This is a genomic window from Exiguobacterium sp. s130, assembly GCF_018619055.1.
Classification (GTDB): Bacteria; Bacillota; Bacilli; order Exiguobacteriales; family Exiguobacteriaceae; genus Exiguobacterium_A.
Map to the genome: position 1 here is coordinate 1 of NZ_JACSNI010000002.1, position 57,671 is coordinate 57,671.

The following is a 57,671-nucleotide window of genomic DNA, read 5'->3' on the forward strand; positions in this document are numbered from 1 at the left end:
AAAAAACCTGAGCCCGGTGGAATACCGGACTCAGGTCCTCAAGGTCGCCTGACAAATTATTTATTGTCTAACTTTTTTGGTTCAGTTCAAAAAATGTAGTCGATCATGAAAAATAATTAGTTTTGTAAATAGGGAGTAATGTAGTGCCTATCTTTTTCTTAAATGGCACTGTAAATGCATATCTAACCAATGCAACCAGTCAGATGCACTTAACCAGCCAAGTTCATCATAATAAATCTTTTTTGAAGCATCTATAGTTTGAATATGCATTTTAACGCACTCCATTTGAGTAATTAATTATTTTGTGCTTTTTAGGAGAATAGCGTAATTCAGGTTACTTTCTAGTTCGATCTTAAAATCATTTTTAAATTTACACGTACCTATGGAACTTCGTCATATAAAAAACAAAGTCTCCAAATCTTGTTCTCCTTTTCGAAGGCTGATGAAGTAAATTTAAGAACCCAAAAGCATCGTATCTTTTCTTAACAGAAATGGTACGATGCTTCTTTGTAGTTCCTCGATAGAATTAAAAAAATCTATAGTTAGTCATTCATAAAAGGGAAAAGTAGAATAAGAAGAAGAGGTCTGGTCAAGATTGATTAATTCTTCTAATCTCCATTTAACTAATTTATTATTTGAATTAACTTTAATTCTGAAAAGTAAATTTAATAAATGTCACCTATCCTATTGTGATATAAGGTATCATTGGAAATAGTTTCTTAGGGAGTATATACCATAAAGAAAGTTATAAGAGGAAAAGAACAGGCAATTGATTTCTTGAAACTACTAACAAAAGAATTAAATCTTAAAGTAGATGAAGGAGAGGTATGATGAGAGAAAAAACTCGCATATTAATCGGGCTGCTACTAGCTTGCCTCTATATTTTACCGATGGTCTTACTGGGGGAACATGCACATGTCCGTATTCATGATAATCTAGACTCAAACATCACGTGGTATAAAACATTGGTCGATACCAATAGTATTTACGCAAGCCTTCATGCAAATGTTCCTGACTTATTGAATGGGGTCGTCTCGAGAAATGCTTTCGTCAGTGAGTTTACAGGTATCGTGTGGCTATATCAATGGTTCCAACCATTTACGGCATACGTGATCAGTCAAACGTTGGTCCGAATCTTTGCTTTCTTAGGAATGTACTTATTACTACGTGATCATGCGAAAGGGGTTATTCCTAAATCATATGCGCTGTGGGTAGCAGTTCTATTTTCTTGGACACCATTCTGGCCATCGGGCATGCTCAGCACGCTTGGGATGCCACTCTTATTGTGGGCTTATTGGAATATCTGGCATGGACGGAAAATAAAATCGAGTGCATTCGTATTGTTAGTGGTTCCGTTCTATTCGAGCTTCGTGCTAGGAATCGTTTTCTTTTTAGCAACGCTTGCCATTTACCATATGGTGAAGGAGATACGCGCACGTAGTTTTCATAACCGTTTTTGGATCGCCTATGGCCTTCAGGTCCTTTTATACTTATTAATTGAATATCGACTGGTCTTCTCGATGCTGTGGGAAGAAGAGCCTACAAGTCGAAATGACTTCGAAACAGGGAATAACGGATTTTGGGCAAGTATTCGTTTATTTTTTAAGAATTTGGTGTTTGGTCATACACATGATCGCGCAGTACAATCGCCCATCATCCTCCTAACACTTCTGATTGTTGGATTTCTAGTATTTCGTCAAAAAGATCATGCAGCAAGACGAATTCGAACTTTGATGTGGTTTCTATTTGGACTATCGCTGTGGTATGCGTTTTGGTTTTATGAGGGATGGAACCCGTTAAAGCAACATGTCTCTCTCATCAGAACTTTCAATTTCTCACGTTTCCACTTCCTTCAACCGATGTTGTGGTATGCATTGTTTTACTTGATGCTCGACTGGCTATGGCGAACTGCCAAGCGAAAATGGGTGACTTGTTTGCTCGTAGCCCAAACCCTTGTCTTGCTTGCATGGAATCCCGAGTTCCTCTATCGTCATCATCCATCCTATGAAGCGTTTTATGCGACTTCTCAGTTTTCTGACATTAAACGCTTTATCAACCAACCAACGAAAGACTATCAGGTCGCTTCTCTCGGATTGCACCCTGCGATCGCACAATACAATGGTATGCAAACCGTGGATGGTTATGTGAACTTTTATCCATTACGCTATAAAGCATCTTTCCGAAAGGTGATTGCTGGAGAATTGGATAAAAGTAAGCTATTACAACGTTATTTTGATACGTGGGGAAATCGAGTCTATGTGTTTTCATCTGAACTCGGTAAGGAATACGAGTACACAAAGGAGCATCAAGTACCGGTTCGACATTTATCTATCAATACAGCACAGTTGAAGCAAATCGGTGCGACATATCTTTTGTCTGCTGTACCAATCAAAAATGCTGCAGCCATTGGATTGCAGTACGAAAAAACATTTGAAGATCAACATTCTGCTTGGAAGATTAGGTTATACCGTATCCAAGCTACTACAGAGAATACGAAGTAAGTTCGTTTAAGGAGGAGTAATGGTATGACGATGACGACAATCCCTACGCTAGGCGTAATTATTCCGTGTTATAACGAGACGGAAGTATTACACTTGACGGTCCATACGATGAACCGTTTCTTAACAGAGTGGCGAGAACGACACCTCATTTCTGAGGACTCCTTTGTCTTGTTCGTAGATGATGGAAGTCAGGATGATACCTGGTCCCAAATTGAAGATGTACACGCACAAGATGGTCGGTTTAGAGGGTTAAAATTAGCACATAACGTAGGACATCAAAATGCTTTGTTCGCAGGTCTTGTCGAAGGACATACCGATGCGGATTGTGTTGTGTCAATGGATGCGGACCTTCAGGATGACGTAAATGTGATTGAACAGTTTTTAAGTGAATTTGCGAAAGGGAATGATATCGTCTATGGGGTAAGAGAAGATCGTCAGACCGATAGCTGGTTTAAACGGTCGACTGCTCAAGGCTTTTATCGCTTCATCGACTGGTTGGGTGTAGAGACCATCTTCAATCATGCAGACTATCGTCTCATGAGCAAACGAGCTGTCGAAACACTTTGTGCACATCCGGAACGCAATCTCTTTTTGCGGGGGATGGTACCTTCGCTTGGTTTTCAAACAGCAGAAGTGACCTATACACGTCAATCACGTCCAGCAGGCGAATCAAAATATCCATTACGAAAGATGATGGCACTCGCATGGGATGGGGTGACCTCGTTTAGTGTTCGTCCGATTAAGTTGTTATTTTTAGTCTCACTATTCATGCTCATCGTCTCGATCGGTTTTGTTGGATATGCTCTTTATCGTAGATATGAAGGAGAAGCGATGGATGGGTGGACGTCTTTAATGATGTCGATCTGGTTCATCGGCGGACTTCAATTACTAGGTATTGGACTGATAGGAGAATACATCGGTAAAATCTATCAGGAAGTCAAACGACGTCCTCGTTATGTCGTCGAGAAAAAACGAGAATGATGACCTTTCTTCGTTTCTTAGTAGTAGGAGTTCTTAATACGCTGGTTGGTCTGACGCTGACACTGATTTGTTTTCATGTCTTGCATACTGGTTATTGGGGAGCGACGGCGATCGGGAATGCATGTGGTGTTTGGGTCAGCTATATGCTAAATCGTCGCTTCACCTTTCGTCAAGAGGCTGGAGGATGGCCCTATTGGATACGTTTTTTGATCGTCGTTTCGATTAGCTATCTCATCGCTTATCGTCTTAGTTTATGGGGAGTGCATTACGTATTGCCAAATCTACAAGAGACTGGAGCAATTCTGATCGGGATGATTATCTATACGGGGTTAAATTATCTAGGTCAGTCTTATTGGGTATTTCGCAAATCATGATAAAACAAGCTATCTATAGAGGTAGCTTGTTTTTTTTTATCCTCTCAATTGCACTTGCAAAAGCATAGTAGCAAATCAAAAGACTGACAAATGAATTTTCAAATTATAGAAATCAACCACTCAGATTAGAGTGGGGAAAGTCATTTACAATTTGATAAAATGACGCATTCAACGTATGCATCACATAGTTATATGGGTGGATATGCTATTTCTCATGTAATCGACCATGCCTATTCCTTATTCATCGACTCCCTTCAGTCCACCACATTAAATGATCGTTGATGAACGAATCCCAAAAGAAGAATGAAAGTAAAGTATCCGTGAAATCTAATTTACAGACTTAAATTTATTACAAACGACATCAATAAATCGCAATTTCTTCTTGTAGTAAATAATTCTGTTAAAAATAAGAAATTTTTATTTTTTAGTTGGTCCGTTATTACTCCTTCTCGATAAAGTAAAAGTCTATGAACTTAAACGATAAGAAGCAGTTCCTGTCATGTAAAGACAGGAACTGCTTCTTATCGAACAATTATATCGTCGGTAATTCTAAAATTCTTAAGAGATAGAAAAAAGTAAGACAGAAAGATATGTCACTTCGTTTCAAAACAAACATACGTTCGTTTTACGTGACAATTTAAATAAAAGTGTCCTTACTTAATTTTCATAATATTAGTATAATCCATATCAAAATATAAGTCTATATCTTGATAACTATCTTCTCTATAGTAAAGCTACGAAAAGAAAACGCTATTCGTTAACTATGAGAGGAGTTATTATGAACAAAACTACATGGAATCCTAATGTGAAAGTCAGACTGATAGGAGAAGGTCTTTTCAATCTGCTATTTTGGATGTACTTTCCTTTTCTAACGGTCTATTTTGGTAAAGGACTAGGGTTACAGACTGCTGGATTAATAATGGCACTGCCCCCCTTAATAAGTATTGTCGGAAGTTTAACCGGAGGAAGCTTTGCGGATACGTTAGGGAGACGTCCTGTGATGCTGATCGGAACATTTTTGCAAATGACCATGTTTATTCTATTTGCTGTCTCTTCTTCTCCTTGGATTAATTATGTTGCCTTTATCGGAATTAATATAGGCGCAGCATTTTATCGTCCTGCTAGTTCAGCGATGATAGCGGACACAGTTCCAAAAGATGAATTGCGCCAAGTGTATGCGACATTTATGACCGTGAACAATATTGGTGCCGTTTTAGGACCAATCATTGGAGCAGTCTTCTTTTTTCAACATCGTCAACTGTTATTGTGGACCTGTGCAATAGTTCTCTTTCTTTACTTCATAACGATCTATTTTATTGTTAGTGAAACCTTACCTGTCCGATCCAAGCAAAAAGATGTAACGACCCCACTTAAATATGCGTTTCAGTCTAAGTGGTCTGGCTATCGACTTATTCTCAAAGATCGTATTTTTCTGCTATACGTAATTGCGGGAACCTGTTCACTCTTCCCAGTGATGCAACTCGATCTCTACTTACCAGTTTACGTGATAGAGAATGTGCCTAAACAACCTCTCGTACCGCACTTGCTGGATTCTTTTCAGCTCACGAGCCAATCCATTTTTGGCTATCTGGTAAGCTTTAATGGTCTTTTGTTTGTCATCTTGATCCTTCCCGTAACGAATCGACTTAAAAATTGGTCAGAAAGACGTCTCTTCGTCGTTTCGACCTTACTTGCAGGAGGAGGTACATTTTTAGTCGGATGGAATAACAACATCTGGTTTTTGTTTGGTTGTACGCTCATCTTCACGTTAGGTGAGATCATGCGTACACCAGTCACGCAGAGTTTCATCGGTCATTATGCTCCAGAGGAGGCAAAAGGTCAGTATCTAGCTGCTGATAGTCTTCAAAACACACTTGGTAAGACGCTAGCACCTCTCGCTATCTACGCATCAGGATGGATCGCCCCGCTTGGTATCTTCACTATCATTCTCCTTTTTGCTATCATTGGAGCTTGTTTATATCTGCAATTATTTAGACTGTATTCTCCCACTTGACAATCAGGTTGATAATACAAAGTGTACGATTACAAATAAAATATTAATTTAGGCTTTAGAATGATTTCACGAAAATAATAATTACTATAGATAATTAATATCAGATAAATGCTATCTAAAATATCTTAAATCAGCATGAATGAGATGATTTCAACATTCCACCGACGATTAATCTTGAAGTCGATGATCCAACGTGTGACCTGGATTATGTAGCAGGAGGGGCTCGTTCGCTGGAGATGCAGTACGGACTATCCAATTCTTTCGGATTCGGTGGTCATAACGCCGCCATCGTCTTGAAAAAATATATGGATTAAGCATCAGAGTTTGGGTTCGGACAAGAGGACTCAATGAGTAAGTACTCGCTGAAAATGGATTGTATACATTTCGACGTCGAAATGTATACAATCTTTTTTGTGTATCCAATTCTTATTAAGTGTTAGTGATTCGGAAACCTTCACTATTGCTGTGTCTTCATTCATCCAACGATTCATGACACGTTCTATCTATTTTACATAAAACGCGAATCATCAGTTCTAGTCAGAGTTTGCCTTAACTAGGACATCATGATCTTTATTTTAGTAATCCACCCTCTGAAGGGAGGTTTGAATCCACACCTAAAAAAATAACTGTATATGTTGTCATTCTAATTCTAGCTTTTTCATCATATCGTCAAAAGAGAAGGCTTTTGATTGATTATCATGTACTTCCTAAGATATGAGTTTTAGATGCTTTATTTATAGATATCCCGACGATGTCCAATCTCAAGAATCAATATCACGACTTTCTCATCCTGGATGTCAGCAATCAGACGATAGTCGCCGATGCGATACCGCCATTCGCCAGAGCGATTCGAGACGAGTCCTTTCCCATGACGACGCGGATCATCCGTCCCGACCAGATTCTTCTTGATCCAGGACATGATGATCCGCGCTTGTTGTGGGTCCATCTTCTTGAGAGACTTTTGAGCTCCGCGCTCAAACTCTACCGAATATGCCGTCATTCTAAATCAAGTTCCTTCATCATGTCGTCGAAAGATATCGCTTCTGATTTTTTACGGTGTGCTGCCATGGAATCATGATAGAGTTGCAAATCGATTTCGTCTTCGATACGGTCGAGGACGGCATCGCGAACGAGTGTAGAAATCGTGATGTTCTTTGCCTTCGCATATTCCTTGATAAGTCGTGTATCTTGATCATCCAGACGTACGGAAATGGTACTCATGATTATCAGCTCCTTTGTAATACATTGTAATACATATTCCAGTAGTAGTCTAGAAATGGCACCGATTTAAAATAGGATTGAACCTGTTATAACTAGTATGAAAATGATGAATAAGTATGAAAAAAGAAAGGCTGCTGTATCGCGTGCCTTTTTTTTTGTATAAGACGTCGCACACGCTGAAATGCTCATGTGGAGGATCATAAATACACGGAAATACTATACAACGCTGCGAAAAATAATGAGATCGAGACGCCTAATCCAAGATAGAGGGTCTTGATGGAGTCTTGGGTTGATCGGATGACGTACACCAACAATCCCACGAAAAGGAGGCTGATTGCCATCAAGAAGAGGGATATCATGGTCGGCTCGAACCGGATATCAGAATAGGTGAAACGCAAGCTAGGGAAAAGAAACCCTGACAGTGGACCAGCCCCGCTGGAGTGAAGAGTATCCTTGATCGAGTGAGGGGGTTCCTGTTGACCGAGCCACGCAGTCGCTGTGAAGAGAAGCAGGATCAAGATGCCTTCCATGCGCATCCGCATCCGTCGGACTTCAAACGATCGTTCAGGAGACGCGTAACTTCACTTCCCGTTCATGATACCGATGATCAGCACGGATAGAATCAGGACGTGTTTCCAGAGTAAGGCTTGTCCATACGGTAAAATCCAGGAATCGGAATACTCCTCTACCTGCACGACGACAGACATCAGATAGATGCCGGAACCGACGATCAGTAAGAAACATAGCGTCACGAGTGGTTTGAACCATTCGAGGAAGATGCCCCAGTTACGGTCTGATGGACTCCAAAAGCCGAGTATGAGCAATCCACCGGTCCAGATGAAGACGGCGAGTGCGTGAATAGAATGTACGAGCATGCCTTCTGCCCCTTTGATGCTAGAGGCGTGCCCGGACCACGCGAACGTAACGACCATCGCCATACCAAGGAATACCCCTAGTTTTATACGTCCAGGACTGAGTGATGAACGATTGATGACGATGAGAAGGAGTACACTCCAGAGAGCCATCAGAATCCAAGCGTTCCCTGCCTCGAATGTAAGTAACACGGATTGCAGTGTTATCCAAAAACCGATCTCTTCATATAAATACAGTACGATTCGTAAGACGGACAGGGAAAAGGATAACAGCATCAGCACGATGAGCATGCGAACCCAGCGGATTGAAAGCGATACGTCAGGTCGGTAAGAACGAGGGATGAGCTGGACGGAAAAGAAACCGATCAACAGCGCAAGACAACCGTAGAGGAGCGTATCGCCGATCAGATAGAGCGCGGTCATCGCTTCCGCCCCTTCCCGATAAATCAGATCAGCTCGTCCAAACATTCACCGTTTCCGGGATGGACTGTAGTAGCTGTGCTAAGACGATCGAACAACACTTTCAAAAGATGCAAAATGTCCAGACCGTCACAGTTTCGTTTGCCCGTGGGGAGATGGAAATCGACCATCAGCTGGATGCTCGACAAGTCCAAAGCGAGCTGAACAAGATCGGTTTCGATGGATACGTCAAGGGAAAGAAAATGTCCGAGGCACCGGTCCGGTCGTTCGAGGGGATCTCCTTGATCCTGTCCGGGATTTTGATTGGTCTGGGATTGCTCATCCAAACGAGCGGAGTAGCGTATCTTCCGAATGTTTTGTACGGTATCGCCTTGATCCTCAGTGGGGGGAGAGTTTTCCGGAGTGCCTATTATGCCGCCCGTGCCCGCTCACTCGACATGAAAGTATTGATGAGCGTAGCAGCCATCGGTGCCGCATGTATCGGGGAGTGGCTCGAGGGAGCGACCGTCGTCTTCCTCTTTGCCATCGGCAATTTGCTTCAGAATCGCTCCCTTGCGCGGACGCGCAATTCCATTCAGAAACTGATCGAACTGTCTCCGAAGGAAGCCTTCGTGCTGACGGACGGGGACGTTAGACGTAAACCGGTGGAAGCGGTGCGAGTCGGAGAAATCCTCCGGATTCGACCAGGTGATCAGGTTGCACTGGACGGCACGATCCTGAACGGGACGACGACCATCAATCAAGCACCGATCACGGACGAATCGATTCCTGTCGATAAGAAGGAAGGCGATCACGTATTTGCCGGAACGCTCAACATGGATCGTTCGTTCGACATGATCGTCGAGAAGACGTATCAAGAGACGACGCTTGCGCACATCATTGAACTGGTCGAGGAAGCGCAGGATAATAAAGCACCGAGTGAAGCGTTCATCGATCGTTTCGCGAAAGTGTATACACCGTTCGTCTTCCTAGGTGCATTGTTGCTGATGATCGTCCCACCTTTACTCCAACTTGGTAGTTGGGGAGAGTGGTTCTATAAGGGGTAGCGTCAGGAAAATGCGGATTTACAATGCTAAGGAAATTCCCATACTAAAAAGCCAAATTTCTCAACATCAATTGAGAAATTTGGCTTTTTCCGTTGCTCAGTTAAAGCGTCCTTTAGTTGTATATTTCCTGTTAATATCCCTTTTGAAGCATAACATTGTTTTCAATGATCGCACCCGATAGTTGACGCCCATTTTAGAACCTATTCTTTGATTTTCAATAAGCGTAAACTGTTTAATGTTACAAGTAAAGTTGCTCCCATATCAGCAAATATAGCTATCCAAAGTGTTAACCAACCGGGCATGACCAAAAGTAATGCCACTAATTTAATCGCCAAAGAGAAGGTAATGTTTTGCTTGATGATTGCTAAAGCCTTACGGCTTAATTTTATTGTATATGGCAATTTACTCAAATCATCAGACATTAAGGCGATGTCAGCCGTTTCTAAAGCTGTATCAGTTCCAGCACCACCCATTGCTACACCAACGGTAGATGCCGCAAGGGCTGGAGCATCATTCACGCCATCTCCGACCATCCCCACACTTTGATGTTTTTCTCGAAGTTCTTTAATAAAATTAAGCTTATCTTCTGGAAGTAAGTCAGCTTTAATATCCGAAACACCAACTTGTTTTCCGATGGCTGTTGCCGTTCTTTGGTTATCGCCTGTTAGCATCACTGTTTCGATTCCCATATTGTTCAACTTGCCGATAACTTCTTTAGACGATTCCCTCATTTCATCGGCTACGGCAATAAACGAAAGAATTTCTTTTTCTGTTCCTAACACCATCACCGTTTTACCTTGAGTTTGCATATCGGCAATTTTTTCTTTCCTATCGCTTGAAATGCTTCCGTGTAATTCCTCAAAAAGATTTGGACTTCCCACATAATACATTTCATTATTTATTTTGGCTTTAACGCCTTTACCTGTAATGGATTGAAAATCCTCTACTGTTACTTCGTTGAATTTTAATCCATTTTCTTCTGCTTTTCGCATAATCGCTGAAGCAAGAGGGTGCTGTGATCCTTTTTCAATGGCTGCTGTTATGGTCATTAATTCATTTTCATTTCTACCATATGTCACAATGTCTGTTACAGCAGGAATCCCTTTGGTTAATGTTCCTGTTTTATCAAAGGCTATCGCTTTTAAGTGTCCTGCTTCTTCTAAATGGATACCACCTTTAATTAAAACACCATTTTTCGCTGCATTTCCTATTGCTGTAACCACAGCAACTGGAGTTGAGACTACTAAGGCACAAGGACAACCAACCACTAATACAGCTAAGCCTTGATAAATCCATTGGCTCCAGTCTCCGCCAAATAATGGTGGAACTACCGCAATTAAAAGAGCTAGTATGACAATAGCTGGTGTATAGTATTTTGCAAATTTATCGACAAACGCTTGAGAAGGGGCCCGTTCTGCTTGGGCTTCTTCTACCAAGTGAATGATTTTTGAAAGAGTAGTATCTTCAACTCGTTTTGTTACTTTAACCTCAAGTAACCCTTCTTCATTCAAGGTTCCTGCAAATACTTCATCATTTGTGGTTTTCGTTACTGGAACACTTTCACCTGTAATCGCAGCCTGATTTAATGTCGATGTACCTTTAACCACTATTCCATCCATTGCTAACTTTTGACCGGGCTTAACAATCATGATGTCTCCAACTTGAATATCATCAACATGAATCATCATTTCTTCATTGCCTCGTCGAATTAACGCTTCTTTTGGGGCAATATCCATTAAAGATTCAATAGATTGACGTGCTCTATCCATTGAATAACGCTCTAATGTTTCACTAATCGCAAATAGGATAACAACGGTTGCCCCTTCACCCCATTCACCAATGATTGCAGCTCCTATAATTGCAATAGTCATAAGCGTATTCATATCGAAATTTAATCTGCTTAGATTTTTGAGACCTTTAATGAATAACGAATATCCACCGATTAAAATGGACGCTGCATAACCAATTGTCGGTAGAACATGCTCTTCACCATACTGCTCTCCTAAGAACCAGCTAACTACAAGTAAAAGAGCTGATATATATACCTTAATGTTTTCTTTCTGCTTCCAAAAAGGTTCTCGTTCTACCCTTTGTTCTTTTTCATCTCGAATTTTTAAATTTTCAAATGCTCCTGCTTTTTCTAATTCTTCAATGGTTGTCGTCCCTTTAACATAAACTTTAGATGCTCCGAAATTTACTTTCGCATCCTGAACACCGGGAAGTTCTTTAACATTATTTTCAAAAATGGCTGCACAGTTAGTACAAGTAAATCCTTGAACACGATAGGCTTTCATTTCTTCTTCAGACAGTTTTGCTTTCCCACTAGACATTGATCTTCACCTCTTTCTTATGTGCCAATGCAATCATCATAATTTGTCTGATATGCTCATCATCTAATGAATAAAATGCAAGTTTTCCCTCTTTTCGAAACTTAACAATCCCTTGCTTATGGAGCGTTCGCAGGTGATGAGAGGCATTTGCAACCGTAACACCTATAATATTTGCTATATCACACACACACAGTTCGTCATCTTGACATAAAGCATAGGTAATTTTTGCTCTATTTTCATCTGCAATAGCTTTTAACATTTGGGCAACACTAGAAATATCTACTGTCTGTAAATTACCTTGTATTCGATTGACCTTTTCTTCGTCATAACAATAAATTTCACAAGTATCTTTCTTAATCACATTCTCACCCCAATATCATTCAAGTGTTTATTTGAATATAGTATAACAATTTTTAATAATTCATTCAAGTGTTTATTTGAATGAGTAAAAAAATTCATAAAAAAAGAATTGGAGTACCCAATTCTAATAACAAAATAACCAAACTGCATAAGACTTTGAGTACATAACATTATCTGGCCAATTAATGGAATAGGACTGAACTATTTGTTCTCTTCCGATAGCTTTCTATATAATGAAGCCCTAGACACATTTGTAATTTCACAAATTTGATTTACAGTCATATTTCCTTCTTTATATAGCTTTACTGCATAATTCATTCCCGCATGATTTTTATGATATTTCTTTATCCGACCTTTAAACTTTCCTTCTTTCTTAGCCAGCTCAATCCCTTCACGTTGACGCATACGGATAAGATCTCTCTCTAACTGGTTAACACCAGCCATTACTGTAATTAAGAATTGGCTGTATGGATTATCCTCTGATAAATCTAGCCATGTATCCTTGAGTGATTTTAAGCTGGCTTTTTTCCTTCGTATGTAATCGATCAATTCAAATAAATCTTGTGTACTACGAGTAATTCGAGTTAAATCTGTAACATAAATGGTGTCACCATCTTGTAAGTCCTCTAACATTTTTTGAAGTTGCTCACGTTCCTTCGTTGCCCCAGAAACTTTTTCTTCGTATATAATATCCATTCCGAATTCGCTTAGCTGCTGAAATTGTCTTGAAGGGTTTTGACTAGTTGAACTGACACGTACATAACCAATTTTCCGCAAAATATCACCTCACTTTTGAGACAAGTCTTATGAGACGCTAGATCACAGCAATCCACTTCAAAATAAATGACTTGATGAAGTCGCTTCAGATCATAGAAAAACCCTCATTTCGACGTCGAAATGAGGGTTTTTCTATGATCTGAAAAGATGCTGTCTTAGGACATCCTCTCTTCTTTTTTTAGGTTACAAATAGTTCAATGGGTTGACACTATTCGCTGCAGAATAACTGCTGTATTTATAACTGTTTTTATGAATCTCAAAGTGTAAATGATTTCCGAACGAGTTTCCTGTATTCCCAACTGTTCCAATCTTCATACCTTTAGAGACTGTCTGACCACTTTTTACCGAAAGACTATTCATATGAGCATAAACGGTTACGTATTTTTGATTCTTTAGACTATGTGAAATCATAACGTGTTTACCATATGCACCGCTGTTTTTAGAGATAGTGACTTTTCCACTCGCAGAAGCATAGACAGGTGTGCCTTTTGTTGCAGCTAGATCAACGCCATTATGGAATGTATAACCGTAAGCGCCATTAGATTTTCCGTATCCTTGGGTCAGCCTCCCTTTAGTAGGAGAAGCAAAAAGAGACTCATTATACGTCATTTTTTTTGCAACGTAGCTCTTATATTTTTTTAGGTAAGAACTATAGATATACCGTGTGTTCCCTTTGTAAAGTACTTTTGTCCAAGCTCCTTTTTTTCCTAAATAAGAAAAAGTCTGACCAGTGTTAGTCACGCCGACTATATTGTAATTGAGAGAAGGACCAGTCCGAACACGGAGATTGTCTGTCTTTACTTTTACTTTATATGCACTACTTGCTTCAACTTTTGGGCTATGCATTGAAAAAGTTGTTGTGAGTAAGACGCTAGAAGCGATAAGTATTACCTTGTTTTTCATTAGTTGTACTCCTTTAAAGATAAAGATACGGTGACAAACGATTTGTTAAAAGGAGTATAGCATCACTATATTACAAAAAAGTGTATCAAATTCATTTCAAAAATTGATACGAGATTTAATCAAAAAATGCATAGTTTTTTCACAAACAGATTTTATGTTTAAAATTAAACACATTTCTTTTTTATACATCTTAAAAAAAGATTTATTTTTTAGAGTTCGGGAGGAATTTGATGGAGTTATCTTTTTTGTTAGCTTTTGGAGCAGGGTTTTTATCTTTTATCTCGCCATGTTGCCTAGCTTTGTATCCTGTTTTTCTATCTTACATTACAGGAATTTCAGTTACAGAGTTAAAAGAAAATAAAAAGTGGAACTGGAATGGTGTTCCCCATACATTCGTTTTCTTACTTGGATTTTCGAGCGTATTTTTAGTGATGGGTTTTTCAACGTCATATTTGGCTGATTTTTTTATAGTGTATAAAGATGTTCTACGGATGAGCGGTGCACTTATTTTATTCATGTTCGGTGTTATTTTAACTGGTCTGTGGACCCCAATATTTTTACTTAAAGAGCGAAGAATGAACTTAGGAAAAAGAAAGCGTGGTTATATCGGAACGTTTATTGTCGGAGTCGGATCGGCTGCTGGATGGACTCCTTGTACAGGACCAATCCTCGCTGGAGTTATTGCTTTGATCGCCACGAATCCTAGTAATGGATTTTTATATATGCTCTTTTATGTACTAGGTTTTTCTATTCCATTTTTCTTGATGTCGTTTTTGGTCGGGAAATCCAGATACTTAATGAATTATTCTTCAAAGGTTATGAAAATAGGTGGCTGGTTTATGATTTTATTAGGTATCATATTGTATTTCGATGGTCTGACGAAACTAACTACAATATTGATTGATTTTACAGGGTTTAGAGGGTTCTGACGCTCTATTTTCTATTTCGAAAGGAGATGCATCGTAAATGTCTCGTGAAAATGTCCTGATAATGGGAGTAGAGGAAAACTGGAAAGTGATGGAGAACATAAAACAACTTAAACCTGTAAGTATAGATATTCATATTTCTTCAAAAGAAGGATGGGTTCGAAAGCTATTTCCTGATTTTAAATATTTTGATTCATTTTCAAAAAAAGAATCAGAAGAAGGGTATATTAGTAATCTGATTGAATATTGTACTTCTCAAGAAATAGGCTGGATTATCCCTTTAAGCGAACAAGAAGCATCTACGTTATCAAAACATAAGTTGAAAATGAGAAAAAATAACGTAGCGTTTATAACATCCTTTGACTGGGATAAAACAGTACTTCATGATTCATTTTCGGTTCAAGGTAATACTTTCACTTATTCTTTTGACCAGATAAAGAATGCGCCTGAAGGTGTAAAGGTGGGGAAAATTGATGCATATGTCGATTATCGATCTAGTGAAGTGATTTGCTGTTTTATGAGAGAAGAGTATGAACGGTACCAAGATACTGTTCTTTCATACGAGGTGTTTGCCAACTCGATTTTAGAGGAGTGCGTAGCAATAATTGCTCAAAGGCTTAATATAAAGGGTTCTTTTTCTTTCGATTATCACCGTGATTCGGAGGGAATGTATACGATTACAAAAATAGAATGTTTCATGACGCATTCTACTCGTGAGGCTATTTTTAGTGATTATGATTTCGCTAATTATTTGTGGAGCAATATTCAAGGAATTGTCCTTTTAAAAGAATCAAATGATAAAAGCTCTTTTGTGTATCGCCTAAATGAAGAATACTTTCTTTTCTAAATCTCAACAGTTTGTTTTTATATGTAATCATCTTAAATGAGAAAGGTACTTTATGAATAAACTTTCATTTAAAATAACGTTATTTTATTTTTTCGGGATTCTCATGATTTTCATTCTCTCATCTGCTATTGTATACAACATTCTTGAGCATCAACAAGTAGAAAGTGAACTGGAGAGCCTTCAAGAGAGAGGCAATAGTCATCGAGATGTTCTTTCCACTAACTTCGACAAGCAAACAGTTGAACACGTTGTTTTAATGGAGGAAAAGGCGATGACTGATGTGATTATCTTAGACAAAAATAATCAAGTCGTCGATTCATCTAACGACGCTGAACAATTTTTGAACCCGGATTGGATTCAAAAAAAGGATGGAATCGTAGAAGGTAATTGGAGAGAGGGCAAATTTTTAGTGACGGTGAGTAATATTGAAGATGGCGGTCAAATAATCATGTTAGAGCCGACGAAGTATATACAGCATTTGATGGGGGAATTGAAACAACAAGTAGTGTTCTCTCTATTCTTGTTAGTACTTTTTCTATTAGTAAGTGTTTATTTTTTGAGTTATATCATTATAAAGCCACTTTTATCAATGAAAGAGGCAACGGTAAAGTTAAGTAAAGGCGAGGTGCTGAAAATCAGAGAAGCTGAGAGAAGCGACGAAGTAGGAGATTTAGCACGAGCGATCACTAAGTTATCTGTTGATTTACGTCACATTCAAAATACAAGAAAGCAATTTCTGACTTCAATCACACATGAATTGCGTACGCCGATTACCTACATTAAGGGATATGCAGGACTCCTCAAAAAAGACGAATCGAGATTTGGAGATATTATCTATGAGGAATCCGAAAGACTTCAAGAACTGATTGAGGATTTGTTTGAACTTGCTAGATTGGAAGAGCCACATTTTCAAATAGATCCTCAGATCACAGAGATGAATGATTTCTTAAAAAAAATCAGTGAAAGAATAATTTTTAAATTTGAGGAGAAACAAGTGAAATTAATTCTTCAAATTAATAAAACTCCCATCTACAAAGAGATAGACCAAGCTAGATTTGATCAGGTTCTCTTAAATTTACTGGATAACGCGCTAAAATATACACATGCGAACAAACGCGTATTTTTAAAACTTGATGAAAACTTTATTGAAGTTACGGATGAAGGTGGTGGTGTGGATGAGCAATCACTCCCGTATCTTTTTGATCGTTTTTATCGAGTAGATTCTTCACGAAATCGTGAAACAGGAGGTACTGGGCTCGGTTTGGCTATCACGAAAGAAATAGTTGAAGCGCACAAAGGGACCATCGTAGCTATTAATGTAGAAAACGGGCTGAAAGTTGTCATTGACTTGAGGGGGATTCCAGGATGAGAACCATTGCTTTGGTAGATGATGAGAATCGAATGTTAGAACTGATTGAACTCTATCTGCAAGACAGTTATACCTGTATTAAGCTGAACAGCGGAAGAGAGATATTGAACTTGATTGATGTAGATGAGCCTGACTTAATCATATTGGATGTGATGATGCCTTTAATGGATGGTTTTGAGACCTGTCAAAGGATAAGGGAAGTTTCGAATGTACCAATCATTTTATTGACAGCACTCGACGGAAAAGAAGAAATCGTAAAAGGATTACAACTGGGAGCAGATGATTACATTGTGAAACCGTTCGACGAGGCGGAATTGAAGGCAAGAATTCAATCGATTTTCAGACGAACTACAGTTTCTTCAGGATCAAAAATCGAATCGTCGGGTCTAATCTTAAATGAAGACGCCCATGAGCTGTATTATGATAATCATTTAGTCAAAGTCACGCCAAAGGAATTTTCATTACTTGCTAAGTTATTAAAAAATCCAGAACGTGTCTATTCAAGAGAGGAACTGCTCTCAAGTTTATGGTTAGCAAATGAGTGGACAGATGAACGAACGGTCGACTCTCATGTAAGAAACTTAAGAGAAAAACTTAGGAAACTCGAGTTTCCTATTGAAGAACACTTTCGCACAGTATGGGGAATTGGTTACAAGTGGGTTCCTTAAATAAGGAGAAATAAGACAAGAGAGGAACGGTTAAAAAACCGTTCCTCTCTTGTTTATCGTTTATTCTGCAGATAGTTCGTCTTCAGTCACCCATTTATGATTTTTCACTTCTTCACCTGTAGTCGATTCGAAATCAATCATATACACTGTTGTTTGCTTAGCTGAGTCGATAGTGGCCGTAGCATCCTTCATTCCTTTCATATGATCCGCGTCTACTTTTACTTCATCGCCTACTTCATAAGGAGATGACTTGGCATCTACAATCTCTTCTTGAATAATCCATTTATGATTCGTGACGCGTTTCCCGCCATTTGTAGGGTCATAAGAAATGCTATAAGCAGTAGTATCATAAGCTCCTACAATTTTAGCCTCGGCCCCTTTCATGCCTTCCATATGTGCTTCTTTGATCATCGCCATGTCGCCAACTTTAAATTTAGGGTTTTTAGCCTCTTGGAGCCCTTTCGGAACCTCTTTCGATCCAGACATGTCCATCGTCGAATGATCCATACCGTCCATATTTTTATCCATGCTTCCTGTTGATTTAGAATCATCATCATTGCTTCCGCACGCAGCGAGTGCTAAAGAAAGCGAAGCAGCCATAGTTGTCATAAAAATCTTTTTCTTTAATTTCATAAAAATTACCTCCAATTGTTTTTTTATGCTTTCCATAGACTCTATCACATAAATTTGCAGAAACATTGCAGAGAGCAGAAAAGTAACACATTGAAAAAAACTATAAAATTCATGGGTGGAAAGACATATTTTTTTCACAATCATTCTTTAAGTTAAAGATAATAATTAATTGAAGGGAATGATCCATGTGAAGAAAAGATGGTTAATCGCAACTATCGGTATCTTTACTCTCATGATTATAGTGGGCGGTTCGTATTTACTTTTTATCCGAGGTACTATGCCAAATAACAAACAGCACATGAAATCTATGATGAATGGAGGGAACACTACTACAAATCAGACTATGATGGAAGGTATGGGACATGGCGCGAGTGTCGATTTAAAATCAACTGAAGAAAAAGAGCGACGATTGAACATCCCTAAGATGCTAAAATCCGATCGTGAAACCAAGAATTCCATTCAATACACGATTGTCGCTAAACAAGGGGAGACACAGTTCTTCCGAGATAGTAAAAAAACTGAAACTCTAGGATATAACGGAAATTATTTAGGTCCTGTAGTGGAATTGAAAAAAGGAAAAATGGTAACAATCCGTACGGTGAATCGCTTATCAGAAGCGACTACATTCCATTGGCACGGTCTTGTTGTACCATCATCCGTAGATGGCGGACCACATCAAGTCGTGAAAGCTGGTGAAACGAAGGTAGTAAAGTTTAAAGTGAAGCAAGATGAATCGACATTGTGGTTTCATCCACATCCAATGGGGAAAACTGCTGAACAAGTATACAAGGGGTTAGCAGGATTGTTGTACGTAAAAGATGAAAAAACTAAAGAGACCATGCTACCTCAAAAATATGGTGAAAATGATATTCCATTAATTCTTCAAGATCGAAAAGTTAAAAACAGGAATGTCCTTGGATATGCTGATGTAGAAAAAACAGATGGGGCTTTAGGCGATACCCTCCTCGTAAACGGTACGATTAATCCATATTTCAACGTAAAATATTCGCAACTTAGAGTCAGATTGATAAATGGCTCCAATGCACGTAACTACGTAGTGAAGCTATCTGACGGTTCATCCTTAAAAAAAATTGCTGATGATGGTGGTTACATCTCAAAACCGAAAAACGTAAAGAAAATTGAATTAAGTCCAGGCGAACGTATAGAGGTATTGGTAGACTTTTCAAAAAGAAAAATTGGTGAGACTGTTTCATTTGAGACGAATGGAGTAAGGGTCGTTAACTTCAAGCTGAAGGATAAACAAGGGACGAACCTAAGTGCAATGGCGCCGAAAAGTGAATATGAAAAGCCGCTAAAGACCTTGTCTACAGTGAATCAAAAGTTAACTCTTTTCGGGATGGGCAAAAATGTTGAAATCAATGGGAAAAAGTTTGATGAGAAGAGAATCGATATTAAAGCGAAACAAGGAGAAACCGAAATTTGGGAGGTCTATAATAAAAAAGACATGATGGGTGGAATGACTCATCCCTTCCACATTCATGGAGTCCAATTCAAAGTATTAGAGCGAAACGGACAGAAACTGGATAATCAAGAAGCAGGTCTAAAAGACACTATCGCTATAAAACCAGATGAACGAGTTAAGATTCAGATGACTTTCAAGGAAAAAGGGGTATTCATGTACCATTGCCATATCCTTGAACATGAAGAGAACGGAATGATGGGTCAGTTGAAAGTGGACTAAAAAATAGGTGAATGTTTTCATCTTTTCTTCACAAACTAAGGAAATAGACTTTGTGTAAGTCAAAAAAGACGGAAAATGGAGGTATTTTAGAATGAATACTGGACAACAAGAAATCTTAGGTGCCCTACACAACTGTATAGTGACTTGTAATGAATGCTTTGATGCGTGTTTGAGTGAACATCATGTTTCTTCGATGGCAGAGTGTATACGTCTAGACAGAGATTGTTCTGAAATTTGTAGTCTTTTAGTACAAGCTATTTCTCGAAACAGCAGCAATATTGATGTTCTTGCAAGAAGCTGTGTTGAAATTTGTGAAAGATGTGCCGACGAATGTTCGAAACATGATCATGATCATTGTAAAAAGTGCGCTGAGGCCTGTAATGAATGTGCAAAAGTCTGTCGTAAATTAATTGCTTAAAGCGAAGTGTTAAAAATGAAGGAGCATCTATGTCGCCATGCCGAAAAAGGTATGAGCTAAAAAGCTGATGCTCTTTCATTTATAAGCACTAAGATACTTAGTTATGAAAAAGTTCATAACCCTTATAGACCAGTAGTATGGTGAGAGAAAATAAGGATACATAGAGGATAACGATCAAACTCTTCATAAACACTTTCATGAAAATCAACTCCATTCTATAGGTTGAATTGATTATATAGAAAGTTCGTGAAATTTATGAGGAAATAGACTAACAATCATTTATTATTAAAAAATTTTAATGTAAGAGGTGGTGACTAGGATGGATAAAATATTAATTGTTGATGATGAAATAAGAATGAGGCAATTATTAAGACTCTATCTAGAACCAATAGGATATGAATGTAGTATGGCGAATGATGGGATCGAAGCTTTAGAGAAAGTGAAAAAAGAAACCTTCGATTTGATTTTATTGGATGTAATGATGCCAATGTACGATGGATTCGAAGTATGTAAGAAAATAACGGATTCTCACCCGGAAGTCCCTATCATCATGATAACGGCTCTAAATGATGCTGAATCCATCGTCAAAGGACTAGATGCTGGAGCTACAGATTATGTCACAAAGCCGTTTAACGGGGACGTACTTTTAGCAAGAGTTCGGTCTGTCATGAGAAGGAAAGCAAAAGAACCCGTTATCTACCACGGACTTACGTTCGATGAGAGCAACAATTTAATTTTACTAGATGGCAAGTCGATTGACTTTACACCAAAAGCACATGCATTACTGCGACTATTCCTTCAACATCCTGGAAGGCTTTTCAACAGACTAGAGCTTTATGAATTCGTTTGGTCTTATACGTCAGAATCGGATCCGAGGACAGTTGATTCTCATATTAAGATGATTAGAGAAAAGTTAAGAGAGTTAGATTACCCGATCGATAGGCATCTGAAAACAATTTGGGGGAGAGGATATCGTTGGAGTGAGAATGAAACGAAATGACACTCTTACTATAGGAGCAAAAGTGTCATCATAAAAATCATAAGGGAGTCGGTGTCGGCTTCGAGTATCCATCTTTATATGAAGAATCGATTGCAGAACGAATATCTTTAACCGATTCTCCGTCCCGTTGCTTCAAAATAGACTTTACAGCAATCTCGAGACAGGTGCTGCATGTCGTTCCGTGACTTGTCCATTTCACAGATCCATTCGTCGCGTTTTCTTCTATAAAGCAATCATAATTATTTTTATGATTGACTGTTTCACCGCAACCGCAATAGCAAGGTATTTTCTCTAGTAGTTTACGATTTTTCCCTACAGCTTGATAAACATTTCGTACATCTTCAGGTTGGGTTTTTAAAAACGTGGGAAGTATCAACGATGATGATGTTTCTTCAATCTTGTCACCGCTCATATGTTTCGCATGATCTACCTCCTTTGAATGATTGGGAGTAGAAGACTTCATCGGGGATTGAGCACAGCCGACCGCAATCAGGGATAGGCTAATAAGACTTACGCTTTTTAAGAGTATGTTAAGTTTCACGATTGGATTCTCCTTAGAGATAATTTTGTAGGTGTATAAAACAAAGCTTTTTAATTGCGTTTTTTGTATTAGCTCATTTGTCTGTTCACGATAGTACCTATTCGTTCATTTGACCATAGTCTTCATCAGTTCAGTTAATTCATGAATTGTCATCAATCATTTGATGTCTACCTCGAACTTGTCCTTTAATTCTTTTTAAAGTTTCAGTACTTGTGATTTTGGCGCTAAATAGTCCTATTCAAACAAATGGTCTCATTTTTTAAAATATATCCTATACTTGTATGATAATTTTTATTTTTTAGTGTGTCAAAATACATTTTATATTTATATATATAAGTTTAACTGGAAGTAAAAACGAGATGTAGCTCTATATAGTCATGATCTCTCTATATACACCATACAGGTATATAGTACTTAAAAGGAGGTTTTCTTATGAATCACCATATCCATCACGAACATACTCATCATGAAGACCAACAAATGAGTGCTTCACATCATGAACATGAAGGAATGATCGGAGACTTCAAGAAAAGATTTCTCGTATCGTTAATGTTGACCATTCCAATCCTGCTACTTTCCAAAATGATTCAAGAATGGTCGGGTATCAACATTAGCTTTCCATATGACGACGTTGTTTTGCTTTTGCTATCCACAATTGTCTACTTCTACGGTGGATGGCCCTTCCTAAAAGGTAGTATTAATGAAATACGCCAAAAAAATCCTGGAATGATGATGTTGATTGCATTAGCGATTAGTGTAGCCTATTTCTATAGTGTCGCTATCATATTCGGTTTCGGACAAGGACATGATTTCTTTTGGGAGTTAGCGACCTTGATCGACATCATGTTATTAGGGCATTGGATTGAAATGAAATCAATCATGGGTGCCTCAAATGCGTTGCAGGAATTAGTAAAGTTACTTCCGAGTGTGGCGCATCGAGTGAAGGATGGGAAGGTTGAAGAGGTGCCGGTCAATGAATTAGAGGCAGGAGATCTCATTCGGATCAAGCCGGGAGAACAGGTACCGGTAGACGGAAAAATCGTCGAAGGAACAACAACGATTGACGAATCAATGCTTACCGGTGAATCACTTCCGGTAGATAAACAGGAGAATGACACCGTGATTGCTGGCTCTATCAATCAAGAAGGTGGTCTGACAGTCGAGACGACAGGTACTGGTGAAGGCACCTACCTTTCAAAAGTCATCGGCTTAGTAAGTGAAGCGCAATCTTCCAAATCACGGACTCAAAACTTAGCTGATCGAGCAGCAAAAATTCTTTTTTATCTCGCGGTGGGAGCAGGTGTTCTGACTTTCGTGATTTGGATTGTACTTGGATATTCGGTTAGTACAGCAATCGAGCGCATGGTAACGGTTATGGTTATCTCTTGTCCACACGCTCTTGGTTTAGCAGCCCCTCTTGTCGTATCCGTTTCTACAGCACTTTCCGCTAAAAGAGGTCTTTTGATTCGAAATCGAACACAATTCGAAGAGGCACGAAAACTAGATGCGGTTATCTTTGATAAGACTGGTACTTTAACGCAAGGTAATTTTGGAGTAACGGATGTGATGGCAAGTACAGGTATAAGTGAGGAAGAAGTATTACGACTCGCAGGAGCCATCGAACAGTCGTCGCAACATCCACTTGCTCGCGGGATCTTGACTGAAGTTCAAAGACGAAAGCTTGATTTACCATCGGTCGCAGGATTTGGATCGATGACAGGCATAGGATTGGAAGGAACAGTCGAAGGAAAGCAAGTCCGCGTCGTTAGTCCGCGATACGTACGGGACAAACAACTCGAAATCGACGAAGTGACATTCGAAGATTTGTCTGAAGAAGGGAAAACGGTCGTCTTTGTCTTAAAGGACACAGAATTAATCGGTATGATCGCCCTTGCCGACCTCGTTCGCGAGGAAGCTAAGAAGACTGTACAGGAATTAAAGGAGAAAGGGATTCAATCCATCATGCTGACTGGGGATAATCAAAAAGTCGCTTCGTGGGTCGCTTCCCAACTTGAGATCGATCAAGTGTACGCAGAAGTATTACCGGATGATAAGTCACGTCAAGTGAGACAGGTGCAAGCAGAAGGAAAAAAAGTAGGGATGGTAGGGGATGGAATTAACGATGCACCAGCTCTCGCACAAGCGGATGTAGGGATTGCGATTGGTAGTGGAACAGATGTAGCTGTAGAAACGGCTGATATTGTCCTTGTCAAAAGTAATCCAAAGGACGTCTTATCTGTCATCGAACTATCGCAAAAAACATATAATAAAATGATTCAGAATCTATGGTGGGCAGCTGGTTACAATATCATTACGATTCCTTTAGCTGCAGGTATTTTAGCACCATACGGCATTATTCTTTCACCAGCGATTGGAGCAGTTTTGATGAGTTTGAGTACGGTCATCGTCGCTATCAATGCGAAAACATTAAGAATTTAATAGAAGTTTGGTATATTTTTTCTTTTTTGTGTATGAACACACCCTATCTCACTTCATGAGTTAGGGTGTGTTCTTTTTTTCAATCAGATAGGATCCCATAGATAAAAGCATGGAACAGAGCGGCCCCGCTCTGTCTGATGGAAAGAGACCGCAAGCCGTCCTGTTTCCGTACTCTAGCTCGCTCCTCGTCGGCGCAAGGGTCATCAAAAAAAGCCGCTGCCGTTCCTTGTCTTCCTCCGCGTTTTGGCTCAAAGCAAAGCTTTTCGCTCGCGGGCTTCGGAAGCCTTCGTCCCGGTGCGCTGTCCGCTTTTTTTGATCTTTCCCTGCGGTCACCCTTGCGCCGTCTCGCGACGCTCGCTACGTTCCCGTCAACAGGACGGCACCGTGTCGGACTGCATCCCACTCGCGAAAGGAGCTTTTCCTTGAAACTGACTACACTCGTTGAAATCACCCGTATCCGCCAAGAGGTCCGTGAACCGGACGTCGCGCTCGAGACGACACACATCACGTCCCCAGAGGACGCGTTCTGTGTCGCGAGACGCTTCATCCAGGACGATGACCGTGAGGTGTTCCTCGTCATTTTACTCAATACGAAGAACCGCGTCATTGCCGTCCATCGGGCACACGTCGGTAGCATCAACTCGAGTGTCGTCCATCCTCGAGAAATCTTTAAGTCCGCCATCCTCAACAATGCGACGTCGCTCATCGTCAGCCATCAGCATCCGAGCGGTGACCCGCATCCATCGAGGGAAGATATCGAGGTGACCGAACGGCTCGTCGAGGTCGGACGCATCGTCGGTATTCAGCTTCTTGACCACATCATCGTCGGTGCCGGAGACGAATACGTCAGCTTGAAAGCACAAGGTGTGCTGTAAAGAGACGATAGAGCGTAGACGGACGGGATACCTCCGTCCTGTCCGCGCGCGCAAGAGCATGGACGAAAAACGACGTCGTTTTTCTTTTGAGAGAGCGCAAGCGAGTAAGGAATGGATTCGTCCCGAATCCAAGGGCAATGAGAGACCCGCAGTGGATGGATGATCCACTGCGGGTGAGAACGTACATCTGGTCTGTTCTATGTAGAAGGGTGTTATGGAGGATGCAGTAGTGAGACAGTAGTGGAGTGTACGAAGGTTCGAGGAGAGATAGCTGATTGAAGTGAATCGATCCTCTTGTAGATAGGTAGTGATGCTCTTTCTACTGGATGTACAACAGAAGAAGAATTTTCGGGCTCATGCGTGAGGCTGTAGGCTGCACGCAGCGACATCCTCATCGCACCGCTGCCCTTCTGCCGAATCGATAACGAGAGCTGCGACTCGCTTGCGCGAGGCATCTCTACGTTCCTGTTCCTTGCGACGAAGGACACGGAGCGTTAGAAGCATGATTAAAATAAATTACCATAATCATATATAAAGACTCTAATAACGTAAATTGGATTTAAATGATAGTTATTGACTATTTTAAAAAAGTATTGTTAAATTATTTCAGTCTAGAAATTGGGATTTTTATTTGAATTTCTTTTCTTAACATGAATTAGGTAGGATGGGAGATTAGCAAGTGGAACAAAAATTTAAGAAGTATGTCATACTTCCGATCATTGTTGTCTTTATTTTCTTTATCGGATCACTCTTTGGAACGTATAGTGCACAGACTGAAATCGAGGATGGCGCTCTCTATAGTGATGAGTTGCGAGAGAAAAATAACGCTCTTAAAGAAGAGAATAAAGACATATTAGATTTAGTGAAACAGCGTGATGCCATTAAAAAAGATTATGAGAAAACAAAAGACAAGAACAAGTCACTCGAAGAAAAAATTAGTAAGAAAGAAGATGTTCTTAGTGATTTAACTTTTGAAGTCATCTACGCAAAGCGTAAGCCCATTACACTGAGCCCTGGTCAATATATCATCGGTGATGATGTGCCAGTCAATCGATACCGTGTTGAAAGTATTGGAGAAGGGTCGAATTTTACAGTTAATTCTATGGATGGAGACTTGAAAGTGAACACGATTCTCGGTGTGGATGGAGTAAACTCTTATACATTCTTTGGGGAAGATGGAGATGTATTAGAGACTCAAGCAGATGTAAAATTAAAGGTCATTGAATAATCTTTTGATTACGAATTAACGAATACTCGAAAATAGCAATGAATTTATAGTAGAAATAATCAACTGGTGTTTGTATTGTAAACTTATATTCAACGTAATTCAGATTGCTGTATATAAATAAAATAGCGTCTAACAAGCAATAGGGAACTCAGTAAATGAGAACCCTATTGTTTTTTGGGGTTTTATTGCAAAAATAGGGGTTAACCATAGATAGTACAAGAATCAAAAGGAATGTTTAAAAGTCTTTTAAAAGTCTTTTAAAAGGTGTATACTAAAGAAAAATAAGAGGAGGGCATAATGATGGGAATGCGAATACTTGATATTCCAACCACTTCTATATCTGACGTGAAACGGTCTCCTATGGAAGCTTTCCAAAAAGCAGATCGTGAAGCGGCCGGCGTATATGTTTTTAACCGTGAAAAAGTTGCAGGCGTCATGTTGACGCAACAGCAATACGAATCACTCAATAAAGAAATTGAAGAATTGTACAGTCGATTAGATGATTTGACTGTTGAGATGCGACTATCTAATAAAAATGTCCGCACTTATACTGATTCAGAAGTCCGTGGAGAACAGGTAACTCACCCTACGACTATTGATGAAATGGATGGGTGGGAGTGATCATTGTATCAACTTGAGTGGACGCAGTATTCGAAAGAAGATTACGATAACCTTGATGGTAGTCAAAAGATATTCGTAGACAAAGCATTGAACCGTATCATTTCTATAGGAATGGCGGCAGGACAGCCACTCAGTGGAAATTTGTCGCATTGCAATAAGTTAAAAAATAGAAAAATGGGATTACGCGTTGTTTTTAGAGAAGTAGAGGGTAAACTCCAGATCATTCAAATTGTAGCGATCGGTAAACGGGATAAAGATGAAATTTATAAAATGGCTGAACAACGATTAGATGGATAATTGAAAAAGGATCAACGTTCAGATACTCGATGGTATCTATACGTTGATCCTTTTTGTCGCACTTTTTGAAAAGTATGACCGAAGTTATTTATCTTTTTTATTCATAAAAGGACTATTAAAAATACATTGATAAAAAGATGCGTTTATAGACTTTGATATTGAAATCGATCCATTCGATTCATTTATTGTGAAAGAAAAATCATTTTTGTATACATAACGGTCGTTTTAAAAACAAAAAATGAAAACTCACATATTTCCTCAGATGTGAGTTCTACCTGTCTTATTTATAGATATCACGACGATGCCCGATCTTGAGAATCAAAATCACGACTTTTTCATCTTGAATGTCAGCAATCAGACGATAGTCGCCGATGCGATACCGCCATTCGCCCGAGCGATTCGAGACGAGTCCTTTCCCATGACGACGCGGATCATCCGTCCCGACAAGGTTCTTCTTGATCCAGGACATGATGATCCGCGCTTGTTGTGGGTCCATCTTCTTGAGAGATTTTTGAGCCCCACGCTCGAATTCTACATTATAAGCTGTCATTCTAAATCAAGTTCCTTCATCATGTCGTCGAAAGATATCGCTTCTGATTTTTTACGGTGTGCTGCCATCGAATCATGATAGAGTTGTAAATCGATTTCGTTTTCGATACGGTCGAGGACGGCATCACGAACAAGTGTAGAAATCGTGATGTTCTTTGCCTTCGCATATTCCTTGATAAGTCGTGTATCTTGATCATCCAGACGTACGGAAATGGTACTCATGATTATCAGCTCCTTTGTAATACATCGTAATACACATTAAGGTTTTAGTACATAGGATTGGGTGACAATCCTAAATAATGATTCTTTGAAGTGCTGAGATTCGCCTTGTAAACATCCTAAATGAGCACGATTGAATCTAAAAAAGTGAATGAAATTATGTTCAAATTAAAGGAAATATAGTCATTCATCTTCGATTTGACCATGTTTAGTAAGGTGATGATCATGATAATTCCTTACATTCTCCTCGTTTGCGAAAACAGGATATGCATCCAAATGCTGCCCGTATCGGTTACAAGAAAACAAAAAGTGTTTTAAATTGAAGAAAGATCAAGGTACAGATTTGTTTAAGCATCTGTATCATTTTGTCAATTGGCGTCATCCTATTTTGTTCGTTGACCGTCAGACATTACGGTTACGTCTGTGTCTTAGGTGGACTGTTCATATTATACGTGGTAAGCGCAGCATGGTGAGACCTATAGGAATGTAGAAAGCAAGATAAAGGGAGCACAAATCATGGTTCAATTACTAAAACAAGTCGACGATCGTGTGTATCACATCGTCTTTCACCAAAAAGGGTGTACTTTATTCTGCCGGGAAGGTGTTGCAGGCGATCGATAGCGAGGATATGATGGAAAGAAATGAAGAGTCCGCAACGAAGCGGATCGTTTTCCAAAACTCGTTCCTCGCGTATCGTCAGAAAAAAGCATGGATACGTGAAAAATTAAACGATGGCTACACCCGTTCTCCGTTTGCTCTGTCTAAAGCGATAGATTGTCGAGCCGACCGACGCATCATATAGTTGCTTATTTTAAGCGCTTTACTCGTCTTATTAAGTGGATTACTGACGCTGACCGATATCTTACCGATTTTGGATACATAACACTCGTCGTTCTGATGCTTTTCTGGCCGATGCATCTCGAAGGGAAATCCGCGCATGTTCGCATGTATCGATGGTCAGGAGCACTTTTTTTGTTCGCATTAGCCGGCTCATCGAAACACTATTTATCACCGATCAATCTCTCGATTAACGGAGCAGTCTGTCTCATCTCAGGATTCATTCTCCTGTTGTATGCGTCAGAACAATTACAGGAACTTGCGACGAAAGGAATCACATATCATGACGAATCAACAAACGAAGGTGATTGAACTCAAGCGTAATAATGGTCAAACGACCGACTACTGGGTCAGTTACCGGATGGGGCGCACGCTGTATCAGGTATCCGTGCAAGAACAAGCGGATGGTCAAACGGATGAAGGGGAGGTCGTCAAAGAACGTTTTCCGTTCTATTTCGGAATGAAAAAGCGGATGCTCGAGTTAGCGGAAGAGAAAGAAGCACTTGGTTTTAGACTGTTGACCGAAGAGGAAAAAGCAACGCCTGTCATCGAGGAAGAAGATCCGACGCTCGATCCTGCTTTCTTCAAGCCAGCTATTCGTTATGCCTCGTGGATGCTTGGTCTCGGAATCCTCCTGTTTTTCCTGCCTTCACCGATCATAAACGGACTCGCGTTCGGACTCGGCTTATTCGTCTGGTATGAGACGTTTGGACAAGCCGGAATACCGCGCAACTATCAGAGATATTTCCACGGGATGCTTGCTGGATTGACGATTTTACAGGTTTTATCTGCGATTGAGTTGGAACGATTTGCTCAACCGTATTATGCGACGATCTTTGTGATATCAGCAATTGTATTGGTTCTTCTAGTCGTACAGCACCGCTTGAAAGAGACTGATCACATCGGTCAGAAGGAAAGTAGTCGGGTTAGGAAAATGAAGGACTATCCGGATGACTTAGATCTCTAAAAACGTATTCACTTAACTTTCGGAAGACTGGAAGACTTTTTGATGCTGTAAAATATAGGTATCACTTAAATCATTTTAGTCAGTCTACTGTAAGGAACTTATGGATGTCATATCAAATGATCAATATATTTAGAATTGACCTTACTTGTCTGGGCGATTGGTGCACTCGTCATCATCATTACGCAAGCGCGAGACACATTTGGTGTTTATTCCTTTGTGGAGATATTTTTGATTCTTGAGATTTTATTACTTGTTGTTCTTTTGATTGTCAAACGCAAAAAATCAACTGTCTCATGAGGAGTAAAGGAAGGTCAGTTAACGCTCATACATAAAGATTTAGTTAACATAATGAAGTAGGAGACAGTATGATCCGTTTCCTACTTTTTTTTGTAATTATGCAATCGATTGCATTCGTATTCTCATTTAACATCCAGGAAAAGGAATCATATTTTTTGCAAAAAACTAGTTTTTATTTCACACGATTTATGCAAAAATAGAACACAACAAACTGCGAGAATTTTTAGAAAAGTGAATGACTAGACTATTCATCCTTTTGAGTAGAAGAGAGAAGTCATCGTTTTTCGAATTCTAAATAACTTATTTTTTGTAAGCCTGGAGGGGAACGTATGAAATTGTTGAAGATGTGGAACCAAATCAGTTTAGTGAAACAAATCGCGATTGGCTTGATCGTAGGGATTGTTTTAGCCGTCACGATTCCTGAAGTAGCGAGTTCTTTGACCATCTTTGGAACATTATTTGTTTCCTCACTAAAGGCAGTCGCGCCGATTTTGGTCTTTTTCCTAGTTATGGCTTCGATTGTGCAACACAAAAAAGGTCAGCAAACGAATATGAAATCAATCATTTTCTTGTATCTGCTCGGGACGTTCTTAGCGGGAGCCATTGCGGTCATTGTCAGTTTCCTTTTCCCAGTGAACATTCGATTGACAGAAGGTGCGGAACAATTGGCTGCTCCGGGGAACACGGTTGAAGTTCTTCAAAAACTCGTCTTGAATATGGTCGATAATCCAGTCAATGCGCTCATACAAGCGAACTACATTGGCATTCTGACTTGGGCGATCGTGTTAGGAATCGCTTTAAAAAATGCGTCTGATACGACGAAGACATTTATCTCGAATTTTTCTGACGCCATTGCGAAAATGGTCGGATGGGTCATCAAACTTGCTCCTCTTGGTATCATGGGAATCGTCATTGGCTCTGTTACGGAAAACGGTCTTTCTTCATTGCTCGATTACGGGAATTTATTATTGGTATTGATTGGCACGATGCTTGTCGTAGCACTCATTGTTAATCCTCTCATCGTGTTCATCAACGTTCGTCAGAATCCATATCCACTCGTCTTCAAATGTATCCGGGAGAGTGGGATTACCGCTTTCTTCACACGAAGCTCAGCTGCAAACATTCCAGTCAACATGGAATTATGTAAGAAACTTGACCTCAATAAAGAGACGTACGGGATCTCGATTCCGCTCGGTGCCACGATCAATATGGCGGGAGCGGCCATCACGATTTCCGTCTTAACGTTAGCAGCGGTTCATACGCTCGGTATCCCAGTCGACCTTCCGACAGCCATCATCTTGAGTGTTCTCGCTGCCGTTTGTGCATGTGGCGCATCCGGTGTCGCTGGCGGTTCGCTCCTCTTGATTCCGCTCGCATGTAGCTTATTCGGGATTCCGAATGATATCGCGATGCAAGTCGTAGCAGCGGGTGTTCTAGTCAGTGTGTTACAAGATTCGTTTGAGACAGCACTCAACTCGTCAACAGATGTCTTATTCACTGCGACAGCAGAATATCGAAAACGGTTGAAAGAAGGCGAACACCTCTCGATTAATCGTCAATCGATGAATGAGGAAGTAGCAGAAAAAGTCGTTAACGGCTGATCAGATTCGCTATTATCTTAATAAGAAAAGGCATCCCAGTTGAGGATGCCTTTTCTTATAGACAACCCTCGTTTCGTGATTGAAATAAGGGGTTTCTACAAGTTGTAATCCTTTTAACCTTCTCCTAAAGCAACGTATTTTTTTAATTTCCCTTTAAAACTCACCAAAAGAATTTCATTCCTTTCTTTCGTAGAGTATATGACGGTACCCTTTGAGAGCTTCGTAGCAATTCCATTATCAAAATCGTATTGATCAGAACTCATTTTCTTGATTTCTCCGACTTTTTTCTTCTGAGTGACTTCTGTTTTCTCTGCCCATGTTACATCTGATTTGTAGATCGTATCATTTAGTTGAAAAATGTCAGCAGTAGAATCTTCTCCTAATGCGTCTAGTGCTGTCGGTTTTTCACTTGTATGTTGCATTTTCACTTCATTACTACAAGCAGCTAACGGCCATACAGTTATAATTGAGAGAGCGCATAAGAAAACGATTCTTTTCATGACATAACCTCTTTCCCGTTTTTGTATGTTACTCCATGTCGACCATTTAACAACGGACTATCGGCAAAACAGGTCACAGGTTTCTGTTGTTCCATTCGTTTTAAATCCTGTCCGATGTATGCCCATCTGCTCACGAAACAGTCAAAGTGGGGTTCACCTGTAGCGCGAGCGTTTCAGGAAATCGTCTTGGAACAATTCATGAAGTCAGAGTGAATCAATTATCTCGACCCAGACTTGATAATAGATCTCTTGATCGAGGTGGACCGTTGCCGAACGTACACGATAATCTGAGTTTTCCGCTAAATAAAAAGTAAGAATCGTCGCAACTTTAAAGTCAGGGGTGCAATAACCGGTGATTGACCGACCATGGATCTCGTTCGTGATCGACTCCGCCCAGACTTCTGCTTCACGAAGCGTCTCGAACTGAAGCATCTCTTCCTTCCAACGAATCGCCATCTGCATCTCCTCCTCTACTGTAGTTAATGTTAGTATATGGAAGAAGTGGTATGTTATTCAAGGGGGAACGTCAGACATGAGTCGTTTTGGAATTCATCGGGAAGAAATCAATCCGCCGCTCGGTGCCGCCTTCATCGGTTATCACCGAGAAGTCGGTATTGCAAGCATACACGATCCGCTATATGTCACAGCGAGTATCTTTGAAAGCGAGCAGACGACATCGGTCTTCGTCAGCATCGATAACATCGGCATGCTCGTCGCCGATACGGATGTCATCCGTGAAGGAATCGCGGGTCAGCTAGACGTGTCGAAGGAACAGATCACAGTCGTTTACACGCATACGCATTCGGGACCAGCGACAGCGGGAGACGAACCGTTGACCGTCGCCTATAAAACGATCTTGACGCAACAAGCGATTGTATCTGCCGTCAACGCAAGCGAAGCGATGCAACCGGTCGAGATGGGTTGGGGTGTGACGTCTGGACAACTCGGCGTCAACCGACGGGAGAAAAGGAATGGTCACGCGGTGATGGGGACGAATCCGCTTGGTGTGACGGATGACCGAATCGGGACCCTGTTGGTTCGCCGTGCCGATGATGCGGGTCTCATCGGAGCCTTCGTTTTCTGTACAGCGCATCCGAACGTCTTGAAATCAGACAGTGTCGTCTTATCCGGTGAATATCCGGGTGTCGCTCGAACGCTACTTGAACAGGCACTCGGCTGCCCGGTCGTGATCGTCCAGGGGGCGACGGGAAACGTCAATGCGAAATATCGCGGTGACCTAGCAAGTCTACAGAAGATGGCGTTTGCTCTAAGTGGACACGTCTTAACGACGATTCCAGACGTATCGTTTCAACCGTTAACGCACCACCGGATTCAGTCGGTGATTCATCCGATGCGCTTAACAGAAATACCAAAGATGAACAAATTACAAGACATGGCAACTTACGCTGAACAGACATGGGGCGTCAGTGCAGCACGATGGTTGGCATACGTTCAGGAACGATCGGGAGCAACACTCACCATCCCGCTCGAAGTTCAATTGTTTGAACTAAACGAAGGGTCGTTCTCAGGCATTCCGATGGAGCCGTTCTGTGAGACAGCGCTACAGATAAAGCAAATCCGTCAAACGGAACTCGCTTTTTTTGGGGGCTATACGAACGGTTACATCGGTTATTTGCCAACTGCGGAAGAACATCCGTATGGGGGTTACGAAGTGGCAATCAATCCCGTCGTCTACGGTCCAGTGACAGGGCTTTGGATGCCACCTGTACCGGGAACGGCGAACGACATCGTGAATCGTATCCAACAACTCTATGAAACGAACAACAACCCGGCTTCTCTCCTTTGAGAGACCGGGTTGTCGTGATTACGATTTGATTTTTTTGATGATCCAAAATAAAGAAAAAACGAGTCCGGTTGTCAGTAAAACGAATAAAAGAAGCAGAATGAGTAAGTTAGACAGTTGTAGCATCTAAGACCTCCATGAATAGGTACAGCTAGATTTTCGAACTTTTCGAATAGTAATAGAGTAACATAGTAATTAACAAAATATAGGTAAATAGGTTGTTGTTTTAGATATTTCTTAATTTATTTACTTATTATATAAAAATAAGTTATTTTATTACATTTAGAAAAAGAGGGGATAACATGATCATCAAAAGATTTATTCTTAGTTTTGTCATCACTTATTTATTCCTCAGTTTGCTTTTATCCTTTAGCATCGGATATACGATCGATTGGATTCCCGAAGCAACTTTGACTCAAAAGATAAAAGGGTACGTCAATGAAGGGTTCACTCGTTTTAAAATTATAAAGCTTTTGATTGCTACAGGTGGAGGTACTCGGTACAGCATACTCTACTTAAAACAAAGGGCATCGAGTTTATCAAAGCGTTGATTTCCTTTATTTTGAAACTTTTCTTTGCTTGATTCGTTTATTAGGATGAGAACGAGTCAACGTATTGGGGGAAATAAAAATGAAAAAGACAGTTGGTGCAATCATTTTAGCGAGCGGCATGTTGATACTCGGTGGTTGCGGAACAGCAGCAACGCAAACCGATTTATTTGAGCAACAAGGTACATATCTAGGAGATAATAGTAGCGTACGAGACATCGTCCAACAGCTACCACACGGTAATCAGTTGAAGAAGATGGAACTGTCGACAAAGGAAAAGCCGTATCAACTGACGTTGCGTTACGGTGGATATACAGAAGGACAGGTCGAGCAAAAAAGTAATCGCACGGCAATCTATAATGCGACGGCACTGTTCACACTGATTCCGAACGTCGATCAAGTCAACATGACGATCGAAGATGCTTCGTATCATTTTACGAAACAACAACTCCGTGATTGGTATGGAAAAGACTTTACGGTGTACGATAATGAGAAAGCGCTGAAGGCATTTACGAAGCCATATATTGAAGATGAACGAAAAGTAAAAGAAATAATTAAATAAAACAAAAGTGGAAGTAGATGAAATGATCATCTCTTCCACTTTTTTTAATATTGATTATTTTCCTGGCTTCGTCTTGTAGAAGCTGTAGAAGACACTGATCAAGATGACGAGGACGATCGTACCGAGCGACATCCAGATTGGCATTTTGTAGACGTCACTGAAAATCATCTTCGCTCCGATGAAGACGAGCATGAAGCTTAAACCGTGTTTCAAGTAGTAGAAACGATCAATCAAGTTCGCGAGGACGAAGTAGAGACTACGAAGTCCAAGGATTGCCATGATGTTCGCATAGAAGATGATGAACGGATCACGTGAGTACGCGAAGCTTGCAGCGACCGAGTCGACGGCGAAGACGATATCTGATACTTCGATGAAGAGCAGTGTGATTAAGAGTGGCGTGAATAACAGCTTCCCATCAATCCGTTTCGCGAACTTACCAGACGAGATGTCTTGTGTGATCGGTAAACGTTTCTCTAACCAACGAATCGTTTTGTTGTCTTCAAGCGACGTCTCTTGACCGATGTTCTTGTACATCATCCAACCTGTATAGACGAGGAACGCTCCGAAGATGTAGTACACCCAAGCGAAGTTCTCAAGTAGCGAAACACCAGCGACGATGAAGATGACGCGGAAGAAGATTGCACCGAGAATACCCCAGAACAAGACTTTGTGCTGGTATTTCAATGGAATTGCGAAGTACGCGAAGACGAGTGAGAAGACGAAGACGTTATCAATCGCGAGAGCCTTCTCTATGAAGTACACACTCGTATATTCGACAGCAGCGGCGCTACCTTGATCAATATAGAGCCAGCCTCCGAAGGCGACAGCGATCGCGATCCAGACGAACGTCCACGTCCAAGCCTCCCGAAGCGAAACTTCATGTGCCTTGCGATGAAAGACTCCAAGGTCAAGGGCGAGCATGATGAAAACGATGGCTAGAAAAGCAATGAGTAGTGTCAACAGCGCTTCCTCCTTTGAAGTAATTTGTTATCATGAATTTATTATAAGTTCATAAGAACTCAAAAGTAAAGAGGTAAGTGTGTTCTTTTTTGAAATTGTGAACAAAATCAAAAAAAGCACTGCTCATGCGAACAGTGCCTTTGGCGGATTACGTGAGTGGTAAAGAATACGGTACGACATACAGAGCGAGCGTATCGATGATTGTAGCCGAGCTCATCGTACACTCATGCGATCGTTAAACATGAAAATCTTCTTTTACTGCTGTTCGAGACGACGTGAGAAACCAGTCAAGATGACGGCAAGAATGACCATGATAGCGCCGACCCATGGCGTGTGGACAAGTCCGATCGTATCGGTGACGAGACCACCGATCGTTGCCCCAAGTGCGATTCCGATATTGAAGGCTGCAATATTTAAGGCAGAGGCGACATCGACTGCTGCTGGGACGTATTTTTCAGCCAACTGGACGATATAGAGTTGGAGTCCAGGGACGTTCATGAAGGCAAGAAGTCCCATTAAGATGATCCCGATGATGCCAGCGACCTTGAACGGAATCATGAATGAGAGGGCAATCATGACAATGGCATGGATGATGAACATATAGAACAATGCTTTAATCGGGTTACCATTCGCGAGTTTTCCGCCGACCGTGTTCCCGATTGCAACCGCGATTCCGTAGACGAGCAGAATGATACTGATTAAGCTCGGACTGATTTTCGTGACGTCCTGCATGATTGGCGTTAAATAGGTAAACGCGACGAACGTCCCACCGTAACCGAGGGCAGTGATCAAGAAGCCGAGCATCAAGCGTCCGTTCGTCAACAATTTGAACATGTCGGAGAACTTCGCAGGTGGTGATTGTTTCAAGTCTTTTGGAATCAAGAAGAAGCTTGCGATGATCGCAATGATTCCGAGTGCAGCAACCGCGAAGAACGTCGCGCGCCAGCCGAACGATTGACCAATGAATGTACCAAGCGGGACACCCGTGACGGTCGCGACCGTCAGACCGGTAAACATCAAGGCGATGGCACTTGCTTTTTTATGCTCCGGTACGAGCTGGACGGCAATCGTCGCACCAATCGAGAAGAAGACACCGTGCGAGAACGCCGTGATGAAACGGGCGACGATCAACAATTCAAATGTCGGTGAGATCGCGGAGATCAGGTTACCGGCGATGAAGACGACCATCAATGCCATCAGTAACGTTTTCCGGTTCATCCGGTTCGTCAGTGCCGTCAAAATAGGTGCTCCGACAGCAACGCCAATTGCGTAACCAGAGATGATGAGACCAGCGAGTGTGATACCGATATTTAAGTCACCAGCAATCGCTGCGAGCAGTCCGACAGGAACGAATTCCGTCGTACCGATCCCAAAGGCGCTGATTGCTAAGGCAAGTAGGGCAAGTCCGCCGTTTCTTGGAGCCTGTTCCTCCTGTACCTGTTGATTTAATTGATTCATGGGGATTCCTCCTAAAATGATTTCAGTAGGGATCGTGTCCGGTGGGCCCGACCAAACATGATCCGATTGACATGACCCCAGCATAATGGGGGTTGTTCCTTTCGGGAAGTACGTACTTTAAAGTGCGATAGGCACTAAAAAGTACCCTACTCGTTCTTTTAGATGCAAGGTCTAAAAGGAGATTGTACTTTCCGTTGACAATTGCTATCATATAGCCAGCCAATCCGCTTGGGAAGTACGCACTTTCAAGTACGATAGGCACTAAAAAGTGCCTATGTTCTCAACGGAATCTCGAAAGGATGGATCATATATGGCATACAATATCCCGGTCGAAGCAACACTAGAAGTCATCGGTGGAAAGTGGAAGGTCGTCATCATGTGTCATTTGATCAAAGGTGAGCGTCGGACGAGTGAGCTCCGTAAGCTGATGCCGACGATCACGCAAAAGATGCTGACGCAACAATTACGGGAGTTAGAAGAAGACGGTGTCATCATCCGGACGGTCTTTGAACAAGTCCCACCGAAAGTCGTCTACTCGTTATCCGAGTACGGCTGGTCGCTGAAGCCGATTCTTGACGCGATGTGCGCATGGGGTGAAGGACATATCAATTTGACAGGCGGAGAGGTCGTTTCGTATTAATCGCCAGAAAAAAGGTTCGACATTATGGTCGATCCTTTTTTTGCGCTCAAATTTTCTAGAAATAAATAAGTTGTACAGTAAGTGATCATTAGAAAAATCTTTTATTATATTTACTCCATCAACTGTGAAAAATCCTTAATTTTTTTGGGCGGTTTTTATCAGATATCAATAAAACAAGTCAATAAAGTACTAGTATTGAGAAATCCCTTGATAAGAAAGTCATGAATACAACATGGTTGATTTGAGTCTATAGGGCGGGTTCCTGATTTTGGAATATTTGTTACGATCAAGTGGAAGAAAGTTTTAATTTTCTCTTTCAAGAACTAATGCCATGTTTCATCAGAGTGAATGACTTTCTATCTTGACAGAGAAAGGAGGAGTTCGGATGTCTGCTATGTTCGTGTCGTATCAATTATCTTTGGAAGAAAAGTTCTTCAACATGATCGAAAACAAATGGTTCTGGATGGTTTTCGCTCTTGTCATTTTAGTAGGAGTATTTGCATATGCGTTCTATTGCACAAGCCGAGGTTATAGCTTTAATGGAAACGTGAAATTAAACTGGCCAAAGTTCTGGCAAATGGGAATTGGCTGTAAAGCCTCGTAACGTACTTAACTGGCGGGGGCTCGTAGAGCTCCCGCTTCTTTCAGGAGGTAGAAACATGATTGAAATCGATGGTTTGACAAAATCATTTAAAAAGAATCGCGTTATCGATGCGTTATCAGCATCATTTTCTTCAACGGGTGTCTCTGTCATAGTTGGAACAAATGGCAGTGGAAAGACGACACTACTGAATATGTTGACGAATTTGCTAGAAGCTGACGGTGGCGGCATTCGAATTGATGGTATTACACCTGGTAGTCAGGCATACAAATCTAAATTTTTCTATCTTCCTTCTGACTTTTATTTACCAGGATACATGACTGGTAAGGAATATGTACAGTTCGTTTTAAGTCGATATGAGACAAGTGAAGAGGATAAAGCTCCTCTTTTAATAGACTTACTCGATTTGGCGGACGGTCAAAATAAAACCATTGAGTCGTATTCCTTTGGTATGAAGAAAAAAATTCAAATTGTCGCAGCCATTGCTGCCAATACTGACTATATAATTGCTGATGAAATTTTCGGCGGCCTTGATTTTGATACGTCTTTGCTCGTTCAGGAACTGTTTGCAGCAGTCAGCACGACGAAAAAAGTGATTATCGTCTCTCATGAACGAAATACGATTGATCGTTTTCCAGAAGATATACGACTTATGAGACAAGGTTCACTTGTCAATTTTGAAGGAACTCCAGAGGAATTGACGGATGTTATTAAACAAGAGGAGGTCTTACGTGAAAAGCTCGACATCGTCAGCAAACATTTTATGTCTACTGAAATTCTTCTATAATGATACGTTTCATGGACTTTTCAATCGTCCTTTTTTTAAAAGTCGGATGAATCGGTACGGGTTAGGTATTCTTCTAATTGGCATCTATCTTGGATACTTTTATCTGAATATGGTTCAGCTCTCCACCCTATCAAATAATGCAGTGGAAGCAAATGAAACAACACGCTTGCTGGCAGGGAAGATGACACTCAGTAGTTATTTTAATGTCGTCTTTATTTTAGGTACTTTTATGTTCATTTTAATTAATGGAACCGTCTCATTGAATCGGAACTCTTTATTTTTTGCGAAGACACTTCCATTCTCAGAAAGAGAAGTTAATATCAGCCAACGGTTATTTAAACTCTCTGTTGCCCTAGTCTTTTTTGAATTACTGATGATCATCGTTGCACCAGCACTGAAACTAATTCCTATGCGCTTAGGAACGGCACTGCTTGTTTTAATAACACTCCATACTGTATTCATCAGCAGCTTTTGGTTATTGGATTGTCTCCGTGCTGCAGTATTGCATCGTTTATCAGGTATGAAGCGTACTATTTTCAGTTTCATTCTTGATCTAGTATTAGTGGGTCTCGTGACACTTCATTTATTAAAAACACGATTTCAGGTTGATGTATGGGTTAGTACGTTACCGTATTCGATTTTAACGATCACGCTAGTTATGTTGATGGCGAGTCTTGTCGTTGGCACGATTGCCTATACTCTTCATGCAGTTTTCTTTGCTCGAAACCATTTGTATGTCCGGCAGAATTACTTCAAGTTAGGATTGCCTGCTTTCAATATTGGTTTAGCGACTACTATGCCTGCCATCATCCGAAGTAAAAACTTTCTGTACTTTTGGGCATTACTTGGTGTGATGTCAATCGGAGCATGGTACCAAGTCGGGTGGGGGGGGACTTTTCAACTCTGGTTGTTCTTATTGCCGATACTTGGAGTAGTGACGATTACATATGCAGACGCAACATTAGCAGTTAGAAAGTTGTACGGACTGTACCGGATCCATCCCTTGATGGAACTCATGTCACTCCTTGCTGTCGCCATCATCTTGATGGCACCTGCACTATATGTCGGTATCATTGAGACAAACAGTTTGAATCCATATATGTATGGAATCAATATCTTTTTCGCGGCTACAATTGCAGGATTTTTATTTCCGAAATCTCAAAGTAATATCAATGAGACGATTGCATCCGTGTTGACGATCATTTTAATTGTCTTACTGTCTGTCCTCGTCAGTATCGATGGAGCATTGTATCCGACATTAGCGATCTTACTTGGTGTTTTATATCTCATTTTAAAGAAAGAATACGAGGTGGCAAAATGAAAATCACGAAATTAATTGGTGTTGGTACTGTTTTGTGGGCAATTATTTTTTTGGTCGATTATATTTATGAATTGTTTCAAATCAATGAAACGAGTGTCGTGACGACGATGACAGGATTAAAAATTACAACGGTAATGACAAAAGAAGAATTAAATACACACTTCGCGTTGACACTTCAAGCGCTTGTTCTCTATTTGGTATTTATCGTTTTATTCACATTGTTTGGTGTCTTCTTACAGAAGCGGCGAACGTTAGCGCGTCATGACAGCTGAGACAGTTCTGCATCTTATCAGCTATATTCTTCTGATTTTCATTGTCGTAGCGATACACGAAATGATCCATTTATTGTTCGCATGGGTGTTTCGACGGCGACCGACAGTGAAACTCGATCGATTTTTAACGCCAATCGTCCGCTATGAGAATAATCAGAATGACTGGCAAAATTTAATCATTGCTGCTTCTGCACCTGCGATTTTATTTTCGTTCGGTATTTGGATAGAAGGAGATGGCGGTGGATGGGTCTTAGTTAAAATTTTATGTTTATCAAATGTATTTAATTTTTTCCCGGTGACGACAGACGGCCAGATGATCCTGTTATCCTGCTTAAGAATGATTAGAAAAGAAAAGCGCAGAAATGACGCTCTGTAATATTCGTGCATTTCCATGTAAATAACCCCTCGTTCCTCGAGCGGAATGAGGGGTTATTTGCATAGAAAAATTCAAGTGAAGATAAATTTGGTATCCTGCGTTATTTTTGAGCAATATATCTCTTTTGATCGAAATCATATTTAAATGTAACGATCATTAATTCATCACCTGTTGGATTTCGGTACGAGTAGAGAAGCGTCGCCTGTTTTTCTCGGTACACGACTGTGCCCTCAGCATAGATTTCTCCAATCGTCGAGTAATCTTCTGTATGATGAAGCGTCAAGACACCAAGTCCTTTACCTGAAAGAATTCGATCGACGTCAGCTATTGTCATGCCAGGCTTGATCTTCTTTCCTGGTAAGAGTCGTTTCTTTGACGGTGTTTTAGGGATGTATTCCTTTTCCGCAAGGTATAAGGTGTGACCGTTTTGTTTCGTCTTGAAAATCAGATGCATTCGTTGCTTAAACCAATGATCGTCTGTTACTTCATAGGGATAAAAGGCAAAAGCGTACAAAGCATAGTCATCTTCAATTTCTCGTAATACAGCTTTTTGTTTGAGTGTTGTGACGCCATGCTCTTTCTTTATGTAGTTCCTATACGATTTTCCGTAGAGCGATTTTGCAACGTTTGTCGCGGTCATGCCGAGTTTTAGCTTCTTGTAAGACGTATACTCCTTTGTCGCTGCGTCGACAGAATGAGGCATGAATTCAGAACTAATCATCGCTAGGATGCCCATCACTAAGAAGAGTACTCTTAACTGGGTGAGGTATGATTTTTTAGTATAAGAGGTCATAATCGAACATTTTTCCTTTGATGAGATGACTAAAAACCGTGCGTTTCTTTTCGTTTGAGATACCAGAGTAGTCCTGTGGTAATACAAAAACCAATCGTACCTAGTATTCCGATATACAAGAAACCAATGAGATCATTTCCGATATTATTTTCAAAAAAATAGGATGAACCAAAAATCGCAGTGGCAATCATGAAAATATTGCGTAGTTGGCGAAGTATTTGACGCATTGTGGACAATCCCTTCTGATTCAGTTGTCTGCTCGACAGATTTCAGTCGCGACAATTGAGTCCTTTTTAAACGTCACTTGAATCGTGTCACCCGTCTGAATGTCAGCCGTGTTATCTGTTTTGCCATACACGATCGTATCCGTTGTGACGCGAATCTTTGTCAAAGCATACTGTTCGTCCGGTTTTTGTTCACTCGGAGCGACGAATAACGTGTCCCCTGTAATCTCTTCGACAACACGTGCATCGTTCTCGTGTGTACAGGAACCAAGCGGCATACAAAGGAATAGAATAAAAGCGAAAAGCCAACGACGCGTCGGCATGAACCAGGCACCTACTTTCGTCAGTTAGTAAGGTTAGATAAAAACGTATTATTAGATAAATTTTACCAGTTTTGATACTGATTGACGCGAATTTAAAAAACTTTCTTACTCCAAAACAACAGGAATTCGGATTGAAATCGGCGTATGATTAAGGGAATACCATCATCTCGATCAGAGGAGGAATTATGATGAAGGCAGCCATCTGTACCCGCTACGGATCCCCGGACGTCTTGCACATCACAGAGGTACCTCGTCCGGTTCCAAAATCAAACGATCTACTGATTAAAGTACATGCATCTGCCGTCCATTCCGGAGATCGTCGCATGCGTTCGCTCGATGTCCCGCTGTTAGGGAAACTTCCGATGCGTCTGGCTGTCGGCTTCAAACGACCGCGACAACCGATCCTTGGCGCTGTTCTTGCCGGTGAAGTCGTCGAAGTCGGTCAGGACGTCAAACAGTTTCAAGTCGGAGACCGTGTCCATGCCTTGACGGGATTTGGCTTCGGTGGATACGCCGAATATGCGTGCGTGTCTGAGAAGCGTTGCATTGCAAAAATGCCGCATCACGCATCGTACACGGAAGCGGTCTGTCTCCCGTTCGGTGGCACGACGTCGCTTCATTTCTTCCGGAAACTCCAAATCGATCAGATGAAGACGATCTTGATTTACGGTGCGTCGGGCGCTGTCGGGACGGCTGCCGTTCAGATTGCCAAAGCAAAAGGGCTGCAGGTGACGGCTGTCTGTAGTGGACGAAACACGGAGCGGGTCAAAGCGCTCGGTGCCGATCACGTCATCGATTATACAAAGGACGGTTACGATGGATTGTTGCTGAAGTACGATGCCGTCTTCGATGCATCCGGAAAGATCAATAAGACGAAAGCGAAACGACACGTCAAACAAAACGGTGCCTTTACATCTGTCGCGGGGCAAGGTGTGGCGAAAGAACGGAAAGAGCATCTACACTATTTAAATGAACTGTTTGAAGCGGGACGATTTAAAGCCGTCATCGACCATATCTATTCTCTTGATGAGATCGTCGAAGCCCATCGTTACGTTGACTCCGGACAAAAATTCGGTAACGTCGTCGTGTTAATAGCAAACGAATGATTCATCGAACCACCTGGGTCAGGTGGTTTTTTTATGTTTATCCAATATATGTTAAAATGAAATAGGCTTTTTTAAGGATGGGGGATATAGCGATGATGAAACAGATTCATGCGTTTGAGACAAAAACGGACTATGACAAATACGAAGCGGTCACGCATCGCTTTCAAGCACGGTTAGACGAGTATCAAATGATCTTACAAGAGACGTATCAACTGATCGACGTGCCGAAAGGAATTGTTTGGACGTCAGCGGAACTCGCGACGACCGTCTTCTCGGACATTCCGATTCCAGCATTTACGAATAAGGACTTGATCTACATATCACCAGATGTTACAGAGTGGCGAACGTTATTTTTATCCCAACTCGACGGGAAGGACGTACCGCATATTCGAGCATTCTACGAAACGCTCGCGGAAGATCACGTCTTGACGATTGCTGGTCATGAACTGACGCATCACTTGGATTTGTTCGTTGATGAATTCGACGATGAGAGAGCAGACGGGATCTGGTTCGAAGAGGGAATGTGTGAGTACCTGCCCCGAAAGAATTTGTTGTCGGACGAAGCATTCAAGCGAATTACGACAATCGAGACAGAGCTGGTCGAGCTCTTTCAGGAGGAGTATGGAGCGCGCTCGATTGATCAATTTGGGAGTGCCTCCTATGCTGGTAGTCTGTCGAGTATCATGTTTGATTATTGGCGAAGCTTTCTCGCAATCCACCATCTCATCGAAGAGCGATATGACGGGGACGTCTTACGTGTTTTCGAAGCATATCGGAACTGGCATGAACAGGGGCGGATCGTGCCGCTATCGGAATACTTCAATCTTCAGACGGTAAGACGCTAAGCTGTGTTTGTAGTGGAGGAGGGCTTATGAATCGTTACAGTATTCTTTCGTTATCTGCATTCATCTGTTTTTGTTTTTTATTTTTCGTGATGAAGAGCGGAGTCAGTTTGAAAGGGTTTGGAACTATCTATATCCTGCTTCTGTTTATCGTTCCGTTAGTTGGCGTATACACAGGGTACAAAACGAAGCATCGAGTGCTTAGATGGCTATTCGTTGGTATCCATCTTATTACGTTTTGTATGATGTCCTATTTGCTGTTACTGGCTTACGGTATTTCGGAGTCATAAAACAGATTAAATAAAAAAGTCAGCTGATTCCATGTAAAAAGGAATCGTCTGACTTTTCATGTTATGTAGTGCGAAACAAGTTATCATCGTGAACTCTAGTTTCGCTTCGGCAAACTAGTCGTCGTGCCCATTTCGACGACGTGATCATCTTGAAGACGATATAAGAAATATTCCTCTTTTTGGAGTCCTTGCCCCTGTACTTTTACGGCAATCTTATAGCGTTTTTCCTTATCGCGGTGTTTGTCGTCATAAGCAGAGTGGAGTGAGACGACACGAGCTGGACCGTATTTTTTCTCGACATAAGTCTCAACCTTAGTGCTGACGTGCTGCTCGAATCGTTCATCGTATCGGACGTCTAAGTAAAATAGCAGTCCTCCTAATAGGAGTGAAACAACCAAAACGTTCATTCCGACTTTTTTCAATTCATCACTTCCGATCGTTCCATAGCATTAAACCTAGAAAAGCTGTTACAGATGATCGAAAGACGATGCATCATAACAGCGATTGAATCATTAATTTGAAAATCTACATCATTTGAGTGATTGCTTTAGAGATCGACTCCAACTAATTTAAGAATGATGACGATTGTGATAGCTGAGAGCGCAAAAGAACCGGCAAAAGCAAGCTGTTTTTTCAAATGGATCTCCTCCTCATGAAAAGGTTACCATTATTATGCCATTAAGTAAGATTTCTGTAAAATTAATTCCAATTATAATCGTGAATTTTCATCACAATGTTTCAGAAGGGAATAAAAACATCCTTTCGTTAAGAAAGTGGGAAGATTGTTTGGTGACTTAAAAATAGTGATAGTGTGTCTTTAAATTATGTAGTGATAGATATAAAGTATTAAAAAACATATGTGAACGTTCTGAACGCGTCATATAAAAGGATTTTATTATATTTTACAACAAGTTTAGTAATAGTTGAGGCTGTTGGGAGAGTAAGTGATCTTTTGCGACGTAGTGATGATAGGACAATGACGAATCGTTCATATGAAAGAGCGTCAACTGTCGACTCTCGAAGTCAACTTCTTCTATGTAGACAAGTTCTGTAATGCCACCGGAATGATGGGGAGGAAGCAGTTTTAAGGATAATCTCTCCCGTAAAGCGATGAATAACATGACTTCCATTTTATAAGCCGTAGAAACGGAAGAACCAATAATGGATGAATCGATGGAGAGGCAAATAAGCGGATTCATAGTGGATAACGACAACGGATGAGTCATTTCTTTTTGAAGGTGCTGCATGATGGACCTCCTTATAATAAGAACGTATGTTCATATTATGGGGGATGAATCCATTTTTTGCAATCCTATTTAACGTCAAGAGCCTCAGGATGTTTCTTCTACAATCGTTCGAGCTCTAATGCGAGATAGCGGAATATACTTTTCGAAAAGAATGCTGAAATCCTTATATGTCTTGGGATAACCGAATCATATCCGTGCACCGGATTCCGTTTTCGATAATCTCCTCTTCATAGTGTCTCAAGAAGAAGTTCAGGTCGACTCCAACGATTCTGAATCCACATTTTTGGTAAAGTGCTAGCTGTCCAATGCTTGAATTGCCCGTTCCGATTTCAATGGTCGTATACCCCAGTACTTTCGCTGTACGAATCGCATGTCGTAAAAGACCTTTTCCGATACCTTGTCCTTGATGCGACTCATCTACTGCGATATTTACGATTTCTATCGTTTGAGGTCTTGTCGGGAGAAGTACATATACACCAATCCATTGGTCATTCCTTTCAGCGACAAAACAATAACCTCTTTTTGAATAGCTTTCGACTAACTTTTGAGACGGGTCCGCTGCTAGCAAGAGGTCCATCGGTGGATTTTCATGGACGGATAATTGTCGGATGTTCATATTCATTCTCCTCACGGATCGATTGATATATGTTTGTCTTAGGCTTCAGTTTCACTCTGTTGCCACAATAGCTGATGTAGAAGCGTTACGAAAAAGCCTGTGAACTTCTGTCCTTCTTAAGAATACAAAACAGCATGTAAGAAAAAAATCGTCATCCGTATCGAGTAACGGAAAACGACTTTCTTTCGTTAGATTAAGATCATGATCGTTTAGTTAGACGGGAGGAGCTTTACGACATGCAAGGTAGATTTTTTCCGGTTCGTGATGGAGTAAGTGAGTTTCCCATCTTGCAGTAGAGGAAGAGATACCAACTCTTCAAAGTTAGTCAGAGGAGCGACGGTCTTCGCTTTTAAGTCCGCATACATCAACTGATGGATGCCTTCGCGGAAGACGACTTGTGTATTTGAGAGGAACTGAATGCCGTCGATCGTCGTCTGGGCGCTCGAAGCAGAATAGTTCAGCGTCTGTTCGTCCAATCCGATGGGTTGGAATATGGCGTCGCCTTCTGTGCCGAGAGCGAGATAGGTGCCACTGCGACTGAAATCAATTAATCCGGATATCTCTTTTTTATAGGCACCATCCAGAGTCTCAAGCACACGGATATTCTGTCCGTTGTTATAGTGAGACGTGTATAAGGTCACGCCGTCATCGCTATCGCGGTGCTCGTACGTGAATAGTCCGTCTCGTGTTTTTCCTGTTGTTAAGATGAAAGATTGGAGTGGCGTGATCTTCCCGGTTTTTAAGGAATACGTCTTGATCGTGGAGACCGTTTTTTGTGCAGTCGCCTCTTGCGTGATCCAGGACGCACGAGTTGACGTGACATCGATTCTCGGAGGGGATGTATCGAAGCGACTTTCGCCTGTATCAAGTGTTTTCACTTGATTAGTCGTGATATTTATTTGACGAATCGACCATTTCACACCGGTCTTTGTCGGCTGTTCCGTTTCGACCCATAGTAAAAACGCACCTATACCCGTCATCATCGGGATTGCATGCTTCGTCGCATGAACGATTTTGTTATGCTGTCGTTTCGTATCGTATGTATAGATGACACTCTTGTTTTCTTGTAGGTCAAAGTAGAAGATCTGGTTTTGGTAGAAATACTGTGGATCGATCGAGACACGGTGTTTGCTCAGTAATGAAGAAAGGTCGTACGTTTTCGTTTGACCTAACGTGACGCGCTTCGTTTGCTTTTCTAATTTGATTGCTTGTTGGTTATTGGAGTCGGTCGTTGCTTTCTTCAAGGAAGTGTTTACTTGTTCAGGTGACGCGATATTTTTTTGTGCTACACGCGGTGTCGCTTGTTCTTCCATCATGGTACAACCCGCTGTCGTCCAAACGATGGTCGAGAGGAAAAAGACGGATGCGAATCGATGTAATTTCATATCGGATAGCTCCTTCGAAGATTTTTGGAAATGTAGTTCATTGCTGTACCTCATGTGAAGAAGGACTCGAACGACGGGTGTAAAGAAATACGAGATACCACCACTTTAATGTGTAGGCGAATAAGAAGATACACATCCATGCCCACGGTCGCAGTGTCGTCAATCCTTCGTAAAAATGTTTGAATTCTGTAATGTCAAGACGGTACAAAGAGTTCCAAATGAATAATGCATACAGGAAAAGCATCGCTACCACCGCTCGGATCGACGCTTTTCTCAAGGCTGGATGATTGATCGCGACGAAGATTGCACTGATAAGCGTGATGAAAAAGAATGCGTAGGAAAGTACCCACACCCACATGTCATTGGTTGGTCCCATATGTATTTTCCTCCTCAGTTAATCATGGATGCGTCTAGACGATCTTCTAAAAATGACATCAATCAGTAAGCCGATCAAGAACCAACTGATCAAGGTCAGGATGTAGATCAGAAAAAGTGGGACATGGAAGGAATCTAGCCATGTTCCAAGAAAGGATCGTGATTCAAGAAGCCAGAAAACAGGGCTCGTCAGAAACAACAAGATGTTTTTATCATCGTAGCCGAAGGCATTGAACAGACAGACAGCAAGTGAGAGCAAGGGTAGCCAGAGTCGAAAAACTTTACGCATTATTATTCATCTCCTGTTTGAGTGGGGGGTTCATCGGACCTGAATCAAAAAGGCGGATAGACCGTCACCATGTTCGTTCCATCCGGCAACGACCTCATAGGTATACGTACCTTGAGCAGACGGTGCGCTAAGAATGTCGTTTTTTAATGAAACCTGTTCACTTTTCGTTTTCGAATCCCAGCGCACGACTTCGAGCGTATCAGGTTTTCGATCAAACGAGAGATGAATTTTGTCAGAGGGTGAGACGATGACGGGTTTACTATTTTCAGTCATATGTAGCGCATCGACATAAACCATGTCCGCACATTGAGCGCTGAACATACTGGACCAGCAATAAGAACCTTGGACAGTTGGGATCGTTTTACCGTTTGCTTCGACGTTTGAATCATACGGTTCAATTCGAAACGGTTCAAAATAGATGAAAAAAGCAATCATAGCGATTAAACAACTAGTCAAGATGTATTTCAGAATAGGAGCACCTCCTTAGAATCAGTATCGTAGAGTGGATCAGTCGGTTGTATCTAGCATATTTTTCCACAAGAAACAATTGAATTCCTTCTACTGGTGGATGGAGTTTCGGGATAGTCTGATATTATTGACTCATCCTTTAAATTAAAAGAAGGACAGTGGTTCATAAGCGAATTCGCTGAACCTCTGTCCTTTTGATGGTCGACTATACAAACTGATTTGATTTAACCAATCTTGTCCGCCGTATCCGGTATGGCGTTTCTTCGTTGACGCGATACACCGATTCCTAAAGCAATAGCAGCTCCAAGACAACTCGATAAGCAGCCGAAGAGTAAATACAGAGAGGGTGTGGATTCGCCGATCATGACGGATGCGATTCCGCCGATGACGGGGAAGAGCGCGACCATATAGCCGCTCTTCGCACCACCAACTCGTTCGACGAGTTTCAGGTAAAACAGCCATGCGAGAAATGATGCGATCACGGTTAAATATAGTAAAGCAGAAAGATAGGTGAAGGTTGTCGGGAGCGTGAGCGGTGTTCCTTGGTACCAGACGATGGCGCTCATCAATAGACTCGCGACAGTGAATCCGATTGCATTGGCATGAACGGGATTGATCCGTTGCTTGGCGTTACGCGCCGAACTGGCATCACCCACTGACGTTAGTAGCGTGCCGACCAAGGCGATCGAGACACCTTTCAAATCGGTCAGTCCATGGATGCTATTTAGACTCGGAACAATCAGGACACCAACGCCGATGATACCAAAACATCCGCCGACCCAGACACGCGCATGGAGTGTCTCTTTTAAGAATAAGCGCAGGGCGATCGGTGTCAGAATGACTTTAAGTGAGAAAATCAACGTCACGATCGTAGCAGAGCTTAATATCGTCGCGTAATAGAGACATAAGTAACTAAGTGCAAAGTTGCAGACACCAAACACGACGATGAAGGGCATGTCCGTCACGGTAGGTTTGTTCGTTCGTTTAACGAATAACGCGAATAGGATGAATAGAACAGCGGTCATCGCTAATCGATAGGTCAGGGATACTTCCAAGGCGACGGGTGTTCCTTGGATTTTGACGGCAATGAAGTTCAGTCCCCAGACGATCAAACAAAATAGATACATGAAGTATGTCTTAGCCGGTCCTCGTTTAAGTAGTTTACTTCCAATTCTTTTCCTGTATTTCATCTTACCAAAAGTAGAACGTTAAGAAATTAATTTCGGTATAAATATAAAAATCACTGACCATCATATGACAGCCAGTGATTAAGTAGTAATCATAATTTGATTTTAACGGTGTAGAGAAAACCAGTGAATCCTGTTTCTACGTTCATGACGAAGGTATTTTCATTTTTCGGTACGATGTAGATGACATCAATTTTTGAGAGTAACGGAGCGTAATAACCTAAGCTTTCTGAATAAGCTTTTTTGTTCAGATTAATCGTTTCTTCAGGCGTGTAGCGTTTCTTGTGACGATCAATCAATGGGAAAGAAGAGGGTTTATAGTCGATATAAGAGTCAGCTGAATCTTCACCCCTTACTTGCGTCTCAAGTCTGACGGATATAGCTTGTTTATTTTTCGGAAGATTCTTAAGTGGAACACGTTTCGCCGAACTGACCATGAACCCACGTTCTTTCATTAAGTTTTTATCACCAGCATAAGTCTGAAGACCACCTTTATTCATCAGTTCTTCGATGGCGTCTGTATTCTTTTTCTTTGACTGTTTCTTTTGTCCGGTCTTCACGGTGGTTGATGTAACATCTACAGCATCGACTTCGATTTTGACAGTCGTCGGTTTCGCAATCGCTTCACTTGTCGCGAGAAGAACATACGTATTTTTATCGCTTGGAACACGGAACACAAGATCGACGCGAGAAACGGAAGGTGGGAAATAGCGATAGCCGTCCTTCCAAGCGTTTGGATTCCGGTTCTCATAATCGACAGCTTCGTAAACGTTACCGTTTGTATCCTCTAACGTGAATAGATTTGGCTTATAAATAGCATATCCGCCATCTGCGTCTTTATCCTTGTAGTTCTCAAGGATGACGGGAACGGTAACATATTGTTCATCATCAAGAGTTGGTAATTTCAACTCCTTTGGAGGTGACAGGAGAAGTTTATTAACATGGAAAATATTGCTTTTTGTTTTAGGATCTCCCGGATAGGTTTGAACGACTCCACGATCCATTAGTTGATCGAGCTTGCTCGAATTGACTTTTTTCGTAGAGGACGCTTTCTTTTTCTTGTCTTTTACATCTGCCAATTTCGTTCCTGTCGTCCTGACCGTTGGTGCAACTGTTTGTACCGGTTTCGTGGACGCAGGTCCTTCTTTTGTCGTAGCAAAGAAGAACAGGGAAGCGACACCAACGACAAGGGCACCACCAACTGCGGATAAGGCGAGTCGGAAACGTCGTTCCGTCGCTTTCGTATTCGTTGCGACACTTCCAATCGCAGCATTTGGTGTAATGCTGACGGCGCGTTGCGCGGGTAAGAGGGCACCGAGAACTCCCGTGATGGCAGGAATCAACAACATAACACTCAAGAAACCGAGCTCACCTGTTGGGAACTGGTTATAGACGAAGCCAATCATCGCAAGAGCGATCAGCAAGCCGATAATTCCAGCAAACAGTCCCGTCATCAATCCTTCACTTAAGACGAGCGTCCGGATTTGTCCGTTCCGCCAGCCGGTTGCTTTTAAGACAGCGAGCTGACTCTTTCGTTCGTTGACGTTTTGCCACATGATCTCGGTCGTCGTCAGGATGGCGATAAGTAAAGCGACACCCATCGCAACGTAATGCATCATGCCGACTTCGAGGGCAACATATTCGCCGAGCCATGTCGCATACAAGACACCTTTCAGTCGGAAGGTGATGAACAGGAAGAAAATGAACAGACTCGTCGGCAAGGCGATTGCAATCGTCGAGAGGATCGTCCGTTGCCAATACGTTGCAAGTTGGTTGATGCTCATCCCAAGGACACTTTGTGCCCGGACGAAGCGACGACCTTTTGAAACTTCACCAGAACGCATACTTTCGAATGGTTGAATCCGGCGGATGAGCGTCATCGGGACGAGCGTACCGCCCCAGTAAATCAATAGACCAGCAAGTCCGATCAAGATGATCCGTGATAAGGCAATCGGATGATCCGTCGTCAGCCAGAACGAACCGAGGATCGTCCAAGAAATCAAGGCGACGAGTGTGCCGAGTAGTGTCGCTTCTAGGAATAGAAGCTTCGAGAGCTGACGTGGACGCCAACCGAGCGACAGTAAGATCGCGAATTCCTTCTTTCGTGCATAAAGTAAGATGATGTTTGAACTGAAGACATACACGAGTGCAACGGCGATGACACTGGCGATGATGCCGCTCATGCCGACTTTCGCTTCTTGGAAGATGGCCATCGATGAACCGAGTTTGATCCACGGTTGCTGGATCCAACCGAGTGGCGATTCACCTTTTAATCCAGGGAGGTATGTCAGCGCGAGCTGTGGCGAGGAGCCAAGCGTGACGTCGGTGATCAGACCGGTCTTGTCCTCGATCTCTTGAGCAACAGCTTTCAACTTTTTCTCACTCGTCGAGTTCATCGTCTCGACACCTTTGACGTTGACACGAATGGCAGAGATGGCTTTATCACCACGTAACTTAAAGGCGGCGTCAAGCGTCGTCAGCATCGATGGTGGTTTCGTTAGGAAGTCATACGGATCGTTCGTCGGTTTGACTTCCCGGACTGGATTGACCGGTTTTTCATTCTTGTCCATGACCCATTGGGCTTTCGCCGGGAAATAGGTCTCCATCGGCAGTTCCGTCAATGGATCCTTCGAGATATTCAATTTTTTCGGATCAAAGACACCAATGTAGTTCAAATGCATTTTCGGGACGTTTTCTAGGCTACCCGTGCCGTCACCGAAGATACGAGCTTTTCGATACATCGATCGTTTCGAAATGAGGGCATCCTTATCGACCTCTTGAGGTGTTACTTGATAGGTGAACGGCCAACGTTTGGCAAAGGGACTAGCAATCGTTTGATACTCGACAGACGATGGCTTTAAAAACATCCAGTCAAAGCTACCACTTGCTTTTTCCGGAACCTTATCTTCGAGAATGTTCTTAATAAGTTGCTTTGATGCTTGCTCTGTCGAAATATAGTATTCCTTCGTATCTTTAACAGGAAGCGTCTTGAGATAGGATTCGCCACCTTTTTTCATGATACTGCGTACCGTTTCAACCATTGAATCTTTGACGAGCGGGATATCGACTTTCTCGTAGCGATAGGTCCGCGAAGCATTGACGTATTCCTGACTGTTCATGATCAATGGGATGTCCCAAACACCGTCACCATAATCGTTCACGACATCGTCCTTCGTGAAATAACGACTATGCGTAGCCTTTTTGGTTGCCTGATCGAGTCCAACGAGTTGTGCTTCTGCTTCCGGATCAATCCCGGCAAGCATCACTGCGCTCCCGTAACCGTAGATAGGAAACTCGCCTAATTCTTGCGGTGAAACATCTCGATTCAATCCGTCACTCTCAGGAGGGAACCAACCGGCTCCGGCAAAGAATGAATAAGATTCTGTTTCTTTCTTTAGCCCAGTATCTTGCATATCCGTAAACGAAATTTTGTAAATGCCCGGTTCTTTGAAATTATAGGTATCCGTTTCAGCATTCGTATTGTAGTTCCCAATCATCGCAATCGGTGCTGCGACTTCTACGTCAGCAATCTGCTTGATCGTCTCATATTGTTTGCGGGTGATCCCGCCGTCGAGCCCACTCATGTAGTTCGGTTCGAGCAGGTTCAAGTCTTCTGTCACGCTCCGGCTGCCTTCCGGACGAACGACGATATCGTAGGACGATCCCCAACGTTTTTGCAGTTCATCGACGACCGTTCCGTTATTTGCTTGCGTTGTACCGATCAAGTAACTCAGTCCGGTACTGACGATCAGGACGCCGACGAGGAGCAGAATGAACCGCTCCTTGTTGCGCCACCATGAATTCCAGATGAATCTCAGCATGTACTATCCCTCGCTTTCGTTTGATTTGAAGAAAATTGTGTAATGTGACCTCCTTATCACTTATGTACATATCCATATATTTCTTTTTATTTTTCCATTATATACAAATAATAGTGAATTGACTAAAAAATCTGTTAATTATGGATATTAGTTTTAAGGAAATAGAAATAGCACCTCACGGAGTAGGTGCTACATCAGGATTGACTCTTTAAACAACGCGTGGATTCCGTTTCCGCATGATGATTTCGTCAAACGAAACGCCATCGTACAATAAAGCATCAGGAATCATTTCAATGATTTGAAAACCGGCTTTCTTATAAGCTGCAATTGCTCGTTCATTGTGCGAAAACACTTCGAGTTCAAGTTGACTCAGCTGAAGTTCTTCGAAACAAAATCGAAAGATACACGCGATTGCCTCTGTCCCGTATCCTTGACCGGTCCAGGGGAGGGCACGCAGTGAAATCCGAAAGCCGGCGATTCCTGAATCCAAATCGATATCAAGTATCGAACACTCACCAATCATCTCATCCGACGTCAGGCAAATTGCAAAATCATGACGCGTCGCATCAGCTTGAATCGAGAGAATATGTTGTTCAATTTGTTCGAGCGAAAATGTCGCTGTCGTTCCGATCAGGTAACGTAATGTCTCATTTCGTGTTTGTTCGAATAAGACGTGCGCGCCCGTCACGTTAATCAGGCGTAGAAAAATTCGTTCTCCAGTCAACTGCATGAATATCTTCCTTTCCTTCTCATGACGAAAGTTTAATCGTTTCATCGGTTTCCGTCGTAAAATATTGACGTTTCGTTCGGTCTTGCACGATGAAGACGATCAATCCACCAATCAGGAGGAAGCCAACTGAAGCGACGGTATACGTCAAGCGGATTGATGTCTCGGCATATAGACCGATCAAGGCAGTCAGTAGAATGACACCAGTCGATTGTACGACGTGGATGCTACTGAGGAACCGTCCCATCAATTCGACGGGGATATGTGTTTGAGTAAACGTCATGAAGCCCGTGTTTGCGAATGCAAGGGCAAAACTTAGCAAGAAAAAGCCGATTGCTGCCGTCAGGAATGACGTCGCCGAGGCAAAGATCAAGTAACCGACGGGCGTCATCAGTGCCCCGAACTGGATCAAGAACCGGAGCGACAAGCGATGCGTGAAGATCGCATTGACGGCAGAGCCACAGGTGATGCCGATTCCGGCGATACTGACGAGGAAACCATACGTACTCTCATCCATCTGCAAAACGATCGTCGCAAACGAGGCTTCAAGCGAATCGAGACCGCTCATCAGGACGATCATCAGCGCATAGAAGGCATAGACGAACGTGATATAGCGCCGCGTTCGTGCAAACTGAAAGGTTTCTTTCCAGTCCTTAAGAATCACTCGGAGTGAAAAGGGAACTGTAGTAGTCGCCGCCAAGCGGACGTCAGGCAAGACGGACAATAAAGTAGCAGAACTCAACAGTGCTCCCGCGTTCAATACGATTGCTGTTTCTGGGGAACCGACCAAAAATAAGAACCCGGCAATTGAAGGTCCGAGAATGAAACCGGCCGACTGAATGAAATTCTTTAATGCATTGAACCGTTGGCGACTCGTCTCCGGCACGAGCTTCGTCATGTAGATCAATGAGGATGTCTCAAACAGTGTGTTGCCGATGTTCAGGATGAAGACGAGCGCATAGAGAACATACAATGAATCGATCAATGTCAGTGAAAAGACGAGCGCGGCGCGCCCGACGTCAAGCATGACGAGCAAGCGACGTTGATTGATTCGATCGACGACACTGCCGGACCAAAGACTCGTCAACAGCGCGGAGATCGGTAACAGGATATAGAGAACGGAGACGGCGAACGCCGATCCCGTTCGTTCGAGGACGATTAAATTCAAGGCGATGAAGTAGACCCAAGCGCCAATGTTCGAGACACCGACACTAAGTAACAGCAATCCAGGGTATTTCCAATTCGACATATGACACAATCCTTTTTTTATTGTGTTTTAAGCCAATAAAAAAAATCCCACCTCCAAGACGTTGGTCTTGGGGACGAGACTGTGCGTGTCGTGGTGCCACCCCTGTTCGCGAGACCGTCACCGGTACCGCCTTCATTGGTACGACCGCTTTTAAACGGCAAATACCTGAGCTCGATAACGGGAGCACCCGTCACGATATCCCCGATTCGGTTCCATCGTGCTGCTCAGAGGCTTGGTTCGGTCAATGACTTTTGCTCCTTCCCACCAATCGGAGCTCTCTAGGAAAAGTCGAAATGACGTACTGTTCTCTTCAATGCGTTTGATTCATATGATTTGTCTCATCCTAGCATATGCCAAATGATACCGTAAAGAATTTTTATCATTTTTTTACAATCGTTGAAAAAAGTACATAGGTATCAAAATTTGAAAAATGATAAAAGTGGTAAAATATGTAACATGCTATATGTTACATTGTCTTAGTTATGTGTTCACTTTCAAGAAAGGTATATGAAAGGTGGGAAAAAAGTGAAACGTTTGATTTTTTTCATATCTCCACTCCTTGTTCTTAGCGGAGCTGTCTTTTTTACGACGTTCCATCCGATCGAGCAAACAATCTATTTCTTAATCTTATTTTTACTGACCTGTCTGTCAGCGATGACAGTAGTGGAGCGTCTTGTCAAACATCATGATGTGATCCGGCGACTGAACACGATCCATCCACTTATCGGGATCGTACTGGGTACCCTCATGCTTGCCGTATTCATTGGTAGTATCTTGTGGCTAGCACCTTCACTAACGCACACAAGTCCCATCGGTCTTCTCGTCTCGTTCCTCTTCATGTATGGCGGAATCTTAGTCCTCGGCTTCATCGTCAGTTGTTTCTTCGAAGGCATCACGCGACAAACGAAGGATCAATTGATTCGTCCGGTCTTTTTGTTCATCGGAACCGGCCATCTCATCTTGACTGTCCTCGGAATCTTGCAACTGTACCGTCAAACTGGATGATAGCAAACCCCTCTGACGCAATAAGACGACAGAGGGGTTATTGTGATTACTGAACGTTTAAT

At 41.7% G+C, this 57,671-nt stretch carries 59 protein-coding genes, 1 pseudogene and 1 other annotated feature (1 of these 61 running past the window's edge); of the genes and pseudogenes, 31 read left to right on the forward strand and 29 right to left on the reverse strand.

What is annotated here, in order from left to right:
• The first annotated feature begins 830 nt into the window (after positions 1-830).
• The 5 genes and pseudogenes from HZS85_RS03680 to HZS85_RS16705 all read left to right on the forward strand — a co-directional run.
• The gene (locus HZS85_RS03680; RefSeq protein WP_251137831.1) at positions 831-2,501 is read left to right on the forward strand and encodes a DUF6044 family protein; all 1,671 of its coding nucleotides are present in this window, start codon (positions 831-833) and stop codon (positions 2,499-2,501) included.
• Between the two features lie 24 nt (positions 2,502-2,525).
• Positions 2,526-3,482 (forward strand): glycosyltransferase family 2 protein, encoded by a 957-nt coding sequence (locus HZS85_RS03685; RefSeq protein ID WP_251137832.1) that lies wholly within the window; start codon positions 2,526-2,528, stop codon positions 3,480-3,482.
• Complete coding sequence (locus tag HZS85_RS03690; protein ID WP_214853257.1) at positions 3,479-3,856, forward strand: GtrA family protein; 378 nt, start codon at positions 3,479-3,481, stop codon at positions 3,854-3,856. The genes HZS85_RS03685 and HZS85_RS03690 overlap by 4 nt, the downstream gene beginning before the upstream one ends.
• Positions 3,857-4,634: 778 nt before the next feature.
• A complete protein-coding gene (locus tag HZS85_RS03695) occupies positions 4,635-5,870 on the forward strand; it encodes an MDR family MFS transporter (RefSeq protein WP_214853260.1) in 1,236 nt (411 codons plus the stop codon).
• Between the two features lie 155 nt (positions 5,871-6,025).
• Positions 6,026-6,184, forward strand: a pseudogene (locus tag HZS85_RS16705) (beta-ketoacyl-[acyl-carrier-protein] synthase II); the annotation flags it as partial.
• A gap of 416 nt (positions 6,185-6,600) precedes the next feature.
• On the opposite strand, the gene HZS85_RS03700 reads toward HZS85_RS16705, so the two are convergent.
• From HZS85_RS03700 to HZS85_RS03710, 3 genes are all read right to left on the reverse strand, one after another.
• Positions 6,601-6,870 carry a type II toxin-antitoxin system RelE family toxin gene (locus HZS85_RS03700; protein ID WP_047394265.1) on the reverse strand — a complete coding sequence of 90 codons (270 nt, stop codon included), beginning with the start codon at positions 6,868-6,870 and terminating at the stop codon, positions 6,601-6,603.
• A complete protein-coding gene (gene relB / locus HZS85_RS03705) occupies positions 6,867-7,091 on the reverse strand; it encodes a type II toxin-antitoxin system RelB family antitoxin (RefSeq protein ID WP_026829710.1) in 225 nt (74 codons plus the stop codon). Before relB (HZS85_RS03705) ends, HZS85_RS03700 begins: the two co-directional genes overlap by 4 nt.
• 581 nt (positions 7,092-7,672) lie before the next feature.
• On the reverse strand, positions 7,673-8,431 hold the full coding sequence (locus HZS85_RS03710) for a copper resistance D family protein (RefSeq protein WP_214853263.1): 759 nt from the start codon (positions 8,429-8,431) through the stop codon (positions 7,673-7,675).
• A gap of 14 nt (positions 8,432-8,445) precedes the next feature.
• Between HZS85_RS03710 and HZS85_RS03715 the strand changes: the two genes are divergently transcribed.
• Positions 8,446-9,429, forward strand: coding sequence for a heavy metal translocating P-type ATPase (locus HZS85_RS03715; protein ID WP_214853265.1), 984 nt, complete (start codon positions 8,446-8,448; stop codon positions 9,427-9,429).
• A 200-nt stretch (positions 9,430-9,629) separates the two neighbouring features.
• Here the strand turns inward: HZS85_RS03715 and HZS85_RS03720 are convergent, their stop codons facing one another.
• From HZS85_RS03720 to HZS85_RS03735, 4 genes are all read right to left on the reverse strand, one after another.
• Positions 9,630-11,759 (reverse strand): heavy metal translocating P-type ATPase, encoded by a 2,130-nt coding sequence (locus tag HZS85_RS03720; RefSeq protein ID WP_214853268.1) that lies wholly within the window; start codon positions 11,757-11,759, stop codon positions 9,630-9,632.
• Complete coding sequence (locus HZS85_RS03725) at positions 11,752-12,120, reverse strand: ArsR/SmtB family transcription factor (protein ID WP_017474136.1); 369 nt, start codon at positions 12,118-12,120, stop codon at positions 11,752-11,754. The genes HZS85_RS03720 and HZS85_RS03725 overlap by 8 nt, the downstream gene beginning before the upstream one ends.
• 200 nt (positions 12,121-12,320) lie before the next feature.
• Entirely contained in the window at positions 12,321-12,896 is a 576-nt protein-coding gene (locus HZS85_RS03730; RefSeq protein ID WP_017474137.1) for a recombinase family protein, read from the reverse strand.
• Between the two features lie 183 nt (positions 12,897-13,079).
• On the reverse strand, positions 13,080-13,799 hold the full coding sequence (locus tag HZS85_RS03735) for a peptidoglycan DD-metalloendopeptidase family protein (protein ID WP_214853271.1): 720 nt from the start codon (positions 13,797-13,799) through the stop codon (positions 13,080-13,082).
• A 230-nt stretch (positions 13,800-14,029) separates the two neighbouring features.
• On the opposite strand from HZS85_RS03735, the gene HZS85_RS03740 reads away from it, so the two are divergent.
• From HZS85_RS03740 to HZS85_RS03755, 4 genes are read left to right on the forward strand one after another with little or no spacing between them, the layout of a single operon-like run.
• Complete coding sequence (locus HZS85_RS03740) at positions 14,030-14,728, forward strand: cytochrome c biogenesis CcdA family protein (RefSeq protein ID WP_285801398.1); 699 nt, start codon at positions 14,030-14,032, stop codon at positions 14,726-14,728.
• A gap of 37 nt (positions 14,729-14,765) precedes the next feature.
• Positions 14,766-15,572, forward strand: a complete 807-nt coding sequence (locus HZS85_RS03745) for a hypothetical protein (protein WP_214853288.1) — start codon at positions 14,766-14,768, stop codon at positions 15,570-15,572.
• 52 nt (positions 15,573-15,624) lie between these two features.
• The gene (locus HZS85_RS03750) at positions 15,625-16,941 is read left to right on the forward strand and encodes a sensor histidine kinase (RefSeq protein ID WP_050678843.1); all 1,317 of its coding nucleotides are present in this window, start codon (positions 15,625-15,627) and stop codon (positions 16,939-16,941) included.
• Complete coding sequence (locus HZS85_RS03755; protein WP_029343435.1) at positions 16,938-17,609, forward strand: response regulator transcription factor; 672 nt, start codon at positions 16,938-16,940, stop codon at positions 17,607-17,609. The genes HZS85_RS03750 and HZS85_RS03755 overlap by 4 nt, the downstream gene beginning before the upstream one ends.
• Positions 17,610-17,669: 60 nt before the next feature.
• Here the strand turns inward: HZS85_RS03755 and HZS85_RS03760 are convergent, their stop codons facing one another.
• Positions 17,670-18,242: a YdhK family protein gene (locus tag HZS85_RS03760; protein ID WP_214853291.1), complete on the reverse strand. Its 573-nt coding sequence runs from the start codon at positions 18,240-18,242 to the stop codon at positions 17,670-17,672.
• A 187-nt stretch (positions 18,243-18,429) separates the two neighbouring features.
• Between HZS85_RS03760 and HZS85_RS03765 the strand changes: the two genes are divergently transcribed.
• The 3 genes from HZS85_RS03765 (at position 18,430) to HZS85_RS03775 (ending at position 21,362) form a co-directional block, all read left to right on the forward strand.
• Positions 18,430-19,944 (forward strand): multicopper oxidase family protein, encoded by a 1,515-nt coding sequence (locus HZS85_RS03765; protein WP_214853294.1) that lies wholly within the window; start codon positions 18,430-18,432, stop codon positions 19,942-19,944.
• A 91-nt stretch (positions 19,945-20,035) separates the two neighbouring features.
• Entirely contained in the window at positions 20,036-20,362 is a 327-nt protein-coding gene (locus tag HZS85_RS03770; RefSeq protein ID WP_071908772.1) for a four-helix bundle copper-binding protein, read from the forward strand.
• Between the two features lie 319 nt (positions 20,363-20,681).
• Positions 20,682-21,362: a response regulator transcription factor gene (locus tag HZS85_RS03775; RefSeq protein WP_050678842.1), complete on the forward strand. Its 681-nt coding sequence runs from the start codon at positions 20,682-20,684 to the stop codon at positions 21,360-21,362.
• Between the two features lie 37 nt (positions 21,363-21,399).
• On the opposite strand, the gene HZS85_RS03780 is transcribed toward HZS85_RS03775, so the two are convergent.
• Positions 21,400-21,903 carry a PCYCGC motif-containing (lipo)protein gene (locus HZS85_RS03780; protein ID WP_029343432.1) on the reverse strand — a complete coding sequence of 168 codons (504 nt, stop codon included), beginning with the start codon at positions 21,901-21,903 and terminating at the stop codon, positions 21,400-21,402.
• Positions 21,904-22,335: 432 nt separating this feature from the next.
• On the opposite strand from HZS85_RS03780, the gene HZS85_RS03785 reads away from it, so the two are divergent.
• The 5 genes from HZS85_RS03785 (at position 22,336) to HZS85_RS03805 (ending at position 27,363) form a co-directional block, all read left to right on the forward strand.
• A complete protein-coding gene (locus HZS85_RS03785) occupies positions 22,336-24,342 on the forward strand; it encodes a heavy metal translocating P-type ATPase (RefSeq protein WP_050678840.1) in 2,007 nt (668 codons plus the stop codon).
• Positions 24,343-24,764: 422 nt separating this feature from the next.
• A complete protein-coding gene (locus HZS85_RS03790; protein ID WP_034786403.1) occupies positions 24,765-25,217 on the forward strand; it encodes a JAB domain-containing protein in 453 nt (150 codons plus the stop codon).
• 679 nt (positions 25,218-25,896) lie between these two features.
• Positions 25,897-26,445, forward strand: a complete 549-nt coding sequence (locus HZS85_RS03795; RefSeq protein WP_214853296.1) for a hypothetical protein — start codon at positions 25,897-25,899, stop codon at positions 26,443-26,445.
• A 297-nt stretch (positions 26,446-26,742) separates the two neighbouring features.
• A complete protein-coding gene (locus tag HZS85_RS03800) occupies positions 26,743-27,066 on the forward strand; it encodes a hypothetical protein (RefSeq protein ID WP_235504808.1) in 324 nt (107 codons plus the stop codon).
• Positions 27,067-27,069: 3 nt separating this feature from the next.
• Entirely contained in the window at positions 27,070-27,363 is a 294-nt protein-coding gene (locus tag HZS85_RS03805; protein WP_053451888.1) for a type II toxin-antitoxin system RelE family toxin, read from the forward strand.
• Between the two features lie 280 nt (positions 27,364-27,643).
• Here HZS85_RS03805 and HZS85_RS03810 read toward each other — a convergent pair whose 3' ends face one another.
• Positions 27,644-27,913: a type II toxin-antitoxin system RelE family toxin gene (locus HZS85_RS03810; RefSeq protein ID WP_214853298.1), complete on the reverse strand. Its 270-nt coding sequence runs from the start codon at positions 27,911-27,913 to the stop codon at positions 27,644-27,646.
• The gene (gene relB, locus HZS85_RS03815; protein ID WP_214853310.1) at positions 27,910-28,134 is read right to left on the reverse strand and encodes a type II toxin-antitoxin system RelB family antitoxin; all 225 of its coding nucleotides are present in this window, start codon (positions 28,132-28,134) and stop codon (positions 27,910-27,912) included. Before relB (HZS85_RS03815) ends, HZS85_RS03810 begins: the two co-directional genes overlap by 4 nt.
• Before the next feature lie 969 nt (positions 28,135-29,103).
• On the opposite strand from relB (HZS85_RS03815), the gene HZS85_RS16710 reads away from it, so the two are divergent.
• From HZS85_RS16710 to sstT, 3 genes are all read left to right on the forward strand, one after another.
• Positions 29,104-29,280 (forward strand): hypothetical protein, encoded by a 177-nt coding sequence (locus HZS85_RS16710; protein ID WP_251137833.1) that lies wholly within the window; start codon positions 29,104-29,106, stop codon positions 29,278-29,280.
• Positions 29,252-29,935: a hypothetical protein gene (locus tag HZS85_RS03825; protein WP_214853313.1), complete on the forward strand. Its 684-nt coding sequence runs from the start codon at positions 29,252-29,254 to the stop codon at positions 29,933-29,935. Before HZS85_RS16710 ends, HZS85_RS03825 begins: the two co-directional genes overlap by 29 nt.
• 626 nt (positions 29,936-30,561) lie before the next feature.
• Positions 30,562-31,833 (forward strand): serine/threonine transporter SstT, encoded by a 1,272-nt coding sequence (gene sstT, locus HZS85_RS03830; RefSeq protein ID WP_214853317.1) that lies wholly within the window; start codon positions 30,562-30,564, stop codon positions 31,831-31,833.
• A 113-nt stretch (positions 31,834-31,946) separates the two neighbouring features.
• Here the strand turns inward: sstT and HZS85_RS03835 are convergent, their stop codons facing one another.
• Both HZS85_RS03835 and HZS85_RS03840 read right to left on the reverse strand, forming a co-directional pair.
• Positions 31,947-32,333, reverse strand: a complete 387-nt coding sequence (locus HZS85_RS03835; RefSeq protein ID WP_214853320.1) for a hypothetical protein — start codon at positions 32,331-32,333, stop codon at positions 31,947-31,949.
• A 204-nt stretch (positions 32,334-32,537) separates the two neighbouring features.
• Complete coding sequence (locus tag HZS85_RS03840) at positions 32,538-32,789, reverse strand: hypothetical protein (RefSeq protein ID WP_214853322.1); 252 nt, start codon at positions 32,787-32,789, stop codon at positions 32,538-32,540.
• A 76-nt stretch (positions 32,790-32,865) separates the two neighbouring features.
• Here HZS85_RS03840 and HZS85_RS03845 point away from each other — a divergent pair, with 76 nt between their 5' ends.
• Together HZS85_RS03845 and HZS85_RS03850 are read left to right on the forward strand one after the other, a co-directional pair.
• Positions 32,866-34,140: an alkaline ceramidase gene (locus HZS85_RS03845; protein ID WP_214853325.1), complete on the forward strand. Its 1,275-nt coding sequence runs from the start codon at positions 32,866-32,868 to the stop codon at positions 34,138-34,140.
• Between the two features lie 627 nt (positions 34,141-34,767).
• On the forward strand, positions 34,768-35,247 hold the full coding sequence (locus tag HZS85_RS03850) for a DUF4825 domain-containing protein (RefSeq protein WP_214853328.1): 480 nt from the start codon (positions 34,768-34,770) through the stop codon (positions 35,245-35,247).
• Between the two features lie 54 nt (positions 35,248-35,301).
• Here HZS85_RS03850 and HZS85_RS03855 read toward each other — a convergent pair whose 3' ends face one another.
• On the reverse strand, positions 35,302-36,207 hold the full coding sequence (locus HZS85_RS03855) for a TerC family protein (RefSeq protein ID WP_214853331.1): 906 nt from the start codon (positions 36,205-36,207) through the stop codon (positions 35,302-35,304).
• Positions 36,208-36,462: 255 nt separating this feature from the next.
• Positions 36,463-37,665 carry an MFS transporter gene (locus HZS85_RS03860; protein ID WP_035408260.1) on the reverse strand — a complete coding sequence of 401 codons (1,203 nt, stop codon included), beginning with the start codon at positions 37,663-37,665 and terminating at the stop codon, positions 36,463-36,465.
• Between the two features lie 310 nt (positions 37,666-37,975).
• Here HZS85_RS03860 and HZS85_RS03865 point away from each other — a divergent pair, with 310 nt between their 5' ends.
• From HZS85_RS03865 to HZS85_RS03885, 5 genes are all read left to right on the forward strand, one after another.
• A complete protein-coding gene (locus tag HZS85_RS03865; RefSeq protein ID WP_214853334.1) occupies positions 37,976-38,305 on the forward strand; it encodes a winged helix-turn-helix transcriptional regulator in 330 nt (109 codons plus the stop codon).
• 659 nt (positions 38,306-38,964) lie between these two features.
• Complete coding sequence (locus HZS85_RS03870) at positions 38,965-39,693, forward strand: ATP-binding cassette domain-containing protein (RefSeq protein WP_214853336.1); 729 nt, start codon at positions 38,965-38,967, stop codon at positions 39,691-39,693.
• Complete coding sequence (locus tag HZS85_RS03875; RefSeq protein WP_353048858.1) at positions 39,638-41,014, forward strand: hypothetical protein; 1,377 nt, start codon at positions 39,638-39,640, stop codon at positions 41,012-41,014. The genes HZS85_RS03870 and HZS85_RS03875 overlap by 56 nt, the downstream gene beginning before the upstream one ends.
• Entirely contained in the window at positions 41,011-41,286 is a 276-nt protein-coding gene (locus HZS85_RS03880; protein ID WP_035408250.1) for a hypothetical protein, read from the forward strand. Before HZS85_RS03875 ends, HZS85_RS03880 begins: the two co-directional genes overlap by 4 nt.
• Complete coding sequence (locus tag HZS85_RS03885) at positions 41,276-41,662, forward strand: metalloprotease family protein (protein WP_214853342.1); 387 nt, start codon at positions 41,276-41,278, stop codon at positions 41,660-41,662. The genes HZS85_RS03880 and HZS85_RS03885 overlap by 11 nt, the downstream gene beginning before the upstream one ends.
• A gap of 100 nt (positions 41,663-41,762) precedes the next feature.
• Here HZS85_RS03885 and HZS85_RS03890 read toward each other — a convergent pair whose 3' ends face one another.
• Together HZS85_RS03890 and HZS85_RS03895 are read right to left on the reverse strand one after the other, a co-directional pair.
• Positions 41,763-42,383: a hypothetical protein gene (locus tag HZS85_RS03890; protein ID WP_214853345.1), complete on the reverse strand. Its 621-nt coding sequence runs from the start codon at positions 42,381-42,383 to the stop codon at positions 41,763-41,765.
• 319 nt (positions 42,384-42,702) lie between these two features.
• The gene (locus HZS85_RS03895) at positions 42,703-43,002 is read right to left on the reverse strand and encodes a hypothetical protein (RefSeq protein WP_214853348.1); all 300 of its coding nucleotides are present in this window, start codon (positions 43,000-43,002) and stop codon (positions 42,703-42,705) included.
• Positions 43,003-43,190: 188 nt separating this feature from the next.
• Here HZS85_RS03895 and HZS85_RS03900 point away from each other — a divergent pair, with 188 nt between their 5' ends.
• Together HZS85_RS03900 and HZS85_RS03905 are read left to right on the forward strand one after the other, a co-directional pair.
• The gene (locus HZS85_RS03900; protein ID WP_214853351.1) at positions 43,191-44,108 is read left to right on the forward strand and encodes an NAD(P)-dependent alcohol dehydrogenase; all 918 of its coding nucleotides are present in this window, start codon (positions 43,191-43,193) and stop codon (positions 44,106-44,108) included.
• A gap of 92 nt (positions 44,109-44,200) precedes the next feature.
• Positions 44,201-44,953: a collagenase gene (locus HZS85_RS03905; protein WP_251137834.1), complete on the forward strand. Its 753-nt coding sequence runs from the start codon at positions 44,201-44,203 to the stop codon at positions 44,951-44,953.
• 382 nt (positions 44,954-45,335) lie between these two features.
• Here the strand turns inward: HZS85_RS03905 and HZS85_RS03910 are convergent, their stop codons facing one another.
• The 11 genes from HZS85_RS03910 to HZS85_RS03960 all read right to left on the reverse strand — a co-directional run bounded on the left by HZS85_RS03910 (position 45,336) and on the right by HZS85_RS03960 (position 56,604).
• A complete protein-coding gene (locus HZS85_RS03910) occupies positions 45,336-45,662 on the reverse strand; it encodes a hypothetical protein (RefSeq protein WP_214853354.1) in 327 nt (108 codons plus the stop codon).
• Positions 45,663-46,142: 480 nt separating this feature from the next.
• Positions 46,143-46,487 carry a hypothetical protein gene (locus HZS85_RS03915; protein ID WP_214853357.1) on the reverse strand — a complete coding sequence of 115 codons (345 nt, stop codon included), beginning with the start codon at positions 46,485-46,487 and terminating at the stop codon, positions 46,143-46,145.
• Between the two features lie 163 nt (positions 46,488-46,650).
• Complete coding sequence (locus HZS85_RS03920) at positions 46,651-47,103, reverse strand: GNAT family N-acetyltransferase (protein ID WP_214853360.1); 453 nt, start codon at positions 47,101-47,103, stop codon at positions 46,651-46,653.
• A 209-nt stretch (positions 47,104-47,312) separates the two neighbouring features.
• Complete coding sequence (locus HZS85_RS03925; protein WP_214853362.1) at positions 47,313-48,488, reverse strand: hypothetical protein; 1,176 nt, start codon at positions 48,486-48,488, stop codon at positions 47,313-47,315.
• A 37-nt stretch (positions 48,489-48,525) separates the two neighbouring features.
• Positions 48,526-48,864, reverse strand: coding sequence for a hypothetical protein (locus tag HZS85_RS03930; RefSeq protein ID WP_214853365.1), 339 nt, complete (start codon positions 48,862-48,864; stop codon positions 48,526-48,528).
• 18 nt (positions 48,865-48,882) lie between these two features.
• The gene (locus HZS85_RS03935; protein ID WP_214853377.1) at positions 48,883-49,152 is read right to left on the reverse strand and encodes a hypothetical protein; all 270 of its coding nucleotides are present in this window, start codon (positions 49,150-49,152) and stop codon (positions 48,883-48,885) included.
• A gap of 30 nt (positions 49,153-49,182) precedes the next feature.
• A complete protein-coding gene (locus HZS85_RS03940; RefSeq protein ID WP_251137835.1) occupies positions 49,183-49,587 on the reverse strand; it encodes a hypothetical protein in 405 nt (134 codons plus the stop codon).
• A 257-nt stretch (positions 49,588-49,844) separates the two neighbouring features.
• On the reverse strand, positions 49,845-50,747 hold the full coding sequence (locus HZS85_RS03945) for a DMT family transporter (protein ID WP_214853380.1): 903 nt from the start codon (positions 50,745-50,747) through the stop codon (positions 49,845-49,847).
• Between the two features lie 152 nt (positions 50,748-50,899).
• A complete protein-coding gene (locus HZS85_RS03950; RefSeq protein WP_214853383.1) occupies positions 50,900-54,628 on the reverse strand; it encodes an ABC transporter permease in 3,729 nt (1,242 codons plus the stop codon).
• A gap of 208 nt (positions 54,629-54,836) precedes the next feature.
• Positions 54,837-55,358: a GNAT family N-acetyltransferase gene (locus HZS85_RS03955; protein ID WP_214853386.1), complete on the reverse strand. Its 522-nt coding sequence runs from the start codon at positions 55,356-55,358 to the stop codon at positions 54,837-54,839.
• 19 nt (positions 55,359-55,377) lie between these two features.
• Complete coding sequence (locus HZS85_RS03960) at positions 55,378-56,604, reverse strand: MFS transporter (protein WP_214853389.1); 1,227 nt, start codon at positions 56,602-56,604, stop codon at positions 55,378-55,380.
• 66 nt (positions 56,605-56,670) lie between these two features.
• Positions 56,671-56,927: a binding site (T-box leader), on the reverse strand.
• 202 nt (positions 56,928-57,129) lie between these two features.
• On the opposite strand from HZS85_RS03960, the gene HZS85_RS03965 reads away from it, so the two are divergent.
• A complete protein-coding gene (locus HZS85_RS03965) occupies positions 57,130-57,609 on the forward strand; it encodes a hypothetical protein (protein ID WP_214853392.1) in 480 nt (159 codons plus the stop codon).
• Positions 57,610-57,655: 46 nt separating this feature from the next.
• Here the strand turns inward: HZS85_RS03965 and HZS85_RS03970 are convergent, their stop codons facing one another.
• Positions 57,656-57,671 carry the final stretch of a hypothetical protein gene (locus HZS85_RS03970; RefSeq protein ID WP_214853396.1) on the reverse strand. The gene runs 422 nt beyond the window's last position, so only the last 16 of its 438 coding nucleotides appear in the window; its start codon lies off the right edge, out of view; its stop codon occupies positions 57,656-57,658.

What these genes read in the sequence shown, in the direction of transcription:
- HZS85_RS03680 (WP_251137831.1), top strand. Translation starts at nt 831, where the DNA reads ATGAGAGAAAAAACTCGCATATTAATCGGGCTGCTACTAGCTTGCCTC.
- HZS85_RS03685 (WP_251137832.1), top strand. Translation starts at nt 2,526, where the DNA reads ATGACGATGACGACAATCCCTACGCTAGGCGTAATTATTCCGTGTTAT.
- HZS85_RS03690 (WP_214853257.1), top strand. Translation starts at nt 3,479, where the DNA reads ATGATGACCTTTCTTCGTTTCTTAGTAGTAGGAGTTCTTAATACGCTG.
- HZS85_RS03695 (WP_214853260.1), top strand. Translation starts at nt 4,635, where the DNA reads ATGAACAAAACTACATGGAATCCTAATGTGAAAGTCAGACTGATAGGA.
- HZS85_RS03700 (WP_047394265.1), bottom strand. Translation starts at nt 6,870, where the DNA reads ATGACGGCATATTCGGTAGAGTTTGAGCGCGGAGCTCAAAAGTCTCTC.
- relB (WP_026829710.1), bottom strand. Translation starts at nt 7,091, where the DNA reads ATGAGTACCATTTCCGTACGTCTGGATGATCAAGATACACGACTTATC.
- HZS85_RS03710 (WP_214853263.1), bottom strand. Translation starts at nt 8,431, where the DNA reads ATGTTTGGACGAGCTGATCTGATTTATCGGGAAGGGGCGGAAGCGATG.
- HZS85_RS03715 (WP_214853265.1), top strand. Translation starts at nt 8,446, where the DNA reads ATGGACTGTAGTAGCTGTGCTAAGACGATCGAACAACACTTTCAAAAG.
- HZS85_RS03720 (WP_214853268.1), bottom strand. Translation starts at nt 11,759, where the DNA reads ATGTCTAGTGGGAAAGCAAAACTGTCTGAAGAAGAAATGAAAGCCTAT.
- HZS85_RS03735 (WP_214853271.1), bottom strand. Translation starts at nt 13,799, where the DNA reads ATGAAAAACAAGGTAATACTTATCGCTTCTAGCGTCTTACTCACAACA.
- HZS85_RS03740 (WP_285801398.1), top strand. Translation starts at nt 14,030, where the DNA reads ATGGAGTTATCTTTTTTGTTAGCTTTTGGAGCAGGGTTTTTATCTTTT.
- HZS85_RS03745 (WP_214853288.1), top strand. Translation starts at nt 14,766, where the DNA reads ATGTCTCGTGAAAATGTCCTGATAATGGGAGTAGAGGAAAACTGGAAA.
- HZS85_RS03750 (WP_050678843.1), top strand. Translation starts at nt 15,625, where the DNA reads ATGAATAAACTTTCATTTAAAATAACGTTATTTTATTTTTTCGGGATT.
- HZS85_RS03755 (WP_029343435.1), top strand. Translation starts at nt 16,938, where the DNA reads ATGAGAACCATTGCTTTGGTAGATGATGAGAATCGAATGTTAGAACTG.
- HZS85_RS03760 (WP_214853291.1), bottom strand. Translation starts at nt 18,242, where the DNA reads ATGAAATTAAAGAAAAAGATTTTTATGACAACTATGGCTGCTTCGCTT.
- HZS85_RS03770 (WP_071908772.1), top strand. Translation starts at nt 20,036, where the DNA reads ATGAATACTGGACAACAAGAAATCTTAGGTGCCCTACACAACTGTATA.
- HZS85_RS03775 (WP_050678842.1), top strand. Translation starts at nt 20,682, where the DNA reads ATGGATAAAATATTAATTGTTGATGATGAAATAAGAATGAGGCAATTA.
- HZS85_RS03785 (WP_050678840.1), top strand. Translation starts at nt 22,336, where the DNA reads ATGAATCACCATATCCATCACGAACATACTCATCATGAAGACCAACAA.
- HZS85_RS03800 (WP_235504808.1), top strand. Translation starts at nt 26,743, where the DNA reads ATGATGGGAATGCGAATACTTGATATTCCAACCACTTCTATATCTGAC.
- HZS85_RS03810 (WP_214853298.1), bottom strand. Translation starts at nt 27,913, where the DNA reads ATGACAGCTTATAATGTAGAATTCGAGCGTGGGGCTCAAAAATCTCTC.
- relB (WP_214853310.1), bottom strand. Translation starts at nt 28,134, where the DNA reads ATGAGTACCATTTCCGTACGTCTGGATGATCAAGATACACGACTTATC.
- HZS85_RS03825 (WP_214853313.1), top strand. Translation starts at nt 29,252, where the DNA reads ATGACGAATCAACAAACGAAGGTGATTGAACTCAAGCGTAATAATGGT.
- sstT (WP_214853317.1), top strand. Translation starts at nt 30,562, where the DNA reads ATGAAATTGTTGAAGATGTGGAACCAAATCAGTTTAGTGAAACAAATC.
- HZS85_RS03835 (WP_214853320.1), bottom strand. Translation starts at nt 32,333, where the DNA reads ATGAAAAGAATCGTTTTCTTATGCGCTCTCTCAATTATAACTGTATGG.
- HZS85_RS03840 (WP_214853322.1), bottom strand. Translation starts at nt 32,789, where the DNA reads ATGGCGATTCGTTGGAAGGAAGAGATGCTTCAGTTCGAGACGCTTCGT.
- HZS85_RS03845 (WP_214853325.1), top strand. Translation starts at nt 32,866, where the DNA reads ATGAGTCGTTTTGGAATTCATCGGGAAGAAATCAATCCGCCGCTCGGT.
- HZS85_RS03850 (WP_214853328.1), top strand. Translation starts at nt 34,768, where the DNA reads ATGAAAAAGACAGTTGGTGCAATCATTTTAGCGAGCGGCATGTTGATA.
- HZS85_RS03860 (WP_035408260.1), bottom strand. Translation starts at nt 37,665, where the DNA reads ATGAATCAATTAAATCAACAGGTACAGGAGGAACAGGCTCCAAGAAAC.
- HZS85_RS03865 (WP_214853334.1), top strand. Translation starts at nt 37,976, where the DNA reads ATGGCATACAATATCCCGGTCGAAGCAACACTAGAAGTCATCGGTGGA.
- HZS85_RS03870 (WP_214853336.1), top strand. Translation starts at nt 38,965, where the DNA reads ATGATTGAAATCGATGGTTTGACAAAATCATTTAAAAAGAATCGCGTT.
- HZS85_RS03880 (WP_035408250.1), top strand. Translation starts at nt 41,011, where the DNA reads ATGAAAATCACGAAATTAATTGGTGTTGGTACTGTTTTGTGGGCAATT.
- HZS85_RS03885 (WP_214853342.1), top strand. Translation starts at nt 41,276, where the DNA reads ATGACAGCTGAGACAGTTCTGCATCTTATCAGCTATATTCTTCTGATT.
- HZS85_RS03890 (WP_214853345.1), bottom strand. Translation starts at nt 42,383, where the DNA reads ATGATTAGTTCTGAATTCATGCCTCATTCTGTCGACGCAGCGACAAAG.
- HZS85_RS03895 (WP_214853348.1), bottom strand. Translation starts at nt 43,002, where the DNA reads ATGCCGACGCGTCGTTGGCTTTTCGCTTTTATTCTATTCCTTTGTATG.
- HZS85_RS03900 (WP_214853351.1), top strand. Translation starts at nt 43,191, where the DNA reads ATGAAGGCAGCCATCTGTACCCGCTACGGATCCCCGGACGTCTTGCAC.
- HZS85_RS03905 (WP_251137834.1), top strand. Translation starts at nt 44,201, where the DNA reads ATGATGAAACAGATTCATGCGTTTGAGACAAAAACGGACTATGACAAA.
- HZS85_RS03915 (WP_214853357.1), bottom strand. Translation starts at nt 46,487, where the DNA reads ATGCAGCACCTTCAAAAAGAAATGACTCATCCGTTGTCGTTATCCACT.
- HZS85_RS03920 (WP_214853360.1), bottom strand. Translation starts at nt 47,103, where the DNA reads ATGAACATCCGACAATTATCCGTCCATGAAAATCCACCGATGGACCTC.
- HZS85_RS03925 (WP_214853362.1), bottom strand. Translation starts at nt 48,488, where the DNA reads ATGAAATTACATCGATTCGCATCCGTCTTTTTCCTCTCGACCATCGTT.
- HZS85_RS03930 (WP_214853365.1), bottom strand. Translation starts at nt 48,864, where the DNA reads ATGGGACCAACCAATGACATGTGGGTGTGGGTACTTTCCTACGCATTC.
- HZS85_RS03935 (WP_214853377.1), bottom strand. Translation starts at nt 49,152, where the DNA reads ATGCGTAAAGTTTTTCGACTCTGGCTACCCTTGCTCTCACTTGCTGTC.
- HZS85_RS03940 (WP_251137835.1), bottom strand. Translation starts at nt 49,587, where the DNA reads ATGATTGCTTTTTTCATCTATTTTGAACCGTTTCGAATTGAACCGTAT.
- HZS85_RS03945 (WP_214853380.1), bottom strand. Translation starts at nt 50,747, where the DNA reads ATGTATCTATTTTGTTTGATCGTCTGGGGACTGAACTTCATTGCCGTC.
- HZS85_RS03950 (WP_214853383.1), bottom strand. Translation starts at nt 54,628, where the DNA reads ATGCTGAGATTCATCTGGAATTCATGGTGGCGCAACAAGGAGCGGTTC.
- HZS85_RS03955 (WP_214853386.1), bottom strand. Translation starts at nt 55,358, where the DNA reads ATGCAGTTGACTGGAGAACGAATTTTTCTACGCCTGATTAACGTGACG.
- HZS85_RS03960 (WP_214853389.1), bottom strand. Translation starts at nt 56,604, where the DNA reads ATGTCGAATTGGAAATACCCTGGATTGCTGTTACTTAGTGTCGGTGTC.